At 40.8% G+C, this 43,186-nt stretch carries 37 protein-coding genes; 23 read left to right on the top strand and 14 right to left on the bottom strand.

Translation table 11 applies throughout. The features are described from left to right. A partial coding sequence (locus tag QXL17_03590) for an ATP-binding protein (protein ID MEM4258219.1) occupies positions 1-1,057 on the top strand: 1,057 nt, incomplete at its 5' end. Positions 1,058-1,306: 249 nt separating this feature from the next. Here the strand turns inward: QXL17_03590 and QXL17_03585 are convergent. From QXL17_03585 to tgt, 4 genes are all read right to left on the bottom strand, one after another. Further along, complete coding sequence (locus QXL17_03585; protein MEM4258218.1) at positions 1,307-2,068, bottom strand: nucleotidyl transferase AbiEii/AbiGii toxin family protein; 762 nt, start codon at positions 2,066-2,068, stop codon at positions 1,307-1,309. Beyond that, positions 2,065-2,811, bottom strand: coding sequence for a type IV toxin-antitoxin system AbiEi family antitoxin (locus tag QXL17_03580; protein ID MEM4258217.1), 747 nt, complete (start codon positions 2,809-2,811; stop codon positions 2,065-2,067). The genes QXL17_03585 and QXL17_03580 overlap by 4 nt, the downstream gene beginning before the upstream one ends. 465 nt (positions 2,812-3,276) lie before the next feature. Continuing rightward, the gene (locus tag QXL17_03575; GenBank protein ID MEM4258216.1) at positions 3,277-3,858 is read right to left on the bottom strand and encodes a type II toxin-antitoxin system VapC family toxin; all 582 of its coding nucleotides are present in this window, start codon (positions 3,856-3,858) and stop codon (positions 3,277-3,279) included. A gap of 23 nt (positions 3,859-3,881) precedes the next feature. Next, positions 3,882-5,075, bottom strand: a complete 1,194-nt coding sequence (gene tgt / locus QXL17_03570; GenBank protein MEM4258215.1) for a tRNA guanosine(34) transglycosylase Tgt — start codon at positions 5,073-5,075, stop codon at positions 3,882-3,884. Between the two features lie 56 nt (positions 5,076-5,131). Between tgt and QXL17_03565 the strand changes: the two genes are divergently transcribed. Then, positions 5,132-5,803, top strand: coding sequence for a queuosine precursor transporter (locus QXL17_03565; GenBank protein MEM4258214.1), 672 nt, complete (start codon positions 5,132-5,134; stop codon positions 5,801-5,803). 49 nt (positions 5,804-5,852) lie between these two features. Here the strand turns inward: QXL17_03565 and gatE are convergent, their stop codons facing one another. Next, positions 5,853-7,790 (bottom strand): Glu-tRNA(Gln) amidotransferase subunit GatE, encoded by a 1,938-nt coding sequence (gene gatE / locus QXL17_03560; protein MEM4258213.1) that lies wholly within the window; start codon positions 7,788-7,790, stop codon positions 5,853-5,855. Between the two features lie 143 nt (positions 7,791-7,933). Here gatE and gatD point away from each other — a divergent pair, with 143 nt between their 5' ends. Beyond that, positions 7,934-9,322: a Glu-tRNA(Gln) amidotransferase subunit GatD gene (gene gatD, locus QXL17_03555; protein MEM4258212.1), complete on the top strand. Its 1,389-nt coding sequence runs from the start codon at positions 7,934-7,936 to the stop codon at positions 9,320-9,322. A 12-nt stretch (positions 9,323-9,334) separates the two neighbouring features. Here gatD and QXL17_03550 read toward each other — a convergent pair whose 3' ends face one another. Together QXL17_03550 and QXL17_03545 are read right to left on the bottom strand one after the other, a co-directional pair. After that, on the bottom strand, positions 9,335-10,462 hold the full coding sequence (locus QXL17_03550; protein ID MEM4258211.1) for an NAD(P)/FAD-dependent oxidoreductase: 1,128 nt from the start codon (positions 10,460-10,462) through the stop codon (positions 9,335-9,337). A gap of 36 nt (positions 10,463-10,498) precedes the next feature. Then, positions 10,499-12,409 carry a RiPP maturation radical SAM C-methyltransferase gene (locus tag QXL17_03545; GenBank protein ID MEM4258210.1) on the bottom strand — a complete coding sequence of 637 codons (1,911 nt, stop codon included), beginning with the start codon at positions 12,407-12,409 and terminating at the stop codon, positions 10,499-10,501. Between the two features lie 125 nt (positions 12,410-12,534). On the opposite strand from QXL17_03545, the gene QXL17_03540 reads away from it, so the two are divergent. The 3 genes from QXL17_03540 to QXL17_03530 all read left to right on the top strand — a co-directional run bounded on the left by QXL17_03540 (position 12,535) and on the right by QXL17_03530 (position 18,465). Continuing rightward, entirely contained in the window at positions 12,535-13,167 is a 633-nt protein-coding gene (locus tag QXL17_03540) for a DDE-type integrase/transposase/recombinase (protein ID MEM4258209.1), read from the top strand. A 129-nt stretch (positions 13,168-13,296) separates the two neighbouring features. Then, positions 13,297-13,443 carry a hypothetical protein gene (locus tag QXL17_03535; GenBank protein MEM4258208.1) on the top strand — a complete coding sequence of 49 codons (147 nt, stop codon included), beginning with the start codon at positions 13,297-13,299 and terminating at the stop codon, positions 13,441-13,443. A gap of 162 nt (positions 13,444-13,605) precedes the next feature. Continuing rightward, positions 13,606-18,465 (top strand): NosD domain-containing protein, encoded by a 4,860-nt coding sequence (locus QXL17_03530; GenBank protein MEM4258207.1) that lies wholly within the window; start codon positions 13,606-13,608, stop codon positions 18,463-18,465. Between the two features lie 3 nt (positions 18,466-18,468). On the opposite strand, the gene QXL17_03525 is transcribed toward QXL17_03530, so the two are convergent. After that, complete coding sequence (locus tag QXL17_03525; GenBank protein ID MEM4258206.1) at positions 18,469-19,461, bottom strand: hypothetical protein; 993 nt, start codon at positions 19,459-19,461, stop codon at positions 18,469-18,471. Positions 19,462-19,593: 132 nt separating this feature from the next. Between QXL17_03525 and QXL17_03520 the strand changes: the two genes are divergently transcribed. From QXL17_03520 to QXL17_03510, 3 genes are read left to right on the top strand one after another with little or no spacing between them, the layout of a single operon-like run. Then, positions 19,594-19,905 carry a hypothetical protein gene (locus QXL17_03520; GenBank protein ID MEM4258205.1) on the top strand — a complete coding sequence of 104 codons (312 nt, stop codon included), beginning with the start codon at positions 19,594-19,596 and terminating at the stop codon, positions 19,903-19,905. A gap of 4 nt (positions 19,906-19,909) precedes the next feature. Beyond that, entirely contained in the window at positions 19,910-20,584 is a 675-nt protein-coding gene (locus QXL17_03515; protein MEM4258204.1) for a carotenoid biosynthesis protein, read from the top strand. Positions 20,585-20,634: 50 nt separating this feature from the next. Beyond that, positions 20,635-21,600: a sulfotransferase gene (locus QXL17_03510; protein MEM4258203.1), complete on the top strand. Its 966-nt coding sequence runs from the start codon at positions 20,635-20,637 to the stop codon at positions 21,598-21,600. On the opposite strand, the gene QXL17_03505 is transcribed toward QXL17_03510, so the two are convergent. After that, complete coding sequence (locus QXL17_03505; protein MEM4258202.1) at positions 21,601-22,653, bottom strand: glycosyltransferase family protein; 1,053 nt, start codon at positions 22,651-22,653, stop codon at positions 21,601-21,603. A 59-nt stretch (positions 22,654-22,712) separates the two neighbouring features. After that, positions 22,713-23,948, bottom strand: coding sequence for a hypothetical protein (locus QXL17_03500; protein MEM4258201.1), 1,236 nt, complete (start codon positions 23,946-23,948; stop codon positions 22,713-22,715). A 327-nt stretch (positions 23,949-24,275) separates the two neighbouring features. Between QXL17_03500 and QXL17_03495 the strand changes: the two genes are divergently transcribed. From QXL17_03495 to cax, 6 genes are all read left to right on the top strand, one after another. Next, positions 24,276-24,929, top strand: coding sequence for a peptidylprolyl isomerase (locus QXL17_03495; GenBank protein ID MEM4258200.1), 654 nt, complete (start codon positions 24,276-24,278; stop codon positions 24,927-24,929). 12 nt (positions 24,930-24,941) lie between these two features. After that, a complete protein-coding gene (locus tag QXL17_03490) occupies positions 24,942-25,427 on the top strand; it encodes a peptidylprolyl isomerase (protein ID MEM4258199.1) in 486 nt (161 codons plus the stop codon). 35 nt (positions 25,428-25,462) lie between these two features. Further along, positions 25,463-25,942 carry a dCTP deaminase gene (gene dcd, locus QXL17_03485; GenBank protein MEM4258198.1) on the top strand — a complete coding sequence of 160 codons (480 nt, stop codon included), beginning with the start codon at positions 25,463-25,465 and terminating at the stop codon, positions 25,940-25,942. A gap of 136 nt (positions 25,943-26,078) precedes the next feature. After that, entirely contained in the window at positions 26,079-27,518 is a 1,440-nt protein-coding gene (gene mgtE, locus QXL17_03480; protein ID MEM4258197.1) for a magnesium transporter, read from the top strand. 154 nt (positions 27,519-27,672) lie between these two features. Then, positions 27,673-28,047, top strand: coding sequence for a hypothetical protein (locus QXL17_03475; GenBank protein ID MEM4258196.1), 375 nt, complete (start codon positions 27,673-27,675; stop codon positions 28,045-28,047). 64 nt (positions 28,048-28,111) lie between these two features. Continuing rightward, positions 28,112-29,266, top strand: coding sequence for a calcium/proton exchanger (gene cax / locus QXL17_03470; protein ID MEM4258195.1), 1,155 nt, complete (start codon positions 28,112-28,114; stop codon positions 29,264-29,266). Between the two features lie 27 nt (positions 29,267-29,293). Here the strand turns inward: cax and surE are convergent, their stop codons facing one another. Together surE and QXL17_03460 are read right to left on the bottom strand one after the other, a co-directional pair. Next, complete coding sequence (gene surE, locus QXL17_03465) at positions 29,294-30,079, bottom strand: 5'/3'-nucleotidase SurE (protein MEM4258194.1); 786 nt, start codon at positions 30,077-30,079, stop codon at positions 29,294-29,296. 64 nt (positions 30,080-30,143) lie between these two features. Next, positions 30,144-30,431 carry a hypothetical protein gene (locus QXL17_03460; protein ID MEM4258193.1) on the bottom strand — a complete coding sequence of 96 codons (288 nt, stop codon included), beginning with the start codon at positions 30,429-30,431 and terminating at the stop codon, positions 30,144-30,146. Between the two features lie 117 nt (positions 30,432-30,548). Here QXL17_03460 and QXL17_03455 point away from each other — a divergent pair, with 117 nt between their 5' ends. Beyond that, positions 30,549-32,156: a YgiQ family radical SAM protein gene (locus QXL17_03455; protein ID MEM4258192.1), complete on the top strand. Its 1,608-nt coding sequence runs from the start codon at positions 30,549-30,551 to the stop codon at positions 32,154-32,156. On the opposite strand, the gene QXL17_03450 is transcribed toward QXL17_03455, so the two are convergent. Then, positions 32,113-33,069, bottom strand: a complete 957-nt coding sequence (locus QXL17_03450; GenBank protein MEM4258191.1) for a hypothetical protein — start codon at positions 33,067-33,069, stop codon at positions 32,113-32,115. The genes QXL17_03455 and QXL17_03450 overlap by 44 nt on opposite strands. A 40-nt stretch (positions 33,070-33,109) precedes the next feature. Continuing rightward, positions 33,110-33,613 carry an asparaginase domain-containing protein gene (locus tag QXL17_03445; GenBank protein ID MEM4258190.1) on the bottom strand — a complete coding sequence of 168 codons (504 nt, stop codon included), beginning with the start codon at positions 33,611-33,613 and terminating at the stop codon, positions 33,110-33,112. A 125-nt stretch (positions 33,614-33,738) separates the two neighbouring features. Here QXL17_03445 and QXL17_03440 point away from each other — a divergent pair, with 125 nt between their 5' ends. The 7 genes from QXL17_03440 to QXL17_03410 all read left to right on the top strand — a co-directional run bounded on the left by QXL17_03440 (position 33,739) and on the right by QXL17_03410 (position 42,725). Beyond that, positions 33,739-35,403, top strand: a complete 1,665-nt coding sequence (locus QXL17_03440) for a hypothetical protein (GenBank protein MEM4258189.1) — start codon at positions 33,739-33,741, stop codon at positions 35,401-35,403. 103 nt (positions 35,404-35,506) lie between these two features. Continuing rightward, positions 35,507-38,113, top strand: coding sequence for a cation-translocating P-type ATPase (locus QXL17_03435; protein MEM4258188.1), 2,607 nt, complete (start codon positions 35,507-35,509; stop codon positions 38,111-38,113). Positions 38,114-38,231: 118 nt separating this feature from the next. Next, positions 38,232-38,852 carry an isochorismatase family cysteine hydrolase gene (locus QXL17_03430; GenBank protein MEM4258187.1) on the top strand — a complete coding sequence of 207 codons (621 nt, stop codon included), beginning with the start codon at positions 38,232-38,234 and terminating at the stop codon, positions 38,850-38,852. After that, on the top strand, positions 38,831-39,745 hold the full coding sequence (locus QXL17_03425; protein ID MEM4258186.1) for an NAD(P)/FAD-dependent oxidoreductase: 915 nt from the start codon (positions 38,831-38,833) through the stop codon (positions 39,743-39,745). The genes QXL17_03430 and QXL17_03425 overlap by 22 nt, the downstream gene beginning before the upstream one ends. Beyond that, positions 39,745-40,743, top strand: a complete 999-nt coding sequence (locus QXL17_03420) for a radical SAM protein (protein ID MEM4258185.1) — start codon at positions 39,745-39,747, stop codon at positions 40,741-40,743. The genes QXL17_03425 and QXL17_03420 overlap by 1 nt, the downstream gene beginning before the upstream one ends. Positions 40,744-40,794: 51 nt before the next feature. Next, the gene (gene dusB / locus QXL17_03415; protein MEM4258184.1) at positions 40,795-41,787 is read left to right on the top strand and encodes a tRNA dihydrouridine synthase DusB; all 993 of its coding nucleotides are present in this window, start codon (positions 40,795-40,797) and stop codon (positions 41,785-41,787) included. Positions 41,788-41,876: 89 nt separating this feature from the next. After that, the gene (locus QXL17_03410) at positions 41,877-42,725 is read left to right on the top strand and encodes an arsenite methyltransferase (GenBank protein MEM4258183.1); all 849 of its coding nucleotides are present in this window, start codon (positions 41,877-41,879) and stop codon (positions 42,723-42,725) included. Positions 42,726-43,186: the final 461 nt, after the last annotated feature.

Here is a 43,186-nt window from a genome sequence, read left to right as displayed (position 1 = left end):
ACTTGTTGATTTCAAGCCTGAGAAACTTGATCTCGTTCTTCAAGCGTTTTATGAGCTCTACGGTTCAAATATAGACTATGTTGTCCTTGACGAAATCCAAAACGTAGAGAGATGGGAACTCTTCGCGAATCGGTTGAGACGAACGAAAAAGGTGATATTAACAGGGAGTAACTCAAAACTTTTATCTGGAGAGCTTGCTACCCGTCTCACCGGAAGGTACAGTGATTTCACTCTGTATCCTTTTTCGTTTCAAGAATTTTTGGCTCTGAAAGGAAAAACTCCATCGAGAGAAGCACTGTATTCAACGAAAAAAATATCTGAAATTAAGAACCTCGTCAGAGACTATATCTCCCTTGGCGGTTTCCCAGAGGTTCACAAGTTTGGGAAATCAATACTCCTGAAAACCTATGAAGATATCATCCAAAGGGATATTCTGCTCCGATATAGAATAAGAAACAAAACAACGTTCAAAGAGTTGAGTAAATATTTGATGTCGAACGTTGCTCAGGAGATAACTTTTACAAAATTAAAGAACATCATTGCTGTCAAAAATGTTCATACGATTAAAAACTACATTGATTACTTATCAACTGCCTACCTTTTTTTTATTATCGAGCGATTTTCGTTTAAGTTAAAACATCACATGATCGCACCGAAAAAAATATACTGTATAGATACAGGCATCATCAATACAGTCTCGTTTAAAGTGTCAGAGAATTTTGGAAAACTCATGGAGAACGTGGTTGCAGTGGATCTTTTGAGAAGAAAATCGTACTGGGATCCAGAGTCAGAACTGTATTACTGGAAGGATCATAGGCAACGGGAAGTAGATTTCGTTATAAAAAAAGGTCCTCGCGTACAACAAGCAATTCAGGTTACCTCGGCTTCAGATGAGGGAGAAGTAGCTGATAGAGAGTACACTGCGTTATTGAGTTCATCGAAGGATCTGCATTGTAACAATCTTCTTGTGATAACTTGGGATTATGAAGCAAAAAAAACCATTGATGGAAAGCAGATATACCATATTCCTCTTTGGAAGTGGCTTCTTTCCTCATGAAATCTTGGTAGGGTTATGCCCGATCTTCTCATGTTTCGGATATCATGTTCCTCAACCGCAACTTTTCAGAGATATTTCTTGTCTTTTTACTCACTTCTGAAGTAAGTACCGAGTCATCCAAAAGCTCTATCTTTCTCGTCTTAGAAGGTTCGAGCACGTCATCTCCCGAGTCCAAGATATGCTAATAATAGAGGTTTTCCTTGGACGGCTTTCTCCTAGAAAACGGTGAATACTCCCAGGCCTATAATCTCAGATATATTTCCTTAGAAATAGAACCACGTCATCGAACACCATTTTTACATTTGGTAAATTTTTCATTTGGTGTTGCAGTGAGTTTTTCCAAGCGTTTTCAAATTTTTGCTTTCTGGAAATTATGTCATTGATATCTAAGGTAAGATGTCTGAACTCACATTTCTTTTTGAACAGTTCTGAATCGAATGTTGTGTTCTTACGAAGGTACCAAACATCGTAGAGATCCCGGGGCCGTGTTCGTTCGAAGAGTGCTCTAGTTTTTTCCGCGAACATTTCTTCTAAAGAATAGACTGTTGTTCGTATATCCAATCTATCGGAATATGTTTGGAGAATGGTCTTTTGTTGTACCGGTGTCATAATGCATTCGTTTTCTTTTTTCGTGATATCGAGTTTTATCTTGAGAGGATCACCTGTTTTTCTAAGTATTCGAAAGTAGACAACGAAGAGATAGCCGTTTTCTACTTCTTCTGTTTCTATTTGTTGTGAGAAGTTGATACCTGCTTCGTTTTTTACTTTGTTGATGGTGTCATTGATTTGTTTTTTCATCTTTTCTAGGGGTACAGGTTCGAGAAGCGTGAAGTCAAGATCATCAGAGAATCGATAATTTTTGAAGTAGCATTTTTGTAATCCGGTTCCCCCCTTCAACGCCATTGTAGGAAGAAACGCAAGTAACCAGTTTTGTGCGTAGTCTCGTTCAATTGTGCTCGCTGGTATTTCGAAGGTACGTGCGAATGCTTTGATTTCATTCTCAGGGATCATTCCAATACCTCGATATCTTCGTTTATGATAAGTCTCCATTTCTTATGAGTAGTAGTTGTTTTTGGTTGTGTTGGGTCAAGCATCACGTAGTTTCTTGTTTGTATTGTTGGCAATGGTATCGATATATGTAATGTATCACAGAGGTAACCGAGCCTTCGGAGAACTGCCGTGTTTTTTAACTGCTGTACGTAGACAGAAAGCTTTTGTGTGTCGTAGTCTTGCGTTTTGAGTGCTTTTGCTACTTCGATGATGCCGCCGCTATAGTGCGGTTTGTCAAGGCAGTCGATAATGGTTTTTTCTTTATCGGTGATAGTGATTTTTTTATCTTCGAACCAGGCATATTCAGTTCCGAAGATTTTTTCTTTTTTGATTCGTACGATTTTGTAGGTGACGCCAAAGATGATGATCTCTTGTTTTTTCTTTCGGGCGGTTGTTTGAAGGAAGACGGTACGTGGGATTTGTTCAGTAAGTCCGTGATAGTGTAATGCTGACCAATAGGCAACAATACTGGGAGTAACCAGTAGGGAACCGATGACAAATTCATCTAGGGTGTAGGCTCCTTTTTTGGCTCCAAGCGGGATGATCATGTATTTTCCTTTTTCTATGCGTTCGATGTATCCTTGTTTCTGAAGCCGGGAGAGAATTACTCTGAGGACTGCTTTGTTGATAGAACTTGTTTTTTGTGCATCTTCTATGGTGAACGTTTTTTTGTTAGCAAGTTTTTCAACGAGGTTGTTTCTCATTTTTATACACCATGATTAACATTATTGTTAACTTTGGTGTATATAATTGAGAATATTTAAGGATTGTGCTGAAAAAACCATCTTCAATTGATTAACTAAAATCTACCGGGTCCATACATTACTTTCTCATGATCGATGGTTGAATAATGTTTTTTCCATCAAAAGATCGAAGGAATCTACGTTAATTACATTTAACGTAAAATAGAATATAGGTTAAACGAACATGCCAAACATCCATGACATTCTCATAGAGTCCAATCCCTGGTGGAAAGGTCCAACGACAATAGAATACAAAGAACGAGACCGTTGTTCTCAAATTACTAAATATCTTTTCCCCTTCCTCAGATCATTGCAATTACCGGCTGAGACGCGGGGAAAAACAACCCTCATCTTAAAAATCCTTCACGGTGTTATATAACAAGGTTTAAAACAATACTACGAGAGAGTGTTGGATTCTAAGTTTAGTTATTGGTCATATCTTAGATGTTCATCCTGGCGTTTGATGGCGATCCTATGTTTTTCTATAAATTCTTGAGCATCGCCTAACCAAAACTTCACCGAGGATTTTTTCTCTATAAAACCTGAGGTTGCAATTCGACCAAAATCACGATCATAGGTGATAATTCCTTTGACTTCAGGATGTTCACAGGCTGCTTGTATCAAGGAGAAATCAGAGAGTGATGGTTGTTTAAAAACATTGGTTTTAATTTCTTGGAGTTCAGGAGGAATTTTTCGGACGGTATAAACCAGAAATGTTGCTGGGAGATACTGTTGAATAACAGGACCTACCTCGTCAATGATGTGTTGTGTTGTTGCGATTACTATGGATGGAGATCGGAGCATGACAACAGTGTAACAATACCGTCGCTGGTGGCTTCTTTTCTCAAACGCGTAGATCAACACATTTGCGTCAGCAAGGTACACATCGTAGGTGATTTTTTCATGTAAAAAATGTCGATAGTTGAGCAGCTCACCACAAGCACATACCCTGTTTTTTCTTCCTTGGAGGGTGACTCTTCTGCTGCATCGCGGGCAAGTTACTTTCATATGAGACCTTTTATCCAGTATCGCTATTTGATTTTTATCCATGTTTTTTTCAGCTGTTGGTATGTACCAGTGTTGATTGCTTCTCGGATGTCACGCATGAGGTTGAGCATGAAATAGAGGTTGTGGTAACTGAGGAGATGAAAACTTAGTAGTTCTTGGGTTTTGAAGAGATGATGGAGATACGCTCGAGAATATGAGGCACATACTTTGCAGGTGCAGTGGGGGTCGAGCGGTTGTTTATCGTTACGGTATTTTGATGATGCAAGTTGCAGTCGATATTTGTTGGTTTTGGTTCCAAGGGGTGGCGTCAAAGAGACAAAACCACTCCGTGCCATTCGAGTTGGTGATACGCAGTCAAACAGATCAATACCTCGTTCAACTGATTCAAAGATATCTTCAACGACGCCGATGCCGAGGAGATGTCGTGGTTTGTCTTCAGGTAGATTTGGAGTAACCCAGTTGAGAATTCGGTACATATCTTTTTTTGATTTTCCAAGAGAACCGCCGATTGCGTATCCGTCAAAGGGGAGTGAAACGAGATGATGAACACTGCTGAGACGAAGGTCTTTCCAGTGTCCACCTTGGACGATGCCGATGAGTGCCTGTTTCGTGGTATGTGTGTTGAGGCATGTCTGTGCCCATTGATGGGTCCGGTGAAGGCTTTGTGCAGTGTATGTTTTTGACGATAGTGGCGAGGTGCATTCGTCTAAAGCTAAAATCATGTCTGCACCGAGTTTTTCTTGGATTTTTATTGATTTTTCAGGTGACAAAAATTGTCGTGAATTGTCGTAAATTGATCGAAAGTGTATCCCTGTATCTGTGATGGTGACGATTGATTTACCAGACGGCTTGCTGTGGGTATATTCTTCGCCGGGAAAAAAGAGTTTGCCAACAGCATGTTCTTTGCCTAAACCTAGGGAGAATGCTTGGAATCCACCGCTGTCGGTGATGAGTGGTTTATTCCAGTTCATGAAACGATGCAGGCCACCATGATCTGCGATGATATCTGCTCCAGGTTGCAGCATGAGATGGTAGGTGTTGCAGATGAGGATTTGTGCTCCGATTTCATTGAGATCATCAACTGAGAGTGCTTTGACAGTTGCTTTGGTTGCAACTGGTATGAGTTCTGGTGTGTGGACGGTTCCATGGTGAAGGCGAAGGATGCCGGTTCTGGCGTTGCCATCTGTTGCTTTGACTGTGAACTGTAAGAAACCCATGCTGAGGAGAAAAATATAAGTAAAATAAATATTTTCGTCTGTGGATGATCAACGAGTTGTTGTGGATTGGGTCGATTCTTCTCTGTTTCTGTATGGTGATTGCTGCCTATCGGTTGTTTGGTAAAAATGGTTTATTTGTTTGGATGGCAGTTGTTGTTATTGTTGCAAATATTGAGGTGATGAAAACTGTTGAGATTTTTGGGATGGTTACCGCGCTTGGGAATGTAGTGTATTCGTCGTTGTTTTTAACGACAGATATTCTTACAGAAAATTATTCAAAAAAAGAGGCGCAGAAAGCAGTTTTGATTGGTTTTTTTGTTTTGATCTGTGTGACCGTATTGATGCAGATGACGATTACATTTATTCCTGATGAATCTGATTTTGTCAGTGATCATCTTTCTGCGCTGTTTGTGTTTTTGCCTCGTATTACCTTTGCAAGTTTAACTGCGTATCTCGTGTCGCAAACTCTTGATGTGTATCTTTTTGCGAAGTTGAAAGATAGACATCGCCGAAGATATTTGTGGTTTAGAAATAATTTTTCAACGTTTCTGAGTCAGAGTATTGATACGAGTATGTTTACCGTACTTGCATTTGTTGGTGTGTTTTCACCAGAGATTATCCTTCAGATTTTTAGCACGTCGATGATCATGAAAGTTGTTATTGGTGTTTGCGATACCCCGTTTGTCTACTGGGCGCGAAGTCTGTATGAGAAAAAGAAGATGAGTTGAGGGTAAAGGAAAAAGCAGATGGTGCGAACAAACATTCTTTTTCAAGAGGTCATGTGGTTTTTGTTCTGCGATCGTGTTGGAGTTTTTTATACACCAGGTCGCTTATTGTTTTTCCATCGATGCGCATGCGTGCTTCTTTCATGACCTCGCCCATGATGTGATGAAAAGAAAGCGAAGTTCGGGAAGACTGCTTGTATTGTGCTACGATTTTCTCAACAAGTTTTTCAAGATCTTGATGTGAGAGCGGTGTTATCTGTAATGTTGTGAGGGCTTCAGAAACTGTTGTGTCTGGATGGTTCGCGAGAAACTCGAGAAGTACAGGGAGTGCTTCTTTGCTGAATTTTTTGTCATGATATCCTTGAAAAACCTGATAGAGCGTCTGATCTGATAGCTGGTGAACTGGTGTTCCTTTTCTACGTAAAAACGTGAGTGTTTCTTCAAGAGTAACTGCAACAAGCATTGGCTGCAGGTTGAAATCTTTGATAATTTTTTGAAAAAGCGACAGGTTCTTTGAAATGCTCAGTTTTGTTGCAAGAAACGAGGGTATTCCTAGGTCGCGGAGTTGACGTTCTGTTTCCCAGAGGTGCTGAGGCATGTTTTTTCGGATGGTTTCAAGTCTGTTTTGTGGTATCGATGTCGGTGGCGTGTCAGTATCTGGATACATCCGATTGGGTCCGGGAAGAATGCGTTCGAAGTCGTTGATGCCTGTTGGGAAAACTTGTCTTGTTTCAGAGGGGACGCCATTGGTTGCTTCGACGGCACGTTGTTTGATTTCTTCAAGTGCAGTGTGCACATCATCAGGAGGACCCCAAACGAGAACCAATGCATCAGTTGGTTTCATAGAGAAGAGACGTTCTAGGGTTTTGATTTCTTTGGTACTTACGCCAAAGTTTTGAAACTTGGTGTTGATAAGAATATTCGGCATACTGTCAAGGCAGGCGATAACTCGGACGCGACCTGCAAGTTCATCTGCAAATGTTTTCCCAGGTTGTGTTGGCATATCAAGGATGCCGGCATAATTTCGGAGTAGGATGCCGGCAATGATACCTTTGTGTCGTAATGTTTCCTTGAATCGTGGAACGCGGGTGTGCTTGAAGAGGGTGGTGACGTCTTTGTGTTCACTTGAAAAGGTTTTGTCAGTGATACCACGAAGTCTGAGTTCGTCGCGGATCGTAAGCAAGGCTTTTTGTCGTTGTGCTTCAATAGCTACTGCGCGAGGTATGTACTGGAGTTTTGAGATGCCTTTGAGTTCGATACGTGTGCCACCCGTGATGCTGACGTTGACATCTTGACGGATACTGCCAAGTCCTCGTCGTACTTTGCCGGTTGACCGAAGGATTCGTCCGATGAGACGTGCAACGTCTCCAGCTTCTTGCGGTGTTTGGATATCGGGGTAGGTTACTACTTCGACAAGAGGGATGCTGAGACGGTCGGTTTTGAAAACGATCTGATGACCTTGGTCGCTGATTTCTCGGCAGGCGTCTTCCTCAAGTCCGAGTTGGATGAGTCGTATTTTTCGATCTTTGTAGGGAATCCATCCTTCAACGCCGACAATACCAGTTCGTTGGAAGCCGGTTGGGATGCTGCCGTCGAGGTATTGTTTACGGCTGATGTGGAGTTCATCAACGATGCTGTAGTTGAGAAGGAGGGCGATTTCGAGGGCAATATCCAATGCGTGCGGGTTGAGGTGAAATGGCGGCGTGTCGTCCATTTCGTAGGTGCAGACGGTATCGTGGTAGAGTTGGTAGATGACGTTTTTTTTGGTTTTGAATTCCATGAGTGCAGTACCGTCGTATTCACCGAGTTCTGAAAGAGTTGGTCGCATATGTCGAAGAATGAGAGAGTCTGGTTTGTCTCGGCGGAGGGTTGCATGACATCGACAGAACAGTTTTTTATCAGTATTGAGCTGTTGATGAATTTCTAAACCGCATTGTAATCCGAGGTGTTTAAAGTAGGCATCATCATCGAGGTGATATGTTTGGTTCATCGGTACGGGGCAAATGCGATGAGTCTATCTAAATATTACGCCGATGTTCCTCGTGTTTTTTTGGTTTTTTTCTGAGGGCAGTATTTCTTTATAGGTCTTGTTCGTTTATCGGTGGTATGCAGTAAATAGCTTTGGTGATTGAGATGGTTCGTGATGATCTCTATAAAGGGTATCGTGGTGCTGCAAAAGAAAAACTCATGCAGTTTGGAGTGAAAGTTTGGAGTGATGTCGTAATTACGTCATCTCGTGGTACGTTTCAAGGTATTATTCTCCCTCGTGCTGAGATTGAGGATGATCAGCATATCGTGTTAAAGCTTCACAATGGGTATAATGTTGGGATCAAGGTTGATTCGATTCAGGCGGTCGAAGAGGTTGGGTATAAGGAGGGACATTATAAGATTCCGGAGTCTGAGTTTCCGAAGGATCCGAATAAACCAAATGTGACTTTGTTTGGAACTGGGGGAACGATTGCATCTCGTCTTGATTATCGAACTGGAGCGGTAATTCCTGCGTTTTCTCCTGGTGAGTTGTATGGTGCTGTTCCTGAACTGGCTGGTATTTGTAATTTGAAAACTGAGAAGTTGTTTGGTATTTTTAGTGAGAATATGGGGCCTGAACAGTATATCACGTTGGCAAAAGCAATCGGTCAGGAGATTGAAGCTGGTGTTGATGGTATCATCATTGGTCATGGGACTGATACGATGCATCATACCGGTGCGATTCTTTCGTTTATGGTGCAGAAACCACCAGTTCCGATCGTGTTGGTTGGTTCGCAGCGGTCATCGGACCGGCCGTCGAGTGATGCAGCATTAAATTTGATTAATGGGACGCGGACAGCAGCGTTTTGTGACATTGCTGAGGTGATGGTGTGTATGTTTGGCCCGACGAGTGATCAGTATAACCTGCTGCATCGGGGCACGCGGGTTCGGAAGATGCATAGTAGTTATCGGAGTACGTTTCGAACAATTGGTGACATACCTCTCGGGATGGTGAGTCCGACGGAGTTTCGGTATTTCCGGAAGGATTACAATAAACGTCGGAACGACCGTGAGGTGGTTATCGATACTGCGTTTGAAGAAAAAGTTGCAATTGTGTATTATTATCCAAATATGCATCCTGATATGATTGAGTCGTTGATTGATCATCGGTATAAAGGGATTGTGATTGCAGGAACTGGTCTTGGTCATGTGAATAAACCGTTGTATGCACCGTTGCAACGTGCTGTGGAGGAGGGAATTGCAGTGTATATGACGGTTCAGACGTTGTGGGGATATGTACAGATGTATGTGTATGATACGGGTCGTGATTTGATGAAGCTTGGGGTTGTTCCTGCGCAGAATATGCTGCCGGAGGTTGCGTATATGAAGCTGTGTTGGGTGCTTGGGCATACGGCGAATCCTGATGAAGTTAAAAAGATGATGTTGACTCCGATTGCTGGTGAGATTACTGAACGTGAGCCGCATAATGGATATATTATTCTTCAAGGTGGTGTTCCTGAGGTTGATCAGTTTGTCAGCACGTTTCTGCGGTAACTCAGAGACGTGTTATTTAGTGTGCATGCTAAGGTATTGACGTGTGATACGTGGTGTTTTCAGGAGCAGGCGAATGAAAAACTCTTCGAAACTGTACCAGTTCATCATTTTTTTATAGATAAGATCAGTCAGTGTTTCACTGGTGGCTGCCAGATGTATGAGGTTGTTGAGAAACCACTGGTGATAGAAATAGTTTCTGAGTTGACAGCTAGTAACAAGCCTTTTACCGTATGCGTTTCTCCATAATCGATCATACGACAGGATATCATTGTTTTGAATGGCGATGCTTGCTTGTTCTGCTGACCAGAGTGCATAGGTTATTCCTTCGCCCATAATAGGATCAACATGTCCTGCTGCATCGCCTAGAAGCATCCAGTTTTTTCCAGCGCACGGTGTTGTGAAAAAATCACTTGATGAGGCTGAAGGTATATATGCCCCCCATGTTTTTTGAAGGTTCATGGCGGGATAATGGGTGGTGAGAAACTGGTGAAATAAGGTTTTGAGGTGTGATGCATGGGAATATGGTACGCCGATTCCGAGGTTGTAGCGGTCTTTTGCTGGAAAACACCAGGCGTAGCCTTTGATGCCTGGGAAAAAACGTATGCTTCCTGGTTGTGGTGTCGTGGTTGTTGCAAAGCAGCCGTAACAGACGCCAAGATGCTGGTGTGGTATGGGACCGGTTGTTTTTTTTCGCAGAATGCTCTGAACTCCATCGGCACCAACAATAAGAGTACTGGTATAGGTTTTCTGTGGTGTATGAAGCGTCCAGGTTTTGTTTGCATAGGTGATGTTTTCAACGCGTTCTTTGATAAGGATGCATCCGTTTTTTTGTGCTTCAGTGACCAGCATCGTGTCAAGATCTAACCGTGAGATGAGGATGCAGTCTTTTTTCCCATACGTAGATACAGCTGTTCCATCAGGAGCGATGAGAGTAATTGGATCATCAAGGAGTTTTTTGTTCGGTGTTTTTTGAAGTATAGGAAATTTTCTCACCGCTAGTGCAGTAAGTCCCCCTCCACAGGGTTTTTCTCGTGGGTGGGTATGATCAAAAAGAAGAGGGGTATAGCCTTGGGATGCGAGTAGATATCCAAGATATGCTCCAGCAGGTCCTGCACCGATGATGATGATTTCATGGTTCATCTTTTTTTCCCGTGGGTATGTTTTTTTTTGTTTTGGTTAAGCAGGTGTCGCGAGGAGCAGGCCTGGTTGTTTTGTAGGTTGTGGTCTTGTCCGGTGGTTGAGTTTCATGAAATCTAAAGGTAATGATAGGTAGTAATTGTCTTCGTGGTAGAGGAGGTCTTGCTGTTCGAATGTATTAAGTATCGCTGCGAGTTCGTAGTCCGGAAGTGTTGGGTATTTGTCGTGAAGTTCAGTAAGGCTTGTGATTGTGGTACAGGTGAGAAAAATATCTCTCTCTATGTTTTCAAGGACATAGTATTTGAAAAATTTTGGGTCGCGATGGTCATATATCTTGAGAAATGAATGAACATCTACATAGTAAAAAACATACCGGCTAAACGGATTGGTACTGGTATTGATTTTTTCTTTTCGTTGATGGGCATGGTTATTCCACGTGGTGATAAGGTTGTCCCAGTCGTTTTGTGGCGGGTTTGGAATTATTGGTGTAGCGGTGTAGACAAAGGAAAAATTGTTTTTGAGTATGTCTGGTGGGAACATGAGGGTGTCGTGGCTTGTTGGTTCGAGTTTTTGGATGTTGAATTGTTCTGGGTGCTGGTAGATTTTACTTCCGTAGAGGATGCAAAGTTCAGCGAGTTGCGGCGGGTCAAGATAGGTTTGTATTTTTTCAACGATTTTTTTGGTTTCTTCGTAGTCTTGACGGTCTTCGTTTGGGTAGTGGATTATGAGGTTGTAGAGGTTGGTGATGTGGTTTTCTTGACAGTATTTGAGTGCTGCGATGTTGTCGATGACGCGGGTTCCTTTGTTCATTTTTTTGAGGTAGTGTTTGCTGAATGACTCGATTCCTGTTTGGATTGTGTTGAATCCTGCTTCTTTGAGTAAGGTGTAGTCGTCGCGGGTGAGTTGGTCTGCCCGTGCTTCTGCAAAGAAGAACAGGTTGAGGGGTTTGAGTTTTTCTACGAGCAGGTGGAGGTTTTCTTTCGGCAGTGTGTTTCCGATGAGGTGAAATTGGAGCATTTGATAGGTTTGTGATAGCGTCTGTATTTCTTCGATGATTCGTTCTGTTTTTTTTTCTCGGTAGTTTTTATGCTGGAATGCTAGGTTGCAGAAGGTGCATTTGTTCCATTGGCAGCCTCGTGATATTTCAACAGGGAGTTTGCCATGGTAGAGGAAATAGCAGGCGATATCATCGGTTACCTGGGAGATGTCGTGGTAAAAATCTGTGTAGTCTGGTATGGGGAGTGTGTTGAGGTCAAGTGTTGTTTGCATGGAGTTTGATACGACGGTGTTGTTGGAGCGGTAGATTAAACCAGGGATTGTGTTTTCTGGCTGTGCTGTAGCAAGTTGGTAGAGTGCCTCTTCTCCATCTCCAGAAACAGCATAGTCAATAAAAGGAAATGCTTTAAGGATTCCGATGCCGAGATCTGCTGTTGTCCTGCTCCCGCCGAGGATGATTTTTTTATCAGGCCATCGTTGTTTGATGGTATGTGCTAGTGCTAGCGAGGGGAGAAGTTGACCGTAGTTTACGGTAAAACCAATGAGATCATAGTTTTGCCAGCTAATGTTGTTGAGAGTCCAGTGGTAGAATTGATCGGTTCGTTGTTCGTAATCATCAAAGGTTAGATTGTTTTGTTGGTCTTTTTTTATAGCGTTTTGTTGTTCGTATTTTTGTTGTATTTGATCTTTTGTGACGGACCAGTGATCAGGGAATAGGTATTTGGTAAAAATCATTTGAGAGGTGTATGGTGTATGGGGTGGTGTGATGAGTGAAAGGTAGGAGGATAAGCCGTAGATTTCTGCTGCTTTGAGGTACAGATGTTGTGTGTGAACTGGTATGTTTCTTTGCTGAAGATATGTTTTGAGTAGGGGTAGTTGTATGCTGGGTATGTCGATTTGAGCATATGGCATTGATAGGAGAAGAATACGGGTGTTAGAGCATACAGGTTCCATTGTATGTATCAAATCATATCCTGGTTTTTATAATTAACTCTTGCTGGTTGTGAGAGTGTCAACTTAAGGAATTATTTTTTTAATTGAGCAACCCATTCCACTCTATAAGCAAACAGAGGATGGGTATGCTCAATCGAATAGTAGAATTGTTAGAAGATAGAAAAATCTTTGTGATGCAAAGGACAAGCCACGAAACAAAAGTGATAGCAATACTTATCTATCACGCTGGTCTTTCCTATAGGAAAACCAGTAAAATCATCGGAAATCTAGAACCATTTTCATATGAGGCATTACGAAAATGGTACAAAAGATGTGCCACATTTTTTTGTCCTGAGAATAAACAACGAAAGGTCATCGCTGTGGATGAAACCAAGGTTAACTGGGAAGGACGACAGATCTATATTTGGAATGCAATTGATATTGAGGATCATGTTGTCCTCGCGGTTTATATCTCAGTTAGTAGGACATCTTTTGATGCACTCTACTTTCTGAAACTTGTTTTGAATACTTGTGAGGATAAACCTAAAATCCTGGTTGATGGTGGTCCTTGGTATCGCTGGGCTTTACAGAGATTGGGTCTGGAATGGGAACACCAAACTTTTGGAGAAAGAAATCATATTGAGCAGTGGTATAATCAGTATAAAGCCCGTGTGAAACGCTTCTGGAAGCGTTTTCCACATCGTAGCTCTTTACAGAGTATTAATCAATGGTCTATTGCTTGGACTGGTTTGTATAATCTTCTCTTGGAGGTGTCTTAAGTTGACAGTCTCTCTTTTATGCAACACTTTTTTCTTTGAAGAAAAACAGTATAAAATGAGAGTCTCATACATATATGGTGCAGAAAGAGTGATCATTTTGCTTGACTTCGAATCTCAGAGGATGTAAATATGGAAAAATATAGTGATTCATCTGCAAAAAATCTGGATGACGATACATTTGATTTAACATATGAAGAAATCAGAAATCTTGGGTATCAATTTGCAGAGATCATTTCTGAGTATTATAATTCAGAACAAGCCCTATTGTGCCATTGAAATCTCTAAAACAGTTGAAATTGATGCTTGATGACCCTCTTCCTCAGACAACCACATATAACTAATCTAATATTTGAATCACATAGTTTATATACATCTAATTAGATAAAAGCTTAGCAAAAAATGTAGGTAATACTACGTTTTTTTGATAGGGGGAAAATAATGAGAACAACTTTTTTACAAAGAAGAAAATCTATACTTTTGAAAGCAAGTGCAACGATCCTGAGTATTATACTCACGGTAGGAATTATACCTTTTTCAACTGCGAAAACAGAAGCTCCGTTCAACGATGAGTTTATTTGCTACAAAAACACTGCTGGTACATTCAGTCAGAATATGAGGTCACTGCCAGACACCCATCCATGTTTTTCGAAAACAACTAGATGTGAAGACAACAGTGAAAACAAATTTCCTGAGTTCTCATTTCGCAACACGGATAGATATGCTCCCGGAACAATTCTTATTAAATTTACCTCTGATGTGTCTTTATCTCCTTATAGTTCATCAGAAGATAGTATAGCAATAATCAAACATATGCAAGGTTTTGACCAGCAGTCTTTTGCACCGATTCAATCGGTGAAACCGTTATTTTCTTTGCATAACCAACCAAAGAATAGTGCAGCAAAAGAAGCATGCGGTCTTAGCCAATGGTTTGTTTTAAAGGTGCCTCCCAACATCGATATACCAGCTGAGGTTCTCAAATACCAACAACTCCCCGGTGTTGAGTATGCACAACCAAGCTATGCTGTGAAAGCATATGATATCCCTAATGATCCCTACTACTCTACCAGTGGAAGTTGGGGTCAAAATTTCAGAGATCTCTACGGGCTTTACAATATTCAAGCACGCAGCGCATGGGACACAACAGTAGGTTCAGAAAATGTTGTGGTTGCAGTGATTGACTCCGGTGTTGATTACAACCATGAAGATCTTCATGAAAACATATGGATTAATCATGGTGAGGATATCAATCAGAATCATGTTGTTGATGATATGGATTTTAATGGTATTGATGATGATCACAATGGATTTGTTGATGATATTATTGGTTGGGATTTTGTCAACCATGACAATGATCCAATCGATGACCATGGCCATGGAACGCACTGTGCTGGAACCATTGCAGCAGTCGGAAACAATGCACGAGGAATCGTCGGAGTTATGTGGAACTGTTCAGTTATGCCAGTGAAAGGGTTAGATTATGAAGGATCAGGATGGCCTGAGGATCTTGCTGCAGGAATTCAATATGCTGCAGATAACGGTGCTCAGATCCTCAGTAATAGCTGGGGGTATCCATTTCAATTTCCATCTGATCCTGTTCTTGAAACAGCAGTTCGATACGCCTATGCAGCTGGTTGCCTTGTAGTGTTTGCTGCAGGTAACTGTAATGATGATGTTCAATTTTACAGCCCTCAAAATATGAAAGAAGAGGTGATTACAGTTGCTGCGGTTGACCACCTTGATCAGAAAGCAGTGTTCTCAAATTGGGGAAACCTGGTTGATGTCAGTGCACCAGGTGTTGAAATCCTTTCTCTGCGAGCACGAGATACAGATATGTATGCGTTGTTTGGACGACCTGGTTCTCATTTCGTTCCACCCTATGACCCCACTGCGAAATATTACGTTGCGAATGGAACAAGCATGGCCTGCCCACATGTTGCAGGATTACTTGGCTTGATGCTGTCAAAAACAACAAATCACACTCAACAGTCAGCACAAACAATTCTAATGCAAGCAGTTGATGTTCTGAATGTCTCAGTACCTTTTGGTCATGGACGTATCAATGCATCAAAAGCACTGAGCAGAGAGCCAGCTATCGCTAAGCTCAACCCCATTTCTCCAACAGGAGAAGCCTGTGGCGTTATCGATGTTTACGGAACTGCATGGGGTGTTTTATTCCAATCATACACTCTTGAACTTGGAAGTACCAGATCTCCAACAACGTGGACTGAACTTTACACCTCATCAGCCCCTGTGCAACACGGAGTTGTTGGGACGATTAATACGACATTGCTGCCAGATGGGGTTTACACACTTCGCTTAACAGTGTATTGTTCTGATGGTATATACCAAGATACAACCGTGATGTTTGTGAATAATGTCTATACCTGTTTTATCGTTGATGATGACAACATTCAAGGTCCCTGGGGAGGAACCAATGAGCACCCCTATCGATACATTCAGGATGCTGTTGAAGCTGCCGGGTCAACCGATGATATTTATGTTCGTGCTGGAACTTACACAGAACATATCAATATTGTTCGATCTGCAAACATTACTGGTGAGGATGCTGATGTGGTTGTTCTTTCTGCCCCATCAATCTATCCAGAAGTACTTAAAGCAGAACAGGGAAGAGTTCAGATAACTGGTTTTACGATTCAGGGACAAGGAAAAACAGGTTTGCTCCTGGTTAATTGTTCAGAAAGTCGCATCGCTAACAATCATATTACTGACGCGTTGATTGGACTTTTTATCATATCCCCATCAGCGACCACGATTTCTGCAAACCATATCACGCATTCATACCATGGTATTTTTATTCAAAAAGATCAATGCGCAGTTCATAACCGCATTGAACATAATTACGTTTCCAATTGTCAAGCATCAGGAATTGTGATTCAGAGCGACCGGAGCTGGATTACAAACAATACAGTCTCTCAATGTGGCGGGGGGATATCGCTGAAAGGAACGAACAATACGATCGTTCAGAATACCGTGCTTCAGAGTTCCGGATACGGTCTTCTTCTCTACCAGTCAATGTATTCTTGTGTTTCAAAGAATACGGTTGTGGGAAGTAGTTTTGACGGGTTCACACTCCACGAATCCTCCAAGAATACAATTTCGTATAACCGAATCAATGACAGCGGATGGAGTGGTGTCTCTGTATTTAAAACCACGCAGAATATCTTTTCTTCAAATACGATAACCAATAGTACCTACTCTGGTTTCCTATTGTGGTCAATGAGTAATGCTAATACGATTGTTGGAAATGTGTTTGTCCAGAACGACTATGCTGGTCTGTATCTTGGAAGTGGGATAACTCAGAACAGGATATTTTTGAACAACTTTTTTGACAATACTCCTATGCATGCGTATGATGAAGGAACAAACATTTGGGACAATGGACCATCTGGTGGGGGAAACTACTATGATGATTACACTGGAGTTGACGCTAATTATGATGGCATCGGCGACAGCAGCTATCAGATTGCTGGCGGAAGTAATCAAGATCGTTATCCATTGATACATCCCTATAGAAACATTATCAATACGAATACCGGAGAAATATTTTTCACGATCCAACAAGCAATCACCGATGTTGACACCATGGACGGCCATATGATTCTTGTCAAAGACGACACCTACTCTGAAGTTATTACTCTTGATAAATCAATTATCCTCCGAGGAGCAGATCCACGTTCAACCATTCTTGATGGGAAACATACTGCATCATGCATCGTTTCCGTGTCAGCAGATGGAGCAACCATCCAAGGTTTTACCATCCAACATGGATCGTATGGTGAGTTTACCAGCGGCATCCGAATCACAGGTGATTCGAACACTGTTACTCAGTGCATTATACAAGACACTAGGATCGGCATCCTCATACAACATGCTCAGTTGAATATGATTACAGACTCTTTGGTTACGCATAATGCGCAAGGTATACAACTAAGTACTCTTGCCCAATCAACCATCATTTCAAACTGTACCATTTCAAGAAACAACGAGGTTGGCATTGTTTTTTCTGAAACTACCATGTTCTGTACGGTTACCAATTGTACCATCGAGAACAATACTGACGGTGTTCTCTGCTTCGCAGCAGATGCATGCAACTTTTCTGATAATATTGTTGAGCACAACACAAATCACGGTGTTTTCCTCTGGTACTCCCTGGGATGTAAACTCCGACGGAACCATATTCGGTTGAACACCTATGATTTTACCGTTGAAGGCGACATCGAACAGTTTGACCATGACATTGATGCGTCTAATACCGTGAACAGTAAACCAATCATCTATCTCAAACACCACAGTAACCTTTGTCTCGATGCGGTAGCTGCCGGTTATCTTGCATTGATATCCTGTCGTAACATCTCAGTAAAAAATCTCGATGTTTACGGTATCGCAGTTGTCAACACCAGCAATGTAGCCATCACTACCGTCAGAAGCCATCATGCAAAATATGGAATACTCCTTTGCTCAGTCGTTCAATCAACCGTGGCTAACTGCATTCTCACGAACAATACCATTGGTCTTCTCTCAACTGCTGATCTTTTCTACCTCTACCCAACATCCAGCTACAATACCATCACCCGAAATACCATTCATTCCAACGAAAAAGGCATTCTTCTCTCAAAACATTCCCACCACAACACCATTTCAGCAAATCACATCTATATGAACACTATCGCTGGTATCCAAGTAGAACTCTCCTCATCAAACACCATCACGAGAAATACCATCACGAGAAATCTCCACGGCGTCTACGTCTCCTCTGAGCTTCTCTTAGACTACCGCGATGGGTCACGGATGAATACCCTGACTGAAAACATAATTGCAGATAACGTCTACGGTATCAGAATTCGGTATATCGGACATCCGCTCTACTACGCATCAGATAACAACAGTATTTATCATAACACATTATACAATAACACCTACCATGCCATTGATGAATGCAGAAACAAATGGAGTCGAAACAATGAAGGCAATTACTATGATGATTACACTGGAGTTGATGCTAATTATGATGGCATCGGCGACAGCAGCTATCCGATTGCTGGGGGCAACAACCAAGATCAGTATCCACTCATGCATCGATTCAAACTCGGTGATCTGAACCTTGACGGTATGATTTCATTTGGTGATATTGATCCTTTTGTCCTTGCACTCTCAGATCCCTATGGGTATCAGCAGCAGTACCGCATCAAAGCAACCTTACACGGTGATATCAATCAAGACGGGCAGATTACCTTTAATGATATCGACCCGTTTGTTGCATTGCTCAGCAACGGATGATGTCTATTCTACATGATGCATGAGTTTCTGGTACCGTTTATTCAGGATGATCTCTGAAAACCAACAGAGCATATCAAGTGTTCCGTTTGGTGTGTACGGATCCATGTTACATGCATCAATCAGATGATTCACGGTGCCATAATACAGTTCTTGGAGTTCTTGAAAAGAAAGTAGACGCTGATTCGGGAGAGTCCGGATCCCGATTTTTACATCTTCTTTAATATCACTGATATCATCAATCAGCTGCATCACAGCACCAAGCTCATAGATCGCACCGCGTTGTTCTTGATTCATCGTTGGTACGAACAGATGCATCAATGCCAACCCAGAGATGCCACCTTTAGCAAACGTAATCTTCATGAGATCTCCTTTTGAAATAGAAACATCAGAACGTTGATATCTGCTCATCAGTTGGCTGATATGCTCAATTTGAACATAGCTCATAAAAACATCAAAATGTTCAGAACCAATGCGTTGTTCAATAGTATCAACTGACTCTTGAAACACCAGCAGATACGGATCAGAAGATTCTATTTTTTTCCTCTGCATGATAAACTGATCAAAATCTTTGAGATATTTACTACAAAGCGGAACATCAAATGCTGCATCGTAGAGCATGGTTGCAAACGCAAAATGCATGCACAGAACATAATCAAATGCGCCGTTGAGATGTTGTGCTAGATCAGTTAAACCAACTTTTGAAAGATAGAGATACGTACGAAGATTTTTCAAACAACGGGTTTTTTTTAACTCATGATACACAGGTCCCGTAGTCTTTAATTTTTTTAACTGATCCTGCAGTAAATTCATATAAAAGTATTGAGCTTTAAATAATCGATAGAGTGCAATGAAAATAATTCGCATCTGGTGTTTCCGCTGGTAATGGACTTGTGTATCTTTATAGGAGATCAACGAGGGAAGATGATTCTTTTCAAGGAGCGCATCAAGCAACTGGTCGAGCTCTTGATACGTATATTCCATGATTTTTTCCTTCATGATGCTCTGCGTCCACTTCGTTATGTTATTATGAAAAGATACACATGTTTATAACATCTTGCTCTCCAAACCAAGCATTCTAATATCATTCATGATATACCATTTTGATAAAAAAAGACGCGAGAGAATAGTATGGTTGATCTTCCCATATTTTTCCTTATCGCCGGTGCAGGAATCATTCTTACGATCATCATCCTGAAAACAGCAGAAAAAAAGACAACCAGTGAAACCAGCGATTCATCTACGTCCTGCACGGTCAAATTATTTGGTATGACCCTGAGTATTGTTGTACTTCTGTATCTATTTCGCCTGGTGATGATAACAGCTGCCGGACTGATATCTCAGTCGTATTGGGAGGTTATTATCGGAATATTCTGTGCGTTTCTCCCAGTTCTTGGTCTTAAGGAAATCCGCACTATTATATCTCGATTCAAGGAACCATGATGATATGTCCCTTGTACAAATCAACACGACAGCACACATTTCAATCACTATGCTTTTTTTTATGAGTGCCATAACAATCATCTGGTCACTCCTTGTTTTTTTCTCATGGAAAAAAAACGGATGGAAAAAAACCGTTCGATACTTTCTACCAATGATGGGAGCAGCATTATTTATCGAAGCCTCAGCGGTTGCAAACGGCAGATATCTCTACCCAAACTATTACATCTACCTCTCAGTTATCGGAGGAAGTGTCCCTCTTATTATACTTCTTGGATGGAGCACAAATCTTTTTTTATTTCTCTCCTTTGCAAAACACCTTGTTGCATCAGTGTTTTCAAAAATAACCCTCCCCCGAATGATTCTTATTTCTGGTCTCACCGGTTGTATCGGTGTCTGTCTGGATCTTCTTGAAGACCCAATCGCCCATCGCAATCACTGGTGGGTATGGACTGAACAAACACCGTTTGTATCATTCTTTGGCGTCCCCGTAACCAATTTTTTTGACTGGTTCATCATCCTTTTTTTTATGGCACTTGCAACCCAGCTCATTGATCATGCGTCAATCTCTGAGAATCGAAAACTTCTCATCTCGTTTCTCTCGATTTCCTATGTTGGAGTTGCAATCTATGTCACCCATTCTGTACTTATCGCGGTATTGACTGCTGTTCATCTTCTCTGATCATTTTTTGAGATATCTTTTTCAAACACTCACGTATTATCATGGATGCTATGGGGATAGATGATCCGCATCTTGAAAAAATAAAACATCAAAACATACAACTAGTTTTTATCCTTGGTTTTCACCGTTCAGGAACCAGCATCCTTTACAAGATGCTGACTGCAACTGGATGTTTCAATCCAGTCACAGCGTATCACATCATCAACTATGAAACATTGATTGATACGCATCTCCATAATAAAACCAAAGAAGCACAGCGCCATCTCACTGATACCTTCAAACAGCATGGTCTTGATGACCGAGCAATCGATACCTTACAAGTCACTGCTGATTTTGCTGAAGAATACGGTTTTCTCCTTGACCGATATTCAAATACTATGAAGCTTTCACCATCAAATATTGATGTTTTTACAACATTATGTCAAAAAATCCAGTTTCTTGCAGAAAACAACAAACCAATTCTTGTAAAGAATCCGTATGATTTCTCCAATTTTCTCTTTCTGAAAAAGAGATTTCCTCAAGCAAAGTTTATCTTCATTCATCGACACCCGTTCAAGACTATCAGCTCAACAATTAACGCGATGCATGTTCTCCTCCAGCAGAAAAATTACTACACAACACAACTTTCAAAAACGTATACAAAAATCTACGAAAATCCCTTACTGTTGTTGCCACTTCGTATGCTGTTTTCACACCTCTCTGTTTTTAGTTGTATGCTGCTCACGATGTATACTGCACATGGTACACGTTATTACCTGCGCAATATCAACAAACTAACTGCTGATGATTATATTTCAATAACGTATGATGAGCTCTGTGCTCACCCTGAAAAGATCATTTCTGAGATACTGAAAAAGTTACACCTCACCACAGAACATAAGATATCATATGACACCTTCATCCGATCTCGAAAAACAGATCTACATCCAAGTGTCGTTGTACTCCAATCATTTATTTATCGGTCTATGAAACGTTACTGCTCTACGTTTTCATATACCAAAGATGCAGTCGAATAATTAGTTTTTTTGAACCAAGGATATCAGGATTTGTTCAATCGTCTGCAGCGTTTTTTCTTGATCTCCAGGATTATACGATTTCAGATGTTTCTGATACTGTTCAAGATTGCCCAAGAACACCGCCAGTTTTTCCTCAGTTATCGAGAAGGTTGAAATTCCTGCACCGAGTTGTTCAACCCAGAAACCATTCAGCATTTGTTCGAATTGATTTTTAATCGGCAGACAGAATATCGGTTTTCGTAAAAACAATGCTTCACTAATCACCGTGAAACCACCACTTGTGATAACAGCTTTTGCTGTGCTGATATCTGTAAAAAAATCATGTTCATTGAATTGCTTGAATACGACATTTTTCTCAGTGCCGCTTTTCTTCATCCCGTAGATAATATAGGTTTCTTGTGTTTTCTTCAACGTTTCCAAGATTGCTGGATTAGACCCAATCGTATGATACACAAAAATGTGCCTACCATAGCAGGGTTTCTGACGACGTATCCCCTCCTGAATTAACGGTTTTAAAAATACAACACGTTCATCGCTGCTTGGCTGGTCAAAAAAATCATACACTAGATATTTTGATGCACCATGCATCGTCATCCTCAACGCCATGATCAGCAGAAACCACGGAAAAAACTCTCCAGATTTTACAGGATATGTTCGAAAAAGTAACGCATGAGGATTATCGATACTTACGCAAGGAATGCGGTGGAATTTACTTGCGAACAGACACAACGGTTCAGCATCAGTAATAACAATATCTGGCTGAAATTGCTGTATGCACCGATTGACCGTGAGTAATGATCGAGGAGCACGGAACAGTGTTTGATACAGTGTTTTTCCGCAAGTTTGAATCAGTTTTACCTCATTATTTTTGTACACAAAATGTGCTGACTCGATTTTGTGAACCTCTGAGAACTCTGATGATAAGAGCTGATATGCTTTGCCACCAGCAACAATACACAGGGTATGATTCCGCGAGAGCAGATATCGCATTAGAATTCTACTTCTACTTGCATGACCAAATCCTTCACCACACACACCGTAGAGTATGTTCACCAATCTCAACTCTCATTTTCAACAAAAAACATATACTGAGACATCAGGTTGTTAAAAAGTTATCGGAGAATATGCAAGTCCTGATATCCACTCACTCCAAGCCAGAACCATTGATCAAGACCTTCAATCGTCACTTTTGCTCGGACGGTAACCAGTAATGCGTCTGGGAAAAACCCACCGCCTTTTGGTCGTAAAATCTTTGAAAACGGCATGGAGATTTCGGTTTTCAGAAAAGTTTTATTTTTCGCTTGAACTGATGCACGTTCAATAACTGTTTCACCGACCAGTTCTTCAACATCATTTGCGACAACATATATCGAAAACGTTACATCTTTTGCTTCAAGCGGCAAGTTATTTGGGTTAATAATTTCAAGAGTTATATGATCAATAAAACCTCGACCTTTCAGCTCCATATCAGATTTAATGATCATGTCAGTTGGTGTGTTTAAGGAAAAAATGTCACTGAGATGTGGCACGTTGATGTCAGCGTCAACAGTTAATGGGATTTTTTTCTTTGCTCCGGCGATATGCACGCTGACATTTCCATTCACAGTTACTGTTAAAACATTTGCATCTAATGCTTTGAGTTGAATTGATCCTTTTCCCTGCATTGTTGTTGTTTGGTGAGCTTTCAGCAGCCCGCTAGCGACATTTACAACTCCAACAGTTGTTCCAGCATCAGTTACTGCAGTAATCGATATATCATCAAAACTCAAATCAAAAGAATTTGGATTTTGTATGTCAAGTTTTGTGGTGATATTCACACCGTGTTTACTGATATTATCAAATTCGATATTTGCATGGATCAATGGCATCGATAATGATCGTATACTATCACCAATTGATGTGATGACCGTCACTTGAACAGGTAATGTTTTCGTAATCAGGCTAAAAAATCGAATTCCCATGGTTCCTGTTATCTCGCTGGTTAACCGATCTGGAATTTTGTTTTTCAGAGAAAAAAGAATATCAGTAGAAAAGGTTTTATTTTTCTTCGATGGTATGTCTCCACCGGGAATAGAAAACTTCAGTATCTCCTCACCAGTGTCTGTTTTTGTGATCATTTTTAAATCTTTGACGATCACATCAAAAGGATTTTGATTATCAATCAATACGGTTGCTTTCAGTACTGCTTCATCAGTTGTTATCTCAACAACCTCCAGAGTAAGAATGGTTTTTGGCATGTCGACTGCACGGATATCAATAAAAATAAAGGTCGCAGCAAGAATATTTATAAAGGTAAAGATACCAAGAACTATAGCTATGCCTATTATTTTTTTTTGACGATAAGCCATATCTATTTCCTATCCGGCAATAATATTAATAGGATTCAAAGTTATATATACTTTTTTATATAAAAATATAATTTTATCTAACAGATACAACAAACCAGTAAAAAGGAGTTGAGTAGTATGTCCGTTTATCCAATGGTATCGTAAACCTTTATTTGTACGGGATCGTGTTCTGGAGACCAATACCTGGTCATTTACAAATTTTTACTTACCTATGTATTACTGCTGCAAAACCAGGCATCACTAATATACTAGAGAACTTTTTTTTCGAAAAGATATAAAAAAAATCTATAAACAATGGGCGATATACTGGGGCTGGTGAACAAGATTATGGGTCATAAAAAAAAGGAAACGCAAACCCCTGAGATTTCCCTAAAAGGAGATAACAACAAAAAAATCGGCATAATTCTGTTTGTTGTAGTATTAATTGTCATTGGGTTATCCTTAGTAATTCTGTTGCAGCAGCCAGGATCAAACAATGAAACTCCGAAAGGCAATCCAATTGCAGTAATTACCACCACCATGGGTACGATCCGGGTCGAACTTTTTGCTGACAAAGTACCAACTACTGTAGAAAACTTTGTAAAACTTGCTAACGATGGATTTTACAATGGATTAGTTTTCCACCGAGTTATCGATAATTTCATGATCCAAGGTGGAGGATTTTATCCTGACGGCACACCGAAAGAAAGCCCATATGGACCCATTAATCTTGAAATCAATCCAGAGGTACGACATGTTGATGGTGCGATTTCCATGGCGCGAACCAATGATCCAAACAGTGCAACAAGTCAATTTTTCATCTGTGATGGACCACAATCCTTCCTCGACGATAACTATGCAGCATTTGGTGTTGTCATCGAAGGACTCGATGTCGTACGAGAGATTGCATCAGTTGAAACCACCACAAAGTACACCTATATGCAAGATTGGCCGGTAACTGATGTGATCATCAATAGCATCACCATAACATATGCAACCTAAGGAGGAAAAAATATGGTAAATAAAATTGCAACATTTGAGACAAGCAAAGGGATCTTTAAAGTAGAGCTTTTTGAAGACAAAGTACCAATCACTGCAGGAAATTTTATAAGCCTGGCAAAAACCGGTTTCTATAATGGTTTGATTTTTCATCGAGTCATCAAAGATTTTATGATTCAAAGTGGTTGCCCCCACGGCACAGGAACAGGAGGACCTGGCTATACGATCAAGGATGAATTCCATAAAAGTCTGAGTAATGTCCGTGGTACAATATCAATGGCAAACCGCGGACCAAACACCGGTGGAAGTCAATTTTTCATCAACCTCGTCGACAACACATATCTTGATTTCGACAAAGAACCAGCATCAAGTAAACATGCGGTGTTCGGGAAAGTTGTTGAAGGTATGGATGTTGTTGACAGTATTGGTAATGCAAAAACTGATCGCAACGATCGACCACTTGAAAAAATAACCATCAATAAAATAACGATTGTTGGCTAGACAGAAAATTTTTGTTATGCAGACAAGGTCGAAATATGAGCATACTTTCTGATAGAGACATCCTCGCAGCATTGAAAAGTCAACTTCTAGGAATTGAACCTTTTCATGAAACAAACATCACACCCAACGGCTATGATCTCATCATCGATGAAATTCTCATAAAAAAAACCAATGAACACATCAAACAAGGAACAGCAATTATCCCGCCAGTGACATGGTTTGCTATCAGCACTAAAGAATTTATCAAAATGGGACCACAACTCGTAGCACAGCTCTGGATTCGATCAAGTTATGCTCGCAAAGGAATTATGACAAGTTTTGGGAAAGTTGATGCCGGCTTCCATGGGACTCTCACCATTAGTTGTTTCAACGCCAGTCATGAACCGGTTCAGATTCATATTGGCGATCGGTTCTGTCAAATTGTGTTCGAACAACTTTCAACAATTCCTGATGCTCTGTATCACGAACGCTCAGGTACGTATCAAAATCAACGAGGAGTAACACTGAAACGATAAAATATTTTTATAGAACATTTTTTATCGTCTACGTTCGGTCCCGCCGTAAACAAAAAAAAGAAAGATAGGCTGTTGAAAAATACAATATCGGAAATTCTAAATAATGTAATGAGCTGTACAGTTTTTCTAAGGCACTATGAGCAACACAAACGATCCTTGCAATCCCTCACCTACAAATAATGATGCACTTCGCTCTACAAAGGAGAAACTTTTTCGAAAAAATGGAGTCCTTACTGAACAAACAAAATGCGACATAAAAAAGTATATCAATGAACGAAAATGGAATGATCTCAGAAAACTTCTCGTCAAATTACCACCAGTGACTGTGGCAAAACTCATACAAGACGCAGAAAAAGTTGATTGTATTTTCATTTTTCGTTCTCTTCCCCGTGATTTTGCCGCTGATGTTTTTTCTGAAATGGATTTAGCGGCTCAGGACATTCTTCTAAAAAATTTGACAGACTCAGAAACGTCGACGCTCCTCTCCGAATTAACCCCTGATGATAGAACTGCGTTGTTTGAGGAATTACCTGCACAAGTCACCCGCCGTCTCTTTGAATTGTTAAGCCCTGAAGATCTCAAAGAAGCACGTCAACTCTTAGGCTATCCTGAAGATAGCGTCGGTCGTCTTATGACACCTGATTTTGTAGCTATCCGTGCTGATTGGACGGTAGAACAAGCCTTAGCATATATCCGTGATAAAGGAAAAGATAGTGAGATTCTTGCGATGATTTATGTTGTTGATGAACAAGGTAAAATCATAGACGATCTTCGCCTTCGTCAGATCATACTAGCAAATCCAACCGATAAAATTTCAGATATCATGAATTATACCTTTGTGTGTATTAGTGCTTTCGATGATCAAGAAAAAGCATATCATCTCATCAAAGAACATAACTTGTATGCATTACCTGTTGTCGATTCACAAGGTGTTTTATTAGGTATTGTAACGGTTGATGATTTGATTGATGTCGGTGAAGAAGAAACCACAGAGGATTTTCATAAAATCGCTGCAATGAGTAAACGAAAGCTCCCCGATAGAATTCGTGATGCTCCTATTCGAACCTTGTATCAGAAACGCATCGGATGGTTAGTTTTTCTAGTCTTTGTCAATATTTTTTCTGGTGCTGCAATTGCTTTCTTTGAAGATACTATTGCCAAATACCTTGTTTTAGTTCTTTTTATGCCGTTGCTTGTTGACTGTGGCGGAAATGCAGGTTCTCAAGCGTCAACCCTGATGGTTCGTGCTCTTGCAATCAAAGATGTAAAGCTTCAGGATTGGTATTACTGTGTTGGAAAAGAAGTACTTGTCGCTGGGGCAATCGGGCTAACCATGGGTGTGGTTGTTTCTATACTTGGTATCTTCCGAGGAGGTATGCTTATTGCCCTGGTTGTTGGTCTTTCCATGATGGCAATTGTATTTGTTGGTAGTCTCATTGGTCTTTCTTTACCATTTCTGTTCACGCGACTTGGTTGGGATCCTGCTGTTGCGAGTGGTCCGCTCATTACGTCAATTGCAGATATTGTCGGAATCATTTTGTACCTCTTCATTGCAACGATGCTCCTTGGCATATAATATTTTTTTGGTGAGATATTGTGGAGCTAATCGTTGTTTTTCATTTCTGCTGATTTGTAGCATATTCCCAGAAGATAAAGATCATCAACAACAAAGAAATGCCAAGTATCTTCGGTAAACATCTTTAAAAATCCCTGTCGAAATACCGGTTGGTGTGCTCGATGTCCTACAGGAACCAAGTAATCTTATTCTCACCGGAATTATAGTCACCGTTATCTCAAGTCTGGTCTATAAAATCACCCCGAAAGGCTTCATGTTTTTCGGGAAATATCGAACTAAAGAACAATCAGTTGCAATCTACCTTGGCATAACTGTTATCCTCGGACTTGCGACACCCCTCATCTACGAGCTCTGTAAACTCATCATCCAGTATATCCCCTTACTTTCAATTACAGGTTTTTTTATCATGGCATCAAATTTCATTCTCAATCAAAGTGTTCACTGCTGGAAACATACGACCTTCAAATCAGTTATCATCTATCTCGGCTCCTTAGCACTTACCATTTTCGGCTTCATTGTCGGTTTCTAGTTGATATTTTTTGATTCTTTTTTCTCGAAAGATTTATTGTTACCCTTGGATATGCGGAGCATGTATGCTCCCTTTGATTATTAAAAAAGATCATCTTGAGCGAGATATTCGCGCAGTCAGTTTTGCAAAGATTATCCGACGGAGGATGAATATCGGGAGGATTTTCTATTACCTTCTTGTTTTTATCCCACTATGTATTTTTTTTGGTATATTCACACAATTTCATCTCATTATCTTTGTCACAGCGATTCTTTCGTTGGTTCCTCTTGCCCGAATTATGGGATATGCAGCAAACGAAATAGTACTCCAGAGTAACCCTATGATTAGTGGTCTTATTTCTGCGACGTTCGGAAACATGATTGAACTCCTTATCGCTGTTTTTGCACTTAAAGAAGGAAAACATCTTATCCCATTGATCCAAGCATCACTTATTGGTAGTATTATCTGTAATATTCTCCTCCTCGTCGGTCTGAGTATTTTTGTTGGTGGTTTACGATATCGGTATCAACGTTTCAACAACCAAGCAGTTGCTGTTTCATCAACGATGTTGATCATAGTGGTTGCAGGGCTTGCAATACCGAGTGTCTATGTCTACATAACACCGCAGCCGCAACCTGACCATTTACATCTTATGAGTGTTGCTGTTGCTGTGGTCATGGCGATCATCTACATTGCAGGATTGGTGTTTTCACTCTGGACTCATAAAGATATGTTTGAAGTCAGCTCCGAGGTGAAATCACTCCAAGAACGTCCTGTTCTGAGCAAACAGTATGCAGCATTTATTCTATTTTTATCAGTCCTTGTTGTTTCAATCATTTGCGAATTTCTCGTAAAAACTGTTGAGACTGTTGCCACAACAATCGGTATCACTCAGACTTTTATCGGTATCGTTCTTGTCGGCATCGTCACCAACATTGCTGAAAATGCAACAGCGATCCGTTTTGCCATTCAAAATAAAATCAACGTTTCTATTGAGATTGGGTTAAACAGTGCTATTCAAATAGCATTGTTTGTCGTCCCCATCATTATGATCGTCAGTAGTATCTTTTCCTTCGGATTCACCCTGGTGTTTTCTATGTTTGAAATCCTTGCGGTGATTCTCGCCGTTTTAATTATTAATTATCTTTCATCAGATGGTAGATGTAACTGGCTTGAAGGTGCCCAGCTCCTCAGCGTCTATCTCATTATTGCCATAGCATTTTTTTTCATTAAAAACTAATACAAAAAATCACGTTCATACTTTTTTTTACCATGAGTCAAAGAGCTGCTGTGCTTCAGTCAGTGACTGCGATGTTACCAAATCAAGACTCAGCGGTGTCAAAGAAATCTTTTTCTTCTGTAATGTCTCGAGATCAGATCCCGGATGGATCATCGAAAAGTCCAACGGCGGCGTTCGATGAAGATATCCCTTGTTGGTCCGATGAAAGAGTTTTCCATACGGGTCTTTGAATGGTTTCGTAATTACAAGATCAGTAGAACATGTGGCGTCAAAAGGAATATTGACAGAAAACAGATCAATATGTTTCATCTTGTGTTCGCAGATCTTTGAAACAATCTTTGCTGTGATCATTGCAGCATTATCAAACACATATCGATTTTTTTTGTCAAACAAATCAATTCCAGCTTTACATTCATAAGGAATCATGATGGATGCAGCAAGTGCGGGGATACCTTCAAATGCTGCCTCCATTGCTGCACCAACAGTTCCTGAGCTTAAAATCCGAGCATGACCTGCATTTTCCCCTTGATTAATACCTGAGACTACGCAATCTGGTTTCGTTTCCATGATAGTATACATACCAAGTTGCACACAATCAGCAGGTGTTCCATCAACTGTAAAAATATGAAAACCATCGTAGTCAACCTCATGAATCTGTAATTCTGTTTTTGTGGTAATTGCTTTGCCAATCCAACTTTTTTCACTACTCGGGGCAACAACAGTTAATGAAAACTTGCGAGAGAGTTTTTCAAGTAAGGGAAAAAAACCAGCTGAAGTATAACCATCATCATTTGTTACCAGAAGTCTCTTCATACCGTGGTATCGTACCTCCCCAGGGTTAAAGAAGTTTTCAGCAGTAGGCGATTACCGAACAATATCATTGCCCACCGACAAAACCTGATACGTAGACATATAGTGTTGCGGCGAGCAACGTCAGAATTACGACAAGAACAATCGCAATAATCCCAAGAATAAAACCGTAGAATCCATACCGATCTCCATGTTTTTTTGCTATATATCCAAGCACAACTGCTAGAATTGCAAACACAATAGCAATGATTGTCATCAGCGGAATCCACATAAAAATGATACTGAGGATGCCAACAGCAACTCCGAGCAATCCAACCTGGTGGTATTTTTTATTTTCTCTGTTTTTCTGTTCCATATACTTGTTCATCCATTGTATGTATATAATGATGCAACCCATCATGATTTAAAAATCTGTCTCTCCAACTCGTTCTATGTCTTTTTATAGCTGTTGTTGTTATCTAGAAGGAGTGGTATGATTTCGAAAACTGGGCATGATTTTGATGTGATTCTCGTCAGCGGGGAATACTATGATGATCATCCGCTCTCTCCAGTTGGAATTCTTGCACGAGTCTTAGATGCAAAAAACTATCGCGTCGGCATCATTGAAAAACCAGAAACAAAGGAGGATTTCACCTGTCTTGGAAGCCCCCGGCTGTGTTTCTGTGTGAGTTCTGGTTCAATTGACAGCATGCTCCATAACTATACCCCTTTAAAACGCAGACGTGCAGATACCGGATATAAACAAATTACAAAGCTTCCAGATCGTGCAGTTATTTATTATTGTAACAAAATTAAAGAATACTTCAAGTCAACCACGCTCGTCATCGGGGGTATTGAAGCATCGTTACGACGTTTTGCTCATTATGACTACTGGGACAATGCACTACGACGAAGCATTCTGCTTGATTCACGGGCAAACATCCTTGTCTATGGAAACGGTGAAAAACAACTCCTTGATATTGTCCACCGACTTGCCAATACTACTGATCTCATCGGCATCCCGGGGACCTGTATCCTTTCACGAACCATAGATGACTCTATGGAACTACTTCCATCGTATACGCAGGTGTGTACGGATCCGGTTGAATTCTGTCGGATGCAACAGGCATTTTCAAATGATAAAAATCTTGCTCAGGAGTACACAAACAGCTACGTTGTACAGTATCGCTATCCTACATATACCTTTAAGGATCTCGATTGGATATATTCACTTCCTTACACCAGGAAGTTGCATCCACAATCACCATTAAAAATGGCGCAGTTTTCAGTGGTCACCCATCGAGGCTGTATTGGTTTCTGTCATTTTTGTTCATTAGCACTCCATCAAGGTGAACGAATTATTTCTCGATCTGAACAAAATATTTTAGAGGAAATCACACGTCTCACTGAACATCCACAGTTCAAAGGATACATCGATGACCTCGGCGGTCCATCAGCTAATATGTATGGCATGGACTGTACCTCCAGAGATCATTGTTTGCATCATTGCATCGACTGCCAGAAGCTTGACCGTAGTCATCTCAAACTCATCAATCTTTTAAGAAAAGTTCGGATGATTCCTGGAGTGAAAAAAGTGTTTGTCCGAAGTGGCATCCGTTACGATCTTGCACTATACAACCTTCGGTATATCGAAGAACTGAGCAAGTATCATATCTCTGGATGTCTCAAAATTGCTCCAGAACATTTTTCACCAAAGGTAACAGCATTGATGCATAAAGACAACACACGATTTTCTGAGTTTCTTGATTTTTTTACCAAAATAAATGCTGAGAAAAAACAGTTTCTGACGTACTATTTTATGATTGGTCATCCTGGAGAAACGCTTGAGGATACAAGATACCTCCGCGAGATGATTCGGAAGATGAAACTGCGAAACGTAGAACAATTTCAGCTGTTCACACCAACGCCGATGACGATTTCAACGTGTATGTACTGGACGAAACTGAATCCTTTCACATTCGAACCTGTTGATGTTGTCTGTGATTATGCAACAAAAAAGAAGATGAAACGAATTCTGCTTGGTGAACCAGTGTTTGCTACACGAAGTTCAAAATCGCGAAAACAACAAATGGCAAAATGATCGTTATCATCGCTCCGAATCGATTCACGATTTTTGTATAATCAACATCTTTCCAGTATTCCTCATCGATGTAAATCAAGGTGGTTGCAAGCAGAGATGATGCAAGAAATGCATACACTGATATCATAATTTTATCAATGAGAATGAGTGAGGGGAGCGCTGGGAGTGACGACGTTTGACTTAAATGGAACATCACTGCTGAGATAAGCATACTGGTTCCAAGACCTAACCGATGGGTTATTTTATCTCCTTTGAAGAAAAATGAAAGCCCTGAAACGATGCAGAAAATGATCGGGGGAAGCAAAAGTTTTGCTGCTGTCGGACCGGTTGCACGAGCAAGATTGATCGTAAAAACCATCTGTGAATACGTTTCATTCCAAGGATACGTATGGTTATGGACTTCGATCAAATAGGATTCAACATCCCATCCTGCAAGCTGAAACCCGTCGTCAACACCACATACAGCAAGATTTGGCGTGTAATGGAAAAATGACGTGTTAAATTTTGAATCCTCAATAATGATTTTCAGTTGTTGTGTGTCAAAAGGATACTTCGTGAAATCCGGGGTGATAAACAGATTTGCTTGGAGGCGATACCACACCTCGGTTTGACCAGTTTCAGACATCTCGAAAATTTTTTCCTTTGACATCGGACGACCATTCATGAATTCAAACCCTGTTGGTGTAATATTCTTGTCGTTCCAGTGGAGAATCACATAAAAATCAATCACATAGGTTCCCTTGTTGAATTCAAAATTTCCAATCGAAATCGCATATATCCCAATATCAACTGCAGTGTGTTCATATGATGTAGTAGTCGGTTGTTCTGCAGAGGAAACAATGGCGCTGAATGAAAAAATTAGAGCTAATGTTACTCCGTATATCAATCTAAGAAACGTTTGTTTTTGTACCACGTCAGTTTCACCTCCATAATGGCCCCTACGGTAAAAATTATCACCTATTTAAAGGTTCATGTAACTCTTCAAATATGCCGTTTTGTTTATTCTTTCGGACATTATCCCAAGTAAAATATTTTCCATTCATTGCAATATATACACCCGGTGGAAGTGTTTGAACAAATGCTAGTGCACTCCCAAGATTAAACAAGCCATCTGAACTTCCAAGTCGGTAGGGGATCATCGCACCGGTTAACACTACGGTTTTGTCCGTAATTTTACCTGCGAGAACCTTTGCGGTTTCAACCATGGTGTCAGTTCCATGAGTAATTACAATTTTATGTTCAGCTGTTGTCAAACAACGATCCCGAATCAGCAGACGGTCAGCTTCAGTCATCTGGAGACTATCAACCATCATCAATACTTCAATATCAACAGGAATGGTACATCGACCTAACGTTAACATCTCCTGCAGATGCGTATTTCTAAAAAAAAGCTTCCCTTCTATCTCATCGTATTCTTTATCGAATGTTCCACCGGTGACAAAAATCTTGATACTCATTGGTTTTGGTGGTATATCTTGACATTTTTAAATGCTTTGGTTCAAGTACGCAGGATATATCGCATGAGTTCTAAGGAAAATGTTTAAATTACCAAACATCCTTATACCATCTGGGGGAAGTGAATATGAAATTTTTCAGTATCGTTATATGCATGTTTGTTATTGCAGCAGCTGTTCTTCCTGTCTTTAGAGCGCAAACCCATTGGTACGATGCACCAGAATCAGAATTTCAAATCATGCATCTGAAACCGCCTCTTTGCGTATACCCACAACGACAACAACGTCACTATTGCATTCGAAATCCTGTCAAAACTTCGTTCGTATCAAAAGATTCAGATACTCCTGTTGCAGCAACTCAGTACCATGAATATCATCCAGCTATCGCACGAGATGATTATGATCTCCTCTTTGGAGCGTATGTCCTTGAGACTGATAAATATTCAGCAAACATCATCTATACACTCTCAACTGATCAGGGTGACACCTGGATTGATCAATGCTACTTTCCACTTGAAGGTAGATATGATTATCCAAGTTTGATCTACTGGGGTGATACAACATTCTATGGAACTTTTGTACCTGACAATGATGATTTATCTGGAGCTGCACAGTATCTGCTTTATATAGAGGATCCTTTACAACCAGAATCCTGGTTGCTTTCCTGTTGGGATTGGTCATCATATTATCTTCGTGAGAATGAACGTCCTGATATCGCAGGGTATAGCGACGTTGGCGCGGCAACATGGTGGTATGGTGTTCAAACCACTACCGCAAGTTGTACCCATCCAATGCATCCGGGGGAACATATTCCGGTTTTTTATTTCCCCGAGTATACAAATCCAAACAGCGGATGGTGTTGGTGGTGGCCAGCATTTAACAATACTGCTCATGCTTCAGTTAGTATCGATCGAACTACCGGAAAGTTGTATGCAGTATGGGATTACCCTAGCGGTGGAAATAGTGAAAATAAACGAGATATTCTGCTTGCAATTGCTGATGTGCATGACTGGTGGATGCACAATTGGCAGGTCGATTGGTATCAATTGGGTGTGGTTGATGCAAATGAACAATATCCTGATGTGAGTGCACATGCACATCATATCCAGATCGTATGTCAATCAGATGCTGCAGGTACTCAGGATATTGTCTGTATTACTTCTTCAGATGGAGGAATGACGTGGAATATGAGTCGTGTTACTGATGATGTGGAACACGATGAACTGTATCCAACCGTGATTTCCTACGGACGTGAAGCGACCAGCACTTATGTTTCCAATGGTAATCTTTACTCGGTTTCTACTGGAGATGGAGGGGGAAGTTGGAGTTCACCGATACAAATCAATGATAACAATGGAACCGTTGATGTTTCATATCGAACCAGTGACATTACCACTGATGGGAATATTCTATGGACTGACATCAGATCTGAAAACCCGGATGTCTACTATGATCACATCGGTGGCGCATCACCAAGTCCGATCATCAAGATAACTATTCGAAGAGGCGGGATTGGTGTTTTTGCTGCGGTTACGAATAGCGGAACTGCAGATGCGACGAACGTCTCCTGGTTCATTGAAATACACGGTGGATTGTTTGGGCGGATACACAAAAAAACAACGGGTGTGTACCCGTTGGTTGCACCTGGAAAATCGTTTGCCCTACATTCAGGATGGTTGTTTGGGTTTGGTCGCATTAATCTTCAACTTTATGCAATCTGTGATGAAGGATCATGGGATAAAGAAACTAGATCCGGCCTGCAGATATTGATATTTACGAAAATTCGGAAATAACAGCACAAACGCGCTTCTTTTTTATTTCTTTTTTCAGCGTCTTTGCTCAGATCTTTCAAAAAAAGAAAAACCTATATCGAAAAGGAAGGTATACCCCACCGACATGACTGCAGAACAGAACCCTCTTTCTTCTCCTCCCTTCTTCCATGACCTCAAAACATCGTTAGGATCAGAACTTCAAGGGCTTTCAGAGCAGGAAGCAGCAAAACGATTGCAACAAGAAGGATACAATGAACTTCCTGCGCAACAACAGCAGCACATCATCACAATATTTCTTTCAGTTCTCCTTGAGCCCATGCTGCTGCTCCTGGTCATCGCTGGTATCATTTATCTTTTCATCGGTGAAAAAGAAGATGCGCTTATGCTTCTCTTCTTCGTTCTTCTTGTCATCGGCATCACGTTTTATCAGCAACGGAAAACCAAACGAGCGTTAGAAGCTTTAAAAAACCTTGCAAGCCCTCGAGCCCTTGTCATCAGAAACGGACAACAGAAAAGAATCCCTGGTCGAGAAATCGTCAGGGGAGATATCCTCATCCTTCGAGAAGGAGATCGGGTACCTGCAGATGCACAACTTATGTACTGTTCAAATCTCACCATTGACGAATCATTACTCACCGGTGAGTCAATCCCTGTTCGAAAATGCACCTGGACTGAGCATAAGCAGCCAACGCAACCAGGTGGAGACGAACAACCCTATGTCTATTCAGGGACACTTGTTGTCCAAGGACATGGCATCGCCCAGGTCACTGCTATTGGTCTCGCCACAGAAATGGGAAAAATCGGCAAAACACTTGAAGAAATAACTCCGGAAGAAACACATATCAAACAAGAAACAACCCACATCATTACCACAATTACACTCTTTGGAGCAGTACTCTGCATTCTTGTCATCATCCTGTATGGATTAACATGGGGTAACTGGATTGAAGGTTTTCTCGCAGGGCTGAGTTTGAGCATGGCGCTCCTTCCCGAAGAATTCTCGGTCGTTCTTCTCGTTTTTCTCAGCCTTGGTGCATGGCGAATGTCAAAACAACAGGTGTTGACGAGAACCCCTCAGGCAATCGAAATGCTTGGATCAGCAACAGTTCTCTGTGTCGATAAAACAGGGACATTAACAGAAAACAAAATGATTCTGAGCCATGCGTATTGTCACGGGTCGATGTATACTTTTAACCAGAACACTACTGATCAGCTCCCGGAATCATTTCATGATTTATTTGAATACGGATATCTTACCAGTCAGAAAGATCCGTTCGATCCTTTAGAAAAAGAAATCAAAGCAGCCACAGAAAGATTTTTATCAAATACAGAACACATTCATCAAAACTGGATTCTCGTGCGGGAATACCCCCTCTCACAACATCTGCTTGCCCTTTCTCACGTCTGGCAATCTTCAGACAAACGACACTATACCATCGCAGCAAAAGGATCTCCAGAGGCAATCATTGATCTGTGTCATCTCTCTGCAGAACAAAAACAAGAACTCATGGGTCAGGTTCAGCTAATGGCTGAGCACGGTTTACGTGTTCTTGGTGTTGCGCAGGCAATCTTTCGAGAAGATGAACTTCCTGACAAACAGCATGATTTTGCCTTTCGTTTCCTTGGCCTCCTTGGCTTTATCGACCCGGTGCGACCAACTGTTGCTCATGCAATCAAAGAATGCTACACTGCAGGAATACGAGTGATTATGATCACAGGTGATTACCCAGGTACTGCTCAACATATCGCTCGGCAGATTGGATTGCGCAACTCTGATCAGGTGATTACCGGGGAACAACTTCGAAACCTCTCGTTCCAGGAGCTCCAAGAACACATTACAACGGTCAATATTTTTGCTCGGGTTGTCCCTGAGCAGAAACTCAGAATCGTCGAAGCGCTCAAAGCAAACGGTGACATTGTTGCAATGACTGGAGATGGTGTGAACGATGCTCCTGCATTAAAATCAGCTCATATCGGTATTGCGATGGGACATCGCGGAACTGATGTTGCTCGAGAAGCATCAGATCTCGTCATCCTCACCGATGATTTTTCTTTGATTGTTCGCGCTGTTCGCATGGGAAGAAAAATCTTTGACAATCTCAAAAAATCTATCAGCTATATCTTTTCAGTACATATTCCGATTGCAGGCATGGTTATTGCACCTATTCTCATGAAAATGCCGCTCATGTTGCTCCCCGTTCATATAGCTTTTCTTGAGCTCATCATTGATCCGGCGTGTTCTGTCGTTTTTGAGGCTGAACCTGAGGAAAAAAACATCATGCACAAACAACCACGAAACATCAAAGAAAAGATGTTCGGTAGAAAAGATGTATTCTGGAGCACGCTTCAAGGTTTAAGTGTTTTTCTTGCCGTGCTCGTAGTGTATATCTGGTCGATAGCCGCTGCAGGATATAGTGAAAATCAAGCTCGTACCCTCACCTTCATCACCCTTGTTGTTGCAAATGTCATGTTAATCGTTGTTAATCTTTCATGGTCCCAAACACTTCGAACAACAATAAAAACTCATAACAAAGCATTCTGGCTCGTAATCGTTGGCGCATTTGCAAGTTTATTTTTCATTCTTGGTATACCTTCTCTTCGAGAACTCTTTCGTTTTACCGAGATAGCTGTTCTTGATCTGGTCATTGTGTTCCTTATCGGTCTTGGGAGTGTTCTCTGGATTAAACTCATCCGACGACGACCATGTCACCAAGAAGATATCCTCAATTAATTTTTTATCATCCTATGTATTTCGCTAGTGTATTCTGAGGCATTGTTTTTTCTCGTTTCCAGCCTCCGAAAAACCAGGAAACGAATCCGAAAATCACACGTCATTGAGGATAGAAGGTATGGTAGAGACAACGACCATGCAGATGATACCTGCAAAAAACTTCCAGCCGACATGCTTGAAACATTCAGCATTACTTGTCATTGATATGCAACACTTCTTTTGCAATCCACAATCACATGCATATTTTCCCGATGCACAAAAAATTATACCAAATATTCAAAAGCTTATTCTCTGGTATAAAAAACACAATCTCCCAGTTATCTATACCAGATACGCTCTTCTTCATTCTGAATCACCAGGAACTATGGGGCGATGGTGGCATGATGTGCTATACGATGATCACCCTTTCTCTCAGATCATTGATGAACTAAAACCTGAAAAACACGATATTGTTCTTCGAAAAACGCAATACAGTGCTTTTTTTCATACATCTCTCGATCACCAGTTACAACAGCAGAAGAGTACCGCGGTTGTTATCACTGGGGTTTTGACGCATCTGTGCTGTGATACGACTGCACGTGATGCATTTATGCATGGATATGATGTTTTTTTTGTCACCGATGCCACTGCCTCAGATGATCAACAATTTCATACCGCAAGCATCCTAACACTATCTGATGCTTGTGCAACCATGATCACAACACATGAGGTTCTCAAATGCACAAACATCACCAAGTAAGTATTATCGGTGCTGGGCCTGCAGGTCTTGCTGCTGCAACCTATCTTGTCAGAGCAGGACGTCACCCATTAGTTTTTGAAAAAAACATACCTGGTGGCCTTCTTCTGAACGCGCACAGCGTTGAAAACTACCTCGGTTTTCCATACGGCATCAAAGGTTCTGAACTTGTCGATTTATTTCTACAACAATTCATTCGAATCGGTGGTACTCTTCATCCTGCAGAGGTGTGCTGTATCAGCAAGTTAAATGATCATTTCTCCATCCAAACGAAGACAACTCACTATACCGCTGATGTTGTCATCCTTGCTTCAGGAACGATACCTAAAAAAATCACAATTCCAGGATCAGAAAACCTTGAAGGAACCAAGCTGTTCTATGACGTTTACTTCCTTCTCAAAAATAACAACCTTACAAAGAAACGTATCCTCGTTCTTGGCGGTGGCGATGCAGCCTTTGATTACAGCCTTTCACTGTATGAAGCTGGTGCTCAGGTGTCGTTACTTCTGCGGTCAGAACCAAAAGCTCTCGGTATCCTTCAACAACGAGTTTGTGAAAAAGGTATTCCTCTGTTTACCAAACATCAACCACAAGAAATACTCGTTCAAAATCATGAACTCATTCTCACATGTACTCATCAACATAAAACCTTTGATTTTGTTGCTGATTTCATTGTTGTTGCATATGGAAGAATACCAAATAGCGGATTTCTTACGTCAGAACTCCAAACCGCATTCCAAATCACTTCGGCATTTCCAGCAACTACGATTTCTGGTTTGTATGTTGCAGGTGATGTTGCCCGGATGACTCATCGACAAGTTGGAATTGCGGTTGGCGATGGGATTCATGCAGCAATGCATGCCCTAGAATATCTCGATACACGGAAGGGATGTTGATGAACATTATTGCTGAATATGGTAGAGAGGATCTGGCAAAAGTCTATGTTGCTCAAATTCGAGGATCAACAACTTATACAGCGGTGTCACAACAACATCTGATTGAGTTCGTTGAATCCATTCAACCCCCGTATCCTCGAGAGAAAAAATGGGTTCTTATTGTTTCATCAATGATCGGTTGTCCAATTCAATGTCAAATGTGTGATGCAGGGGGTGATTTTGCTGATCTTCTCACCGCTGATGAAATCCTTGCACAAATTAACTATCTTGTCGTAAAACGGTATCCGACGGGCAGACCGACCACAGAAAAATTCAAAATTCAATTTGCCCGCATGGGAGAACCATCACTTAATCCTGCAGTTCTAGAAGTTCTCAAGAGACTTCCAACGTATTATCCTCAGGAGCAACTCCATATTTCTCTTTCCACTGTTGCACCGCAAACACCTCGCGTTCTTCGTTTCTTCGATCAACTTCGAGCCATAAAAGATACGTACTACACTGAGGGCAGATTTCAACTTCAATTCTCAATTCACACAACCGATGAACTTGCAAGAAACCGACTTATACCCGTTAAAAAATGGTCGTTTACAGAAATCGCTACATACGGGAAAAAGTTTTCACATCCTGAACACATGGATAAAAAAATTACCTTGAATTTCGCACCAGTTCAAGGATATCAGATTGATGTTGAAAAACTCGCAGAATTTTTTGATCCAGCATATTTTCTCATCAAACTTACTCCGGTTAACCCAACGGTGAGATCCCATGAACAGCATTTGATCTCAGCGATCAATCCGACCAATATCCAATCTGCAGATACGCTTCTTGCTGATTTTAAAAAACATGGTTATGATGTGATTCTTAGCATTGGTGAACTCGAGGAAAATAAGATTGGGAGCAACTGCGGTCAGTTTGTACAACGTGCACTCACCGCGTTTACACGTCCACAACATAGCTATGAGATTGAACAGTATGGATTCCTGCACCATGATCAATAACGTAAGAATCAAGAAAACAACCTTAGAATTCTCAGGATGAGTTTTGGTTCTATGCGCGACTCTGTCTTTCACAAGCGTTTACAAACCACGCATCTTATGCTTCCCCCGCTCACCGGTTACACTGACTATCCCTATCGGGTTATTCTCTCAGATTTTCATCCACCGTTTCTCATGACTGAAATGATCAATGCACAAGCACTTGTAAAAAACAACAAACGCACACTGCACATGATACAAAAAACGCCGGGTACGCATCTGCACGGTGTTCAACTGCTTGGCAGAGATCCAAAAATCATGGCAGATGCAGCACATGTTTTGCAAGATCAAGGATTTGATTATATTGATATCAACATGGGATGTACCGTAAAAAAGGTCACCAGCCGAGGGGAAGGAGTTGCACTTATGGCGCATGAACAACAAGCATATGCCGTTGTTCGAACAGTCACAAACACGGTTGATCTACCAGTCACTGTAAAACTACGACTCGGAATAACAAAAAACAACATAACCATTCACTCGCTAGCACAAAAACTTGAAGATGCAGGAGCAGCAGCAATTACAATTCATGCACGAAGTGGTGAAAAAAAATTTGCTACAACCCCTGACTACACCAGCATCAACAACGTCGTAGAAAAAGTTTCAATTCCGGTGATTGCAAACGGAGGTATTTTCACCGGTGCAGATGCAGAGTACGTTCTCAAATACACCAGGGCATGTGCGGTTATGCCTGGCAGAGGTCTTATTGGAAACCCATGGATTATCCCAGAGATCCTTAATGCTATTGAACAGAAACCATATCGACCACCAACGTTCCAGGATAAGAAAAAAATCTGCTTGTGGCATCTTCAGGAGCTTTGTGATTACTACGGTGAACGACGTGGTGTTCTTCACATGCGCAAGATCCTCCCGAAATATTTTTCCTCGATTGCCAATCTTAAAAATCTTAAACAGGATGTTCTACGAGCAGAAACCGAACCAGATATTGCCTTTCTTCTTGAATATATACGTTGTGATGGTTCAAGTATTGTGTATATTAACAAGTGAACAAATACGTTGTTACCCCATGTTAATTACTGTTTTTCTGCTTAAAAAGAACCATAATCAAAACTAATATACTCCTTTACTATTTTCAAATGATGAAAGACCACGACATACGAAAAATAGTTCGAAAAGAATATGCCGAAATAGCAACACAAAAAACCTGCGGGTGCGGACCAAATTTTTCTTCATGCTGTGGAGGATCACAACAAGCTGAACACATGGGTAAAAAGGTTGGTTATTCCGATGAGGATATCAAAGCAGTTCCCGAGGGTGCAAACCTTGGCCTAGGCTGCGGTAATCCTGTTGCAGTAGCGTCACTCAAAAAAGGAGAAATTGTTCTTGATCTTGGATCTGGTGCAGGTTTTGATTGTTTTCTCGCAGCACAAAGAGTAGGGCCAACCGGTAGAGTAATCGGTGTTGATATGACACCAGAAATGCTTGAAAAAGCACGAGCAAACGCACAAAAAGGCGGATATACGAATGTCGAGTTCCGACTTGGAGAAATCGAACATCTCCCTATTGCTGATAACAGCATTGATGTAATACTATCCAATTGCGTGATTAATTTATCACCTGACAAAAAAACTGTTTTTCAAGAAGCATTTCGGGTGTTAAAACCAGGTGGACGACTTATGATCTCTGATATCGTATTACTCGGACAACTTCCAGAGGCACTACAAAAATCTGTCACTGCGTATGTTGGTTGCGTCTCAGGAGCAGAACTCAAAAAAACATATATTAAACTTATTCAGAAAGCAGGTTTTAAAGATGTTACTGTTGTTGACGAAACTAAATATCCAATTGATTTTATCCTCCAGGATGAAACCGTACAGGCAGCACTCAACAAAGAACATTTTTCTGAAGAACAACAAAAAATGTTAGCCTCAAATGTTATCAGCATCAAAATCGAAGCAAAAAAACCACACAAGCGCAATACGTAAATCACATCCTTGGTTTTTTATAGTGTTAAGAAAGAACCAATCGTTAATATAACCGGCCAAAAAATAAATTCTCCATCAGCTACAACACTAGATAGAAATTGGAAATTTGCTTTGAGATTGTATGCTTTTTGTATATAATAAAAATGATACATAAAGACAAATATGGAAAAAAGAAGAACATACCTTGAGGTTAAACCATAACAACATGCAAACACCATAAGCATCAACAAAACCACATTAATACCATGCAAAAAGAGTAAAAATCTTTTCTTTCCAAAAAATAAAGGGAGCGTTTTAAGACCTTGCTCTCTGTCGCTGTGAACATCTTTCAGATCAGGCTACATCCCGAAATGAATCCATAAATTCAGCATAACGTCTCATTTTGCTGTGAGAATCACGCACAGCAAACAGAAAAAATCATAATTCAACAAGCTTTTTTACAGATTTTTTCAACAAAACCA

The sequence above is a fragment of the Candidatus Thermoplasmatota archaeon genome, assembly GCA_038884455.1.
Taxonomy (GTDB): Archaea; Thermoplasmatota; E2; order DHVEG-1; family DHVEG-1; genus JAWABU01.
This window is presented reverse-complemented; position numbering and strand designations above follow the sequence as displayed.

Coding starts and splice junctions, on each gene's coding strand:
- surE (MEM4258194.1), bottom strand. CDS start 30,079: ATGAAGAGACTTCTGGTAACAAATGATGATGGTTATACTTCAGCTGGT.
- QXL17_03410 (MEM4258183.1), top strand. CDS start 41,877: ATGATGAAAGACCACGACATACGAAAAATAGTTCGAAAAGAATATGCC.
- QXL17_03500 (MEM4258201.1), bottom strand. CDS start 23,948: ATGGCTTATCGTCAAAAAAAAATAATAGGCATAGCTATAGTTCTTGGT.
- dcd (MEM4258198.1), top strand. CDS start 25,463: ATGAGCATACTTTCTGATAGAGACATCCTCGCAGCATTGAAAAGTCAA.
- QXL17_03520 (MEM4258205.1), top strand. CDS start 19,594: ATGGTTGATCTTCCCATATTTTTCCTTATCGCCGGTGCAGGAATCATT.
- QXL17_03540 (MEM4258209.1), top strand. CDS start 12,535: ATGCTCAATCGAATAGTAGAATTGTTAGAAGATAGAAAAATCTTTGTG.
- QXL17_03490 (MEM4258199.1), top strand. CDS start 24,942: ATGGTAAATAAAATTGCAACATTTGAGACAAGCAAAGGGATCTTTAAA.
- gatD (MEM4258212.1), top strand. CDS start 7,934: ATGGTTCGTGATGATCTCTATAAAGGGTATCGTGGTGCTGCAAAAGAA.
- cax (MEM4258195.1), top strand. CDS start 28,112: ATGCTCCCTTTGATTATTAAAAAAGATCATCTTGAGCGAGATATTCGC.
- QXL17_03455 (MEM4258192.1), top strand. CDS start 30,549: ATGATTTCGAAAACTGGGCATGATTTTGATGTGATTCTCGTCAGCGGG.
- dusB (MEM4258184.1), top strand. CDS start 40,795: ATGCGCGACTCTGTCTTTCACAAGCGTTTACAAACCACGCATCTTATG.
- QXL17_03545 (MEM4258210.1), bottom strand. CDS start 12,409: ATGGAACCTGTATGCTCTAACACCCGTATTCTTCTCCTATCAATGCCA.
- mgtE (MEM4258197.1), top strand. CDS start 26,079: ATGAGCAACACAAACGATCCTTGCAATCCCTCACCTACAAATAATGAT.
- QXL17_03575 (MEM4258216.1), bottom strand. CDS start 3,858: ATGAAAGTAACTTGCCCGCGATGCAGCAGAAGAGTCACCCTCCAAGGA.
- QXL17_03425 (MEM4258186.1), top strand. CDS start 38,831: ATGCACAAACATCACCAAGTAAGTATTATCGGTGCTGGGCCTGCAGGT.
- QXL17_03510 (MEM4258203.1), top strand. CDS start 20,635: ATGGGGATAGATGATCCGCATCTTGAAAAAATAAAACATCAAAACATA.
- QXL17_03550 (MEM4258211.1), bottom strand. CDS start 10,462: ATGAACCATGAAATCATCATCATCGGTGCAGGACCTGCTGGAGCATAT.
- QXL17_03530 (MEM4258207.1), top strand. CDS start 13,606: ATGAGAACAACTTTTTTACAAAGAAGAAAATCTATACTTTTGAAAGCA.
- QXL17_03585 (MEM4258218.1), bottom strand. CDS start 2,068: ATGATCCCTGAGAATGAAATCAAAGCATTCGCACGTACCTTCGAAATA.
- QXL17_03525 (MEM4258206.1), bottom strand. CDS start 19,461: ATGAAGGAAAAAATCATGGAATATACGTATCAAGAGCTCGACCAGTTG.
- QXL17_03580 (MEM4258217.1), bottom strand. CDS start 2,811: ATGAGAAACAACCTCGTTGAAAAACTTGCTAACAAAAAAACGTTCACC.
- QXL17_03435 (MEM4258188.1), top strand. CDS start 35,507: ATGACTGCAGAACAGAACCCTCTTTCTTCTCCTCCCTTCTTCCATGAC.
- QXL17_03460 (MEM4258193.1), bottom strand. CDS start 30,431: ATGGAACAGAAAAACAGAGAAAATAAAAAATACCACCAGGTTGGATTG.
- QXL17_03535 (MEM4258208.1), top strand. CDS start 13,297: ATGGAAAAATATAGTGATTCATCTGCAAAAAATCTGGATGACGATACA.
- QXL17_03430 (MEM4258187.1), top strand. CDS start 38,232: ATGGTAGAGACAACGACCATGCAGATGATACCTGCAAAAAACTTCCAG.
- QXL17_03495 (MEM4258200.1), top strand. CDS start 24,276: ATGGGTCATAAAAAAAAGGAAACGCAAACCCCTGAGATTTCCCTAAAA.
- gatE (MEM4258213.1), bottom strand. CDS start 7,790: ATGAACCAAACATATCACCTCGATGATGATGCCTACTTTAAACACCTC.
- tgt (MEM4258215.1), bottom strand. CDS start 5,075: ATGGGTTTCTTACAGTTCACAGTCAAAGCAACAGATGGCAACGCCAGA.
- QXL17_03440 (MEM4258189.1), top strand. CDS start 33,739: ATGAAATTTTTCAGTATCGTTATATGCATGTTTGTTATTGCAGCAGCT.
- QXL17_03515 (MEM4258204.1), top strand. CDS start 19,910: ATGTCCCTTGTACAAATCAACACGACAGCACACATTTCAATCACTATG.
- QXL17_03420 (MEM4258185.1), top strand. CDS start 39,745: ATGAACATTATTGCTGAATATGGTAGAGAGGATCTGGCAAAAGTCTAT.
- QXL17_03445 (MEM4258190.1), bottom strand. CDS start 33,613: ATGAGTATCAAGATTTTTGTCACCGGTGGAACATTCGATAAAGAATAC.